At 72.0% G+C, this 56,461-nt stretch carries 51 protein-coding genes; 32 read left to right on the forward strand and 19 right to left on the reverse strand.

Going from position 1 to position 56,461, the window contains the following annotated elements; translation table 11 throughout:
• Positions 1-297: 297 nt before the first annotated feature.
• From ACZ64A_RS09310 to ACZ64A_RS09340, 7 genes are all read left to right on the forward strand, one after another.
• Positions 298-1,425, forward strand: coding sequence for a nitronate monooxygenase (locus ACZ64A_RS09310; RefSeq protein ID WP_469809287.1), 1,128 nt, complete (start codon positions 298-300; stop codon positions 1,423-1,425).
• A complete protein-coding gene (locus ACZ64A_RS09315; protein ID WP_469809288.1) occupies positions 1,422-2,168 on the forward strand; it encodes a 16S rRNA (uracil(1498)-N(3))-methyltransferase in 747 nt (248 codons plus the stop codon). The genes ACZ64A_RS09310 and ACZ64A_RS09315 overlap by 4 nt, the downstream gene beginning before the upstream one ends.
• Before the next feature lie 19 nt (positions 2,169-2,187).
• A complete protein-coding gene (locus ACZ64A_RS09320; RefSeq protein WP_469809289.1) occupies positions 2,188-2,580 on the forward strand; it encodes a VOC family protein in 393 nt (130 codons plus the stop codon).
• 59 nt (positions 2,581-2,639) lie between these two features.
• Positions 2,640-3,155, forward strand: a complete 516-nt coding sequence (locus ACZ64A_RS09325) for a hypothetical protein (protein ID WP_469810145.1) — start codon at positions 2,640-2,642, stop codon at positions 3,153-3,155.
• A gap of 72 nt (positions 3,156-3,227) precedes the next feature.
• Positions 3,228-3,581, forward strand: a complete 354-nt coding sequence (locus ACZ64A_RS09330; RefSeq protein WP_469809290.1) for a histidine triad nucleotide-binding protein — start codon at positions 3,228-3,230, stop codon at positions 3,579-3,581.
• A 5-nt stretch (positions 3,582-3,586) separates the two neighbouring features.
• Entirely contained in the window at positions 3,587-4,492 is a 906-nt protein-coding gene (locus ACZ64A_RS09335) for a ribonuclease Z (RefSeq protein WP_469809291.1), read from the forward strand.
• Between the two features lie 20 nt (positions 4,493-4,512).
• On the forward strand, positions 4,513-5,502 hold the full coding sequence (locus ACZ64A_RS09340; RefSeq protein ID WP_469809292.1) for an adenosine deaminase: 990 nt from the start codon (positions 4,513-4,515) through the stop codon (positions 5,500-5,502).
• Positions 5,503-5,639: 137 nt separating this feature from the next.
• Here ACZ64A_RS09340 and ACZ64A_RS09345 read toward each other — a convergent pair whose 3' ends face one another.
• The gene (locus ACZ64A_RS09345) at positions 5,640-6,902 is read right to left on the reverse strand and encodes an MFS transporter (RefSeq protein ID WP_469809293.1); all 1,263 of its coding nucleotides are present in this window, start codon (positions 6,900-6,902) and stop codon (positions 5,640-5,642) included.
• Between the two features lie 301 nt (positions 6,903-7,203).
• Between ACZ64A_RS09345 and ACZ64A_RS09350 the strand changes: the two genes are divergently transcribed.
• The 8 genes from ACZ64A_RS09350 to ACZ64A_RS09385 all read left to right on the forward strand — a co-directional run bounded on the left by ACZ64A_RS09350 (position 7,204) and on the right by ACZ64A_RS09385 (position 14,819).
• Positions 7,204-8,157 carry a 5-dehydro-4-deoxyglucarate dehydratase gene (locus ACZ64A_RS09350; RefSeq protein WP_469809294.1) on the forward strand — a complete coding sequence of 318 codons (954 nt, stop codon included), beginning with the start codon at positions 7,204-7,206 and terminating at the stop codon, positions 8,155-8,157.
• Positions 8,154-9,443: a glucarate dehydratase family protein gene (locus ACZ64A_RS09355; RefSeq protein ID WP_469809295.1), complete on the forward strand. Its 1,290-nt coding sequence runs from the start codon at positions 8,154-8,156 to the stop codon at positions 9,441-9,443. The genes ACZ64A_RS09350 and ACZ64A_RS09355 overlap by 4 nt, the downstream gene beginning before the upstream one ends.
• 176 nt (positions 9,444-9,619) lie before the next feature.
• Positions 9,620-10,738: a carbohydrate kinase family protein gene (locus ACZ64A_RS09360; protein ID WP_469810146.1), complete on the forward strand. Its 1,119-nt coding sequence runs from the start codon at positions 9,620-9,622 to the stop codon at positions 10,736-10,738.
• Positions 10,739-11,119: 381 nt separating this feature from the next.
• The gene (locus ACZ64A_RS09365) at positions 11,120-12,190 is read left to right on the forward strand and encodes a PhoH family protein (protein ID WP_469809296.1); all 1,071 of its coding nucleotides are present in this window, start codon (positions 11,120-11,122) and stop codon (positions 12,188-12,190) included.
• 14 nt (positions 12,191-12,204) lie between these two features.
• A complete protein-coding gene (gene ybeY, locus ACZ64A_RS09370; RefSeq protein ID WP_469809298.1) occupies positions 12,205-12,702 on the forward strand; it encodes an rRNA maturation RNase YbeY in 498 nt (165 codons plus the stop codon).
• A gap of 4 nt (positions 12,703-12,706) precedes the next feature.
• Entirely contained in the window at positions 12,707-14,017 is a 1,311-nt protein-coding gene (locus ACZ64A_RS09375) for a hemolysin family protein (protein WP_469809299.1), read from the forward strand.
• Complete coding sequence (locus ACZ64A_RS09380) at positions 14,014-14,373, forward strand: MmcQ/YjbR family DNA-binding protein (protein ID WP_469809300.1); 360 nt, start codon at positions 14,014-14,016, stop codon at positions 14,371-14,373. Before ACZ64A_RS09375 ends, ACZ64A_RS09380 begins: the two co-directional genes overlap by 4 nt.
• Positions 14,374-14,465: 92 nt before the next feature.
• Positions 14,466-14,819 (forward strand): cytidine deaminase, encoded by a 354-nt coding sequence (locus ACZ64A_RS09385; protein ID WP_469809301.1) that lies wholly within the window; start codon positions 14,466-14,468, stop codon positions 14,817-14,819.
• A gap of 105 nt (positions 14,820-14,924) precedes the next feature.
• On the opposite strand, the gene ACZ64A_RS09390 is transcribed toward ACZ64A_RS09385, so the two are convergent.
• Both ACZ64A_RS09390 and ACZ64A_RS09395 read right to left on the reverse strand, forming a co-directional pair.
• Positions 14,925-15,263, reverse strand: coding sequence for a P-II family nitrogen regulator (locus ACZ64A_RS09390; RefSeq protein ID WP_469809302.1), 339 nt, complete (start codon positions 15,261-15,263; stop codon positions 14,925-14,927).
• On the reverse strand, positions 15,260-16,570 hold the full coding sequence (locus ACZ64A_RS09395) for an ammonium transporter (RefSeq protein WP_469809303.1): 1,311 nt from the start codon (positions 16,568-16,570) through the stop codon (positions 15,260-15,262). Before ACZ64A_RS09395 ends, ACZ64A_RS09390 begins: the two co-directional genes overlap by 4 nt.
• 175 nt (positions 16,571-16,745) lie before the next feature.
• Here ACZ64A_RS09395 and era point away from each other — a divergent pair, with 175 nt between their 5' ends.
• Positions 16,746-17,699 carry a GTPase Era gene (gene era / locus ACZ64A_RS09400; protein ID WP_469809305.1) on the forward strand — a complete coding sequence of 318 codons (954 nt, stop codon included), beginning with the start codon at positions 16,746-16,748 and terminating at the stop codon, positions 17,697-17,699.
• A gap of 70 nt (positions 17,700-17,769) precedes the next feature.
• On the opposite strand, the gene ACZ64A_RS09405 is transcribed toward era, so the two are convergent.
• From ACZ64A_RS09405 to ACZ64A_RS09415, 3 genes are all read right to left on the reverse strand, one after another.
• Entirely contained in the window at positions 17,770-19,074 is a 1,305-nt protein-coding gene (locus ACZ64A_RS09405) for a GH1 family beta-glucosidase (protein WP_469809306.1), read from the reverse strand.
• 58 nt (positions 19,075-19,132) lie between these two features.
• Complete coding sequence (locus ACZ64A_RS09410) at positions 19,133-19,399, reverse strand: protealysin inhibitor emfourin (RefSeq protein ID WP_469809307.1); 267 nt, start codon at positions 19,397-19,399, stop codon at positions 19,133-19,135.
• A 159-nt stretch (positions 19,400-19,558) separates the two neighbouring features.
• Positions 19,559-20,641: a M4 family metallopeptidase gene (locus ACZ64A_RS09415; protein WP_469809309.1), complete on the reverse strand. Its 1,083-nt coding sequence runs from the start codon at positions 20,639-20,641 to the stop codon at positions 19,559-19,561.
• A 374-nt stretch (positions 20,642-21,015) separates the two neighbouring features.
• On the opposite strand from ACZ64A_RS09415, the gene leuA reads away from it, so the two are divergent.
• Both leuA and ACZ64A_RS09425 read left to right on the forward strand, forming a co-directional pair.
• A complete protein-coding gene (gene leuA, locus ACZ64A_RS09420) occupies positions 21,016-22,737 on the forward strand; it encodes a 2-isopropylmalate synthase (RefSeq protein WP_469809310.1) in 1,722 nt (573 codons plus the stop codon).
• A 185-nt stretch (positions 22,738-22,922) separates the two neighbouring features.
• Entirely contained in the window at positions 22,923-23,621 is a 699-nt protein-coding gene (locus tag ACZ64A_RS09425) for a TerB family tellurite resistance protein (RefSeq protein WP_469809311.1), read from the forward strand.
• Positions 23,622-23,674: 53 nt separating this feature from the next.
• Here ACZ64A_RS09425 and ACZ64A_RS09430 read toward each other — a convergent pair whose 3' ends face one another.
• The 3 genes from ACZ64A_RS09430 to ACZ64A_RS09440 all read right to left on the reverse strand — a co-directional run bounded on the left by ACZ64A_RS09430 (position 23,675) and on the right by ACZ64A_RS09440 (position 26,740).
• A complete protein-coding gene (locus tag ACZ64A_RS09430) occupies positions 23,675-24,610 on the reverse strand; it encodes a hypothetical protein (RefSeq protein WP_469809312.1) in 936 nt (311 codons plus the stop codon).
• A complete protein-coding gene (locus ACZ64A_RS09435; RefSeq protein ID WP_469809313.1) occupies positions 24,607-25,134 on the reverse strand; it encodes a SigE family RNA polymerase sigma factor in 528 nt (175 codons plus the stop codon). Before ACZ64A_RS09435 ends, ACZ64A_RS09430 begins: the two co-directional genes overlap by 4 nt.
• Positions 25,135-25,252: 118 nt before the next feature.
• Entirely contained in the window at positions 25,253-26,740 is a 1,488-nt protein-coding gene (locus tag ACZ64A_RS09440) for an alpha/beta hydrolase (protein ID WP_469809314.1), read from the reverse strand.
• A 187-nt stretch (positions 26,741-26,927) separates the two neighbouring features.
• Between ACZ64A_RS09440 and recO the strand changes: the two genes are divergently transcribed.
• From recO to ACZ64A_RS09455, 3 genes are read left to right on the forward strand one after another with little or no spacing between them, the layout of a single operon-like run.
• Positions 26,928-27,674: a DNA repair protein RecO gene (recO, locus tag ACZ64A_RS09445; RefSeq protein ID WP_391677025.1), complete on the forward strand. Its 747-nt coding sequence runs from the start codon at positions 26,928-26,930 to the stop codon at positions 27,672-27,674.
• 25 nt (positions 27,675-27,699) lie between these two features.
• A complete protein-coding gene (locus tag ACZ64A_RS09450) occupies positions 27,700-28,536 on the forward strand; it encodes an isoprenyl transferase (RefSeq protein ID WP_469809315.1) in 837 nt (278 codons plus the stop codon).
• 25 nt (positions 28,537-28,561) lie between these two features.
• Entirely contained in the window at positions 28,562-29,098 is a 537-nt protein-coding gene (locus tag ACZ64A_RS09455) for a hypothetical protein (RefSeq protein WP_469809316.1), read from the forward strand.
• A gap of 107 nt (positions 29,099-29,205) precedes the next feature.
• Here ACZ64A_RS09455 and ACZ64A_RS09460 read toward each other — a convergent pair whose 3' ends face one another.
• From ACZ64A_RS09460 to ACZ64A_RS09475, 4 genes are all read right to left on the reverse strand, one after another.
• On the reverse strand, positions 29,206-29,625 hold the full coding sequence (locus ACZ64A_RS09460; protein WP_469809317.1) for a Fur family transcriptional regulator: 420 nt from the start codon (positions 29,623-29,625) through the stop codon (positions 29,206-29,208).
• A 64-nt stretch (positions 29,626-29,689) separates the two neighbouring features.
• Positions 29,690-30,592, reverse strand: coding sequence for a metal ABC transporter permease (locus tag ACZ64A_RS09465; protein ID WP_469809319.1), 903 nt, complete (start codon positions 30,590-30,592; stop codon positions 29,690-29,692).
• Positions 30,592-31,359 (reverse strand): metal ABC transporter ATP-binding protein, encoded by a 768-nt coding sequence (locus ACZ64A_RS09470; RefSeq protein WP_469809320.1) that lies wholly within the window; start codon positions 31,357-31,359, stop codon positions 30,592-30,594. Before ACZ64A_RS09470 ends, ACZ64A_RS09465 begins: the two co-directional genes overlap by 1 nt.
• 20 nt (positions 31,360-31,379) lie before the next feature.
• The gene (locus ACZ64A_RS09475) at positions 31,380-32,339 is read right to left on the reverse strand and encodes a metal ABC transporter substrate-binding protein (protein WP_469809321.1); all 960 of its coding nucleotides are present in this window, start codon (positions 32,337-32,339) and stop codon (positions 31,380-31,382) included.
• A 184-nt stretch (positions 32,340-32,523) separates the two neighbouring features.
• Between ACZ64A_RS09475 and ACZ64A_RS09480 the strand changes: the two genes are divergently transcribed.
• The gene (locus ACZ64A_RS09480; protein ID WP_469809322.1) at positions 32,524-33,906 is read left to right on the forward strand and encodes a glycine--tRNA ligase; all 1,383 of its coding nucleotides are present in this window, start codon (positions 32,524-32,526) and stop codon (positions 33,904-33,906) included.
• Between the two features lie 84 nt (positions 33,907-33,990).
• On the opposite strand, the gene ACZ64A_RS09485 is transcribed toward ACZ64A_RS09480, so the two are convergent.
• Positions 33,991-34,419, reverse strand: coding sequence for a hypothetical protein (locus ACZ64A_RS09485; protein WP_469809323.1), 429 nt, complete (start codon positions 34,417-34,419; stop codon positions 33,991-33,993).
• Positions 34,420-34,699: 280 nt separating this feature from the next.
• Between ACZ64A_RS09485 and ACZ64A_RS09490 the strand changes: the two genes are divergently transcribed.
• On the forward strand, positions 34,700-35,710 hold the full coding sequence (locus ACZ64A_RS09490; protein ID WP_469809325.1) for an aldo/keto reductase: 1,011 nt from the start codon (positions 34,700-34,702) through the stop codon (positions 35,708-35,710).
• Between the two features lie 25 nt (positions 35,711-35,735).
• Positions 35,736-36,326 (forward strand): TetR/AcrR family transcriptional regulator, encoded by a 591-nt coding sequence (locus ACZ64A_RS09495; RefSeq protein WP_469809326.1) that lies wholly within the window; start codon positions 35,736-35,738, stop codon positions 36,324-36,326.
• A gap of 88 nt (positions 36,327-36,414) precedes the next feature.
• On the opposite strand, the gene ACZ64A_RS09500 is transcribed toward ACZ64A_RS09495, so the two are convergent.
• Positions 36,415-37,845, reverse strand: a complete 1,431-nt coding sequence (locus ACZ64A_RS09500; RefSeq protein WP_469809327.1) for an MFS transporter — start codon at positions 37,843-37,845, stop codon at positions 36,415-36,417.
• Positions 37,846-37,946: 101 nt separating this feature from the next.
• On the opposite strand from ACZ64A_RS09500, the gene ACZ64A_RS09505 reads away from it, so the two are divergent.
• On the forward strand, positions 37,947-38,837 hold the full coding sequence (locus tag ACZ64A_RS09505) for a helix-turn-helix transcriptional regulator (protein WP_469809328.1): 891 nt from the start codon (positions 37,947-37,949) through the stop codon (positions 38,835-38,837).
• 44 nt (positions 38,838-38,881) lie between these two features.
• Here the strand turns inward: ACZ64A_RS09505 and ACZ64A_RS09510 are convergent, their stop codons facing one another.
• Positions 38,882-40,333 (reverse strand): MFS transporter, encoded by a 1,452-nt coding sequence (locus ACZ64A_RS09510; protein WP_469809329.1) that lies wholly within the window; start codon positions 40,331-40,333, stop codon positions 38,882-38,884.
• Positions 40,334-40,413: 80 nt separating this feature from the next.
• On the opposite strand from ACZ64A_RS09510, the gene dusB reads away from it, so the two are divergent.
• Positions 40,414-41,613, forward strand: a complete 1,200-nt coding sequence (dusB, locus tag ACZ64A_RS09515) for a tRNA dihydrouridine synthase DusB (RefSeq protein ID WP_469809330.1) — start codon at positions 40,414-40,416, stop codon at positions 41,611-41,613.
• A 50-nt stretch (positions 41,614-41,663) separates the two neighbouring features.
• On the opposite strand, the gene ACZ64A_RS09520 is transcribed toward dusB, so the two are convergent.
• From ACZ64A_RS09520 to ACZ64A_RS09530, 3 genes are all read right to left on the reverse strand, one after another.
• Positions 41,664-43,433, reverse strand: coding sequence for an alkaline phosphatase family protein (locus ACZ64A_RS09520; RefSeq protein ID WP_469809331.1), 1,770 nt, complete (start codon positions 43,431-43,433; stop codon positions 41,664-41,666).
• 102 nt (positions 43,434-43,535) lie between these two features.
• On the reverse strand, positions 43,536-45,473 hold the full coding sequence (locus ACZ64A_RS09525) for an amylo-alpha-1,6-glucosidase (protein ID WP_469809332.1): 1,938 nt from the start codon (positions 45,471-45,473) through the stop codon (positions 43,536-43,538).
• A complete protein-coding gene (locus tag ACZ64A_RS09530; RefSeq protein ID WP_469809333.1) occupies positions 45,470-46,948 on the reverse strand; it encodes an MGH1-like glycoside hydrolase domain-containing protein in 1,479 nt (492 codons plus the stop codon). The genes ACZ64A_RS09525 and ACZ64A_RS09530 overlap by 4 nt, the downstream gene beginning before the upstream one ends.
• A 120-nt stretch (positions 46,949-47,068) precedes the next feature.
• On the opposite strand from ACZ64A_RS09530, the gene ACZ64A_RS09535 reads away from it, so the two are divergent.
• From ACZ64A_RS09535 to ACZ64A_RS09560, 6 genes are all read left to right on the forward strand, one after another.
• Positions 47,069-48,340 carry an ROK family protein gene (locus tag ACZ64A_RS09535; protein ID WP_469809334.1) on the forward strand — a complete coding sequence of 424 codons (1,272 nt, stop codon included), beginning with the start codon at positions 47,069-47,071 and terminating at the stop codon, positions 48,338-48,340.
• 403 nt (positions 48,341-48,743) lie between these two features.
• Complete coding sequence (gene ppdK, locus ACZ64A_RS09540) at positions 48,744-51,491, forward strand: pyruvate, phosphate dikinase (RefSeq protein WP_469809336.1); 2,748 nt, start codon at positions 48,744-48,746, stop codon at positions 51,489-51,491.
• A 716-nt stretch (positions 51,492-52,207) separates the two neighbouring features.
• A complete protein-coding gene (locus ACZ64A_RS09545) occupies positions 52,208-52,684 on the forward strand; it encodes a hypothetical protein (protein ID WP_469809337.1) in 477 nt (158 codons plus the stop codon).
• 189 nt (positions 52,685-52,873) lie between these two features.
• Positions 52,874-53,299: a hypothetical protein gene (locus ACZ64A_RS09550; protein WP_469809338.1), complete on the forward strand. Its 426-nt coding sequence runs from the start codon at positions 52,874-52,876 to the stop codon at positions 53,297-53,299.
• Positions 53,300-53,422: 123 nt separating this feature from the next.
• Positions 53,423-54,052, forward strand: coding sequence for an ABC transporter ATP-binding protein (locus ACZ64A_RS09555; RefSeq protein WP_469809339.1), 630 nt, complete (start codon positions 53,423-53,425; stop codon positions 54,050-54,052).
• A 53-nt stretch (positions 54,053-54,105) separates the two neighbouring features.
• A complete protein-coding gene (locus ACZ64A_RS09560) occupies positions 54,106-56,340 on the forward strand; it encodes an FtsX-like permease family protein (protein ID WP_469809340.1) in 2,235 nt (744 codons plus the stop codon).
• The last annotated feature ends 121 nt before the right edge of the window (positions 56,341-56,461 follow it).

The following is a 56,461-nucleotide window of genomic DNA, read 5'->3' on the forward strand; positions in this document are numbered from 1 at the left end:
GTTCTCGCGGTTGAAGGATGCCTTCAACGGGCGGTGATGTCCGGCGGTGCCGGGTTTTGTGTTGTGGCCGGGGGTCCGGGGGTTGGCCCCCGGGCGGGCACAGCCGGCCGGGGCAGCAGGGGCTGTTCTCGCGGTTGAAGGACGCCTTCAACGGGCGGTGATGTCCGGCGGTGCCGGGCTTTGTGCCGGGCGCCGTGCTGGACGCTGCCGACGGGTGGTGAGCCGGACGTTTCCGGTGGCCTATGCCAATCGGGCGGCGGTTTCGGACCGGTGCGGAGGACGTGACACCATGCGGTCATGTCCTCCCTGACCGGTCTCTTCCCCCATCCGATCGTGCAGGCTCCCATGGCGGGCGGCGTCTCCGTACCGCCGCTCGCCGCTGCGGTGTGCGAGGCGGGCGGCCTCGGTTTCCTCGCCGCCGGGTACAAGACCGCCGACGGGATGTACCAGGAGATCAAACAGCTGCGGAGCCTGACGAGCCGTCCCTTCGGGGTCAACGTCTTCATGCCGCAGCAGGAGTATCCCGGTGCGAGCACCGGCTCCACCGCAGCGGCTGCCGCCGCGCCCCCCGACGCCGGCGCCGTCGAGGTCTACGCGCACCAGCTGGCCGGGGAGGCCACCTGGTACGAGACCGAGCTGGGCGACCCCGACAGCGGGCGGGACGACGGCTACGAGGCGAAACTCGCCGTGCTGCGCGACGACCCGGTGCCGGTGGTCTCCTTCCACTTCGGCGTGCCGAGCCGTGAGGTCGTCGACTCCCTGCACCGCGTCGGCACCTTCGTCCTGGTCACCGCCACCACCGCGGACGAGGCGGTCGCCGTGCAACGGTCCGGGGCGGACGCGGTGATCGCGCAGGGCGTGGAGGCCGGCGGCCACCAGGGCACGCACCGGGACGTCCCCGAGAACGACGGCTCCGGCATCGGGCTGCTGGCGTTGCTGGCGCAGGTGCGGGAGGCCGTGTCGATCCCGGTGGTCGCCGCGGGCGGCCTGATGCGGGGCAGCCAGATCGCCGCGGTGCTCGCGGCGGGGGCGAGCGCCGCCCAGCTCGGCACCGCGTTCCTCGCGACCGAGGAGTCCGGGGCGCACGCCGTGCACAAGGACGCGCTGACCAACCCGCTGTTCGTGCGGACCGAGCTGACCCGGGCGTTCTCCGGCAGACCGGCGCGCGGACTGGTCAACCGGTTCCTGCGCGAGCACGGCCCGTACGCGCCTGCCGCGTATCCGGAGATCCATCATCTGACCGCGCCGCTGCGCAAGGCCGCGGCGAAGGCGGGCGACGCGCAGGGCATGGCGCTGTGGGCGGGGCAGGGGCACCGGCTGGCACGGGCCCTGCCGGCCGGGCGGCTCGTGGAGCTGCTGGCCGGTGAGGTCCAGGCGGCGCGGACAGCGTTGTCGGCCGGGATCCATGGGGGTGAGGGGCGATGACGGCGCCCGTTTTCGTCGTCGAGTCGTTCGGGGCGGGCCGGGGCCCCTTCGTGCTGGACGGGCCGGAGGGGCGGCACGCCGTCTCGGTCAAGCGGCTCCAGGTCGGCGAGGAGGTCGTCCTCACCGACGGCGCCGGGCGGTACGCGGTGTGCCCGGTGACCGGCGTGGAGGGCAAGGACCGGCTGATCGTCGACGTTGCGTCGGTCGAGGAGGAGCCCGCGCCTGCGCCCCGGATCACCGTGGTGCAGGCTCTGCCCAAGGGGGACCGGGGCGAGCTGGCCGTGGAGACCATGACCGAGGTCGGGGTGGACGCGATCGTGCCGTGGCAGGCGGCGCGCTGCATCACGCAGTGGAAGGGCGAGCGGGGCCTGAAGGCGCTCGGCAAGTGGCGCAACACCGCCCGGGAGGCGGGCAAGCAGTCCCGGCGGGTGCGGTTCCCCGAGGTCGCGGACGCGGCCACCACCAAGCAGGTCGCTGCGCTCCTGGCCACGGCGGACTTCGCCGGTGTCCTGCACTCGGACTTCGACGTCGCCAGTGAGCCGCTGGCGACCGCCGATTTGCCCGCGTCCGGTGAGATCGTGCTGGTCGTCGGCCCCGAAGGGGGCGTGGCCGGTGACGAGTTGGAACTGTTTCGGCAGGCGGGTGCCGCGCCGTACGTGCTGGGGCCTACGGTGTTGCGTACGTCGACCGCCGGGACGGCGGCCGCGGCGCTGCTCCTCGGCCGTACCGGACGGTGGTCCTGACCCGGGGGGTTGTTGCCTCGTGGAACTGGCTCAAGTGCGGCTGCTGGTCACCGACTTCGCCACGTGCTACCGCTTCTACGCCGACGTGCTGGGGCTGAAGCCGCAGTCGGGGTCGGCGTCGGGGCCCTACGAGAAGTTCAGCCCCGCGGTGGGATCCGCGGGGATCGCGTTGCAGGACCGGGCGATGATGGCGTCCGTGCTGGGGGAGCTGGGGCAGACGGCGACGGGACACCGGTCGCTGGTGGTGCTGCGGGTGGACGACCTGGACGGGTACTGCGAGGAGATCACCGCCCGCGGGGCCGAGCTGCTGCACGGGCCCGCGCCCATGACGGACCGGATGCGCGTCGCCCATCTGAAGGACCCCGAGGGCAATGTGGTGGAGCTTCAGGAGTGGCTGCTGCTGCGCGGGTGAGCGCGCGGTGGCCGTATGCGGTCTACCGCGCGGCGTGCGGTGGTGGGACGCTGCTGGGCATGGGCGGTTCGAGGCGTCTCTTCTCCGTTGCCGGCCTTGTCGTCGTGGTCGTCGGCGGGGCCGTGGCCTGTGATCCCGGTGGGCTCGGTTCGGCCGCCGTCGCCTACACCACCGACCGGACGGCGACCAAGGAGCTGGAGCGGCAGCACGTGGACGTGCGGTGGCTGACGTGCAACGCCGACTACGGCGACCGCGGGGCCACGCCCTCCGCGAGCGCGGACACCGTCGCCACCGTCGACTGCCGGGGGCAGACCAAGGACGGCAGGGACATCACCGTGACGGGCAAGGTCACCCGGGCCGTGGACGGGGCCTGTGTGCGCGGGGACCTGACCGCGAAGGTCGGCGGGAAACAGGTGTTCCACGTGAGCGGGCTGGGCGACTGCAACGCCACCCCCTCACCCATCAGGCCGCCGGGGAACGGCCCAGGCCCGGGGCGGCCGACCGTCACCGTGACCGTCACGCGGACCATCTGGTGCCAGGGCGATCCGACCTGCTGGCCCGTCCAGGGCAAGTGACGTCGCCTGCGCTGTCGTAGCCACTCGCTACGATGCCTCCGTACGCGATCATCCGCGCGAGGAGGCACAGGCATGGCAGGGGAGCCGCAGGACGACTGCTTGTTCTGCAAGATCGTCGCGGGCAGCGTCCCGGCGACGATCGTCCGTGAGACGGAGACGACCATCGCCTTCCGTGACATCAACCCCCAGGCGCCCACCCACGTCCTGGTGATCCCCAAGGCCCACCACCGGGACGCCGCCGCGCTCGCCGCCGAGGCGCCCGAGCTGGCCGCGGACGTGCTGCGCGAGACGCAGGCGGTGGCCGACGAGGAAAAGCTGGAGAGCTACCGGACGGTGTTCAACACCGGCAGCGGCGCCGGGCAGACCGTCTGGCACGCGCACGCCCACGTCCTCGGCGGGCGCGGGCTGAACTGGCCGCCCGGGTAGCCGCCGTGTCCGTACGCGAACTGGTCGTCCTCGGCACCGCCAGCCAGGTCCCGACCCGGCACCGCAACCACAACGGCTATCTGCTGCGCTGGGACGGCGAGGGCATCCTCTTCGATCCCGGCGAGGGCACCCAGCGGCAGATGCTGCGGGCCGGGGTCGCCGCCCACGACCTGAACCGGCTGTGCGTCACGCACTTCCACGGGGACCACTCGCTGGGCCTGGCCGGGGTGATCCAGCGGATCAACCTCGACCAGGTCCCGCACCAGGTCACCGCCCACTACCCGCGCTCCGGGCAGCGGTTCTTCGACCGGCTGCGGTACGCCACGGCCTACCGGGAGACCGTGCCGATCACCGAGGCGCCGGTGGCCGGGGACGGGGTGCTCGCGCGGACGGACGCGTACACGCTGGAGGCGCGTCGGCTCTCCCACCCCGTGGAGTCCTTCGGGTACCGGATCGTGGAGCCCGACGGGCGGCGCATCCTGCCCGGGAAGCTCGCCGCGCACGGGATCAAGGGGCCGGACGTCGGGCGCATCCAGCGTGAGGGCGCGCTCGGCGGGGTGCGGCTGGAGGACGTCAGCGAGGTGCGGCGCGGGCAGCGGTTCGCCTTCGTCATGGACACCCGGCTGTGCGACGGTGTGCACGCCCTGGCCGAGGGGTGCGATCTGCTCGTCATCGAGTCCACCTTCCTCGACGAGGACGCCCGGCTCGCCGCGGACCACGGTCATCTGACGGCGGGTCAGGCGGCTCGGGTGGCCCTGGACGCCGGGGTGCGGCACCTGGTGCTCACCCACTTCAGTCAGCGCTACTCCGAGCCGGAGGAGTTCGAGCGGCAGGCGCGGGCCGCCGGCTTCGAGGGGGAGCTGACCGTGGCGCACGATCTGCTCCGGGTGCCGGTTCCGAAGCGCCGCTGACCTGGCCGTAACCTGTTGTGATGCCGCTGCCCAAAGCCGAACTGCACCTTCACATCGAGGGCACCCTGGAGCCCGAGCTGGCCTTCGCGCTGGCCCGGCGCAACGGGGTCCAGCTGCCCTACGCCGACGAGGACGCCCTGCGCGAGGCGTACCGGTTCGAGGATCTCCAGTCCTTCCTCGACCTGTACTACGCCCTGATGGCCGTCCTGCTCACCGAGCGGGACTTCGAGGAGCTCGCCGACGCCTATCTCGCCCGCGCGGCCGCCCAGGGCGTGCGGCACGCGGAGATCTTCTTCGATCCGCAGGCCCATCTCGCACGGGGTGTGCCGATGGGCACGGTGGTGGAAGGGCTGTGGCGTGCGCTGGGCAACAGCGAGGCCCGTCACGGCGTCTCCACCCGGCTGATCATGTGCTTCCTGCGCGACGAGTCAGCCGAGTCGGCCCTGGCGACCCTGGACGCGGCGAAGCCCTACCTGGACCGGATCACCGGGATCGGGCTCGACTCCGCCGAGGTCGGGCACCCGCCGGTGAAGTTCCGCGAGGTGTACGAGGCCGCCGCCGCGCTCGGGTTGCGCCGCGTCGCGCACGCGGGGGAGGAGGGGCCGCCGGAGTACATCACCGAGGCCCTCGACGTCCTCGGCGTCGAGCGCGTCGACCACGGGCTGCGCTGCATGGAGGATCCGGCGCTGGTCGAGCGGCTGGTGCGCGAGCGCGTGCCGCTGACGCTGTGCCCGCTGTCCAACGTCCGGCTGCGGACCGTGGACGTCCTCGCCGAGCACCCGCTGCCCGCCATGCTCGACGCCGGGCTGCTGTGCACGGTCAACTCCGATGACCCCGCCTACTTCGGCGGCTACGCCGGCGACAACTTCGACGCCGTCCGGCGTGAGCTGCACCTGAGCGAGGACCGGCTGCGCGAGCTGGCCCGCAACTCCTTCCTCGCGTCCTTCCTGGACGACGACGAGGAGCGCCGGGCACGCTACCTCGCCGAGGTCGACGGGTACGTCTTCTAGGGCCGCAGGGCGCCTTCCCGCCTTGTACGGCGTCTTCCGGGGCTGTCGGCGTCTTCCAGGGCCTGCACGGCGTCGCGCGGCAGACCGGGAGGGCCGGAACAGACCCGCGCGGCAGACCGGGAGGGCCGGAACAGACTCTAGGCGGCCGGGGTCGTCTCGCGGGCCAGTGCCGCCGGCGTCTCCAGGGGGATCTCGACCACGGCCGGGGTCTGACCGGCGTTCGCGGCCACGGCCGGGATCTCCACGGGGATCTCGACCACCGGCAGCGGGCGCCGGCCCGCCGTCCGGGCGACGACCGTCATCGGTACGGCGATCACCAGCAGTCCGGCCGCCAGCACCGTGCCCATCACCGGGAACCCGGCCTGCGCGGCCAGCAGGCTGCCGGTGAGCGGGCCCGCCGCCGTCCCGAGGGACGAGGCCGAACCGACCAGCACCGCCCAGCGGCCCTGCGGGTCGAGGGAGGCGGCCAGGCCGATGAGGTACGACAGCACGATCGGGTAGAACGCGTTCCAGGCGATCTCGCCGGCCGCGAAGGACGTCGGACCGGTCGCGGACGCGCTCAGCGCGATGCAGCCCGCGATCAGCACCGTGCCGGCGCCGATGGGCGCGGTGCGGCCGAAGCGCGGGCCGAGCGCACCCGCACCGGTCACGCCGAGCAGTCCCGCGACCAGCGCCACGGCGAACACGGCGCCGACCGCCGACTCCGACAGGTGGGCCTGCGTCAGGCCGATGCGGCCGCTCACTCCCCACAGCGCGTTCTGCGCGAGGGACCAGCACGGCATCGCGGCGGCCAGCAGCAGACCGGCCCGCAGCTGGGGCAGGCGGGTGCGGGCGGCCGGGGCGCGGCGCGCGTGCGCGGCGGCGGTGGAGGCGGACAGACGGCTCGTCAGGGGCCAGACGGCGAGCGCGGTGAGGGCGATCGCGGCCAGCGGCTGGGCGTGGCCCGGGCCCAGGTGCGGGATCGTCAGGCACAGGGCTGCGGCCAGGGCCGACACACCGAGGAGGCCGAGGGTCGTCGTGCGGTGCGGATCGCGCTGCCCGGCGATGCCGGTGGCGGCGACCGCCGTGATCGTGCCCGAGCCGAACCCGCCGATCACCGCGCCCGCGACGACGGCCGGTACGGCGGTGGTGAGCGCGGCGCCGCCGTAACCGAGCACGGCGAGAGCGAGGCCGAGGCGGGCCAGGAGGCGGGCGCCGATCCGCTCCACCCGGGAGGCCAGGAGGAAGCCGGCGGTGGCCGAGCCGAGCAGCAGGGCACTGCCGACCGCGCCGGCCTGAGTGGCCGTCAGCGGCAGGCCGGAGTCGAGGCGGCCGACGGTGGTCGGCAGCAGGTAGGGGGCGAGGTACCCGGCCGTGAAAAGGGCGACGAGGGGCCAGGGCGTGGTGCGGGGGGCGGACACGGGCGTTCCCAGGGCATGCGAAAGGAGCGGCACGGAAGGGGGGATGGGCGACGACCGTCGACGGACAGGAACGCGCGCAGAATTTGTATCAAGCGCGGCGGCCCGGAAGAAGGGCGGGGGGTGTGATGTGGCGCACGCTCTGGTTTGGTGCCGGTGAGGCGGGGTAAAAGCGCGCGCTCGCCCTCGCGCTGCCCGTGCTCCCCGTGCTGATCGAGCCCCCGACGACTCTCGGCCCCATTGACGCCGCCTGTTCGTATTCATAACCTCTGTCTACATACATGGACAGTGTCCGCGTGGGGAGATGAGATCAGTGGCCGACGACCGGCGCACGGACGTGGCGTGCAGGCTGCGCCAGGGGATGGCGAGCGGCGTGCTCTCCTTCCCGCTCACCGCCTTCCACGACGACGGCACCCTCGATCCGGACGGCTGCCGGGCGCATGTGGCCGCGCAGCTCGCCGCCGGACCCGGCGCGCTCTTCCCCGCCTGCGGCACCGGCGAGTTCTTCTCCCTCGACGAGGACGAGTACCGGCAGGTCGTCACCGCCGCCGTCACCGAGGCGGCCGGCCGGGTGCCCGTGGTCGCCGGCACCGGGTACGGCTGGGCCCAGGCCGCCCGCTTCGCGCGGATCGCCGAGGAAGCCGGCGCCGACGCCCTCCTGGTCCTGCCGCACTACCTGGTCGACGCCACCCAGGACGGGCTCGTCGCCCAGCTCGAAGCGCTCGCCGCCCGCACCGCGCTGCCGCTGATCGCCTACCAGCGCGGCCAGGTCGCCTACACCACCGCCTCCCTGCGGCGCATCGCAGGGATCCCGAACGTCATCGGTCTCAAGGACGGCCACAGCGACCTGGACAAGCTCCAGCGCCTCACCCTTGCCGCGCCCGCGGACTTCCTGTTCTTCAACGGAGCCGCCACCGCCGAGATCCAGGCCCGCGCCTACGCCGCCGTCGGCGTGCCCGCCTACTCCTCCGCCGTCCACGCCTTCGCCCCCGAGATCGCGCACGCCTTCCTCGCCGCCCTGCGCGCCGGTGACGACGCCGAAGCCGGCACGCTGCTGCGCGGCTTCTACGTCCCCCTCGTCGAACTGCGCGACCGGGTCCCCGGATACGCCGTGTCCCTGATCAAGGCGGCCGCCCGGCTGCGCGGCGCTCCCGTCGGACCCGTACGCGCCCCGCTCACCGATCCCTCGGCCGCCGACCTGGCCGACCTGAAGACCCTGCTCGCCGCCGGACTCGACCTCGTAGGAGCCGCCCTGTGAACCTGACCATCGCCGATGTCCGGCTCACACCGGTCCTGGTCGCCGACCCGCCGCTGCTGAACACCCAGGGCGTCCACCAGCCGTACACCCCGCGGCTGATCGTGGAGGTGGTCACCGCCGACGGGATCACCGGTGTCGGCGAGACGTACGGCGACACCAAGTACCTGGAGCTGGCCCGGCCGTTCGCGCAGCGGCTGGCCGGCCGCGCGGTGAGCGATCTGAACGGGCTGTTCACCGTGGCCGAGGAGATCGCCGTGGACTCCTCACGCATCTCCGGTCAGGTCGACGTCGGCGGGCTGCGCGGTGTGCAGACGGCCGACAAGCTGCGGCTGTCCGTCGTCTCCGGCTTCGAGGTCGCCTGCCTGGACGCCCTCGGCAAGGCCCTCGGGCTGCCCGTGCACGCGCTGCTCGGCGGCAAGGTGCGCGACGCGGTCGAGTACAGCGCGTACCTGTTCTACAAGTGGGCCGAGCACCCCGAGGGCGTGAGGTCGGAGAAGGACGACTGGGGGGCGGCCCTGGACCCGGCCGGGATCGTCGCGCAGGCGCGGCTGTTCACCGAGCGGTACGGGTTCACCTCCTACAAGCTGAAGGGCGGCGTCTTCCCGCCCGAGCAGGAGGTCGCGGCGATCCGCGCGCTCGCCGGGGCCTTCCCCGGCCGCCCGCTGCGGCTCGACCCCAACGGGGCCTGGTCCGTCGAGACCTCGCTGAAGGTCGCCGCGGAACTCGCGGACGTCCTGGAGTACCTGGAGGACCCCGCGCTCGGCACCCCGGCCATGGCCGAGGTCGCCCGGCACACCGACGTGCCGCTCGCCACCAACATGTGTGTGACGACGTTCGCGGAGATCAAGGAGGCGTTCACACGCGACGCCGTGCAGGTCGTCCTCTCCGACCACCACTACTGGGGCGGACTGCGCACCACCCAGCAGCTCGCCGCGCTGTGCCGCACCTTCGGCGTCGGGGTGTCCATGCACTCCAACACCCACCTCGGCATCTCGCTGGCCGCGATGACCCACGTCGCCGCCACCGTGCCGAACCTGCACCACGCCTGCGACTCGCACTACCCCTGGCAGTCGGAGGACGTCCTCACCGAGCGGCTGACGTTCGACGGCGGGTGCGTCGCCGTGCCGGACGCACCGGGTCTGGGCGTCGAACTCGACCCCGGCAGGCTCGCGTTCCTGCACCGGCGCTGGCTCGAGGACGACGGCCGGCTGCGCGACCGCGACGACGCGGCCGCGATGCGGACCGTCGACCCGCAGTGGGTCACGCCGTCCGTCCCGCGCTGGTGATCGCCCCGCCGTCCGCGCCGTCGGACAGGTCCTCCGGACAGCGGCGAGCGACGCGGGGCGCGCGGTCGTGGCGGTGCGTGCCGGCGGGCGGGGCGGCGCGTTGTCGGTGCCGTGGTGCAGACTGGCCAGATCCGCACCACGTCAGGGAGCGCACCGTGACCCCGTCCACCGGAGCCATGGGACCGATGGGATCCATGGGAGAGGACCGCGACCGCCGGCCCCGGATCGACCCGCTCGCCGTCCTGCGCACGGCAGACGATCCGCCCTGGGACGTCTTCCTGACGGGCACCGTCTTCCTCGACATCATCTTCACCGGTCTCGACTCCGCCCCCGTCCGTGGCACGGAGTCCTGGGCCCGGGGGATGGGCTCCAGCCCCGGCGGCGTCGCCAACATGGCCACCGCGCTCGCCCGGCTCGGGCTGCGGACCTCCCTGGCCGCGGCCTTCGGCGACGACCACTACGGCGAGTACTGCTGGGACGCGCTGGAGCAGGGCGAGGGCATCGACCTCACACCGTCGCGGACCGTCCCCGGCTGGCACTCCCCGGTCACCGTGTCGATGGCGTACGAGGGGGAGCGCACGATGGTCTCCCACGGGCACGAACCGCCCCCGGAGGAGCCCGCCCCCGACCACCCGCCGCACGCCCGCGCCGCCGTCGCCTCCCTCACACCGGGCCGGCGCGCCCCCTGGATCGCCACGGCCGCGAGCCGCGGTACCCGTGTCTTCGCCGACGTCGGCTGGGACGACACCGGGGCGTGGGACCTGGCGGGCCTCGCCGACCTGGAGCACTGCGAGGCCTTCCTGCCCAACGCGGAGGAGGCGATGCGCTACACCGGCGCCGACTGCCCGCGGGCGGCGGCCCACGCGCTCACCCGCCATGTGCCGGTCGCGGTCGTCACGCTCGGCGCGGAGGGGGCGTACGCCGTGGACCGGCGCACCGGGGAGTCCGCGGAGGTCCCGGCGATCGCCGTGGAGGCCCTGGACCCGACCGGCGCCGGGGACGTCTTCGTCGCGGGCTTCGTCACCGGCACGCTCGCCGGCTGGCCGCTGGCCGACCGGCTCGCCTTCGCCGGGCTCACCGCGGCGCTGTCGGTGCAGGAGTTCGGCGGCTCGCTCTCGGCGCCGGGCTGGGCCGAGATCGGCGCGTGGTGGCGCACGGTCCGCTCGGTCGACGGCCAGAACCCGACGGCCCTGGACCGCTACGCCTTCCTCGACGGCCTGGTCCCCGACGCGCAGACGGCCTGCTGGCCCCTGCGCCGGGCGGTCCCGACGATCGGCTTCCGCAACCCGGCGTGAAGCCGCGCCGCGCCCCGCGTCCCCGTTCGCCCGTGCCCGGCGCCCGCCGTCCCCGTCCGCCCGCGCCCGGCGCCCGCCGTCCCCGACCCGGCGCCCTCTGCGCCCTACGCATCCTCCGCCTGGCGCCCGCCGTCCTCGACCGCCCGGCGCCCGGCGTCCCCCCCCGCCCGGTGTCGCGTCCCCTCCGCGGGGCCGGTGTGGCGGCCCGCGTCGTCCTCCGTGCTTCCGGGCCGGCCGCCGTCCCGTGCCCGGAAGCACAGCCCCGCCGTCGAAAAGCTCTTCGGTCAAGCCCGCCCCGCGTCGTACCCTTGATGTCGCGAGGCCGCTCGAAGCCATGCGCGGCCGTGACGAGGAGGAACCGCAGGCGCGCGGCGCCGGCCCATGACTCAGACACCCACAGCTCACACCCCCGCGCAGGGGCAGGCGAAGGCACAGTTCACCGTCCCCGCCCAGCACCCCATGGTGACCGTTCTGGGCTCCGGCGACTCCCTGCTGCGTGTGATCGAGAAGGCCTTCCCGGCGGCCGACATCCACGTCCGGGGAAACGAGATCAGCGCCGCCGGCGACCCCGCGGACGTCGCCCTGATCTCGCGCGTGCTGGAGGAGATGTTGCTCGTGCTCCGCACCGGGCAGCCGATGACGGAGGACGCCGTGGAACGCTCGATCGCCATGCTCAAGGCGAGCGACGCCGGGACGAACGACGGGCCGGAGACCCCGGCCCAGGTGCTCACGCAGAACATCCTGTCCTCGCGGGGCCGCACCATCCGCCCCAAGACCCTCAACCAGAAGCGGTACGTCGACGCGATCGACAAGCACACGATCGTCTTCGGCATCGGCCCGGCCGGTACGGGCAAGACGTACCTGGCCATGGCCAAGGCCGTGCAGGCCCTGCAGTCCAAGCAGGTCAACCGGATCATCCTCACCCGGCCCGCCGTCGAGGCCGGCGAGCGGCTCGGCTTCCTGCCGGGCACGCTCTACGAGAAGATCGACCCCTACCTGCGCCCGCTGTACGACGCCCTGCACGACATGCTCGACCCCGACTCCATCCCGCGGCTGATGGCCGCCGGGACGATCGAGGTCGCCCCGCTCGCCTACATGCGCGGCCGTACGCTCAACGACGCGTTCATCATCCTGGACGAGGCCCAGAACACCTCGCCCGAGCAGATGAAGATGTTCCTCACCCGCCTCGGCTTCGACTCGAAGATCGTGATCACGGGTGACGTGACGCAGGTCGACCTGCCGGGCGGGCAGAAGTCCGGTCTGCGCCAGGTCCAGGAGATCCTGGAGGGCGTCGAGGACGTCCACTTCTCCCGGCTGTCGTCGCAGGATGTCGTCCGGCACAAGCTGGTCGGCCGTATCGTCGACGCGTACGAGAAGTACGACAGCACGCACGGCACCGAGAACGGCGGGCACAAGCCCAGCCGGGGCAAGTCCGGGCACAAGGGGAAGTAGACACACACAGCACCATGTCGATCGACGTCAACAACGAGTCCGGAACCGAGGTCGACGAGCAGGCGATCCTCGACATCGCCCGCTACGCGCTCGCACGGATGCGCATCCACCCGCTCTCCGAGCTCTCGGTGATCGTCGTGGACGCCGACGCCATGGAGCAGCTCCATGTGCAGTGGATGGACCTGCCCGGACCCACCGATGTCATGTCCTTCCCGATGGACGAGCTGCGGCCGCCGTCCAAGGACGACGACGAGCCCCCGCAGGGCCTGCTCGGCGACATCGTGCTGTGCCCTGAGGTCGCCGCCAAGCAGGGCGCCGACGCGCCGACGCAGCACTCCATGGACGAGGAGCTCCAGCTGCTCACCGTCCACGGGGTGCTGCACCTGCTGGGCTACGACCACGAGGAGCCGGACGAGAAGGCCGAGATGTTCGGCCTGCAGGCGGCCATCGTGGACGGCTGGCGCGCCGAGCGGGGCCTGACCGGCCCGTCCCCGGCGCCCACCGTGTCGTAGGCCCATGAGTCCACAACTCGTGCTCGGCGCGATCGCCCTGGTCGTCGTCGCCTGGCTCGCCGCCTGCGCGGAGGCGGGCCTGGCGCGGGTCTCCAGCTTCCGCGCCGAGGAAGCCGTCAAGTCCGGCCGCCGCGGCAGCGCCAAACTCGCCCAGATCGCCGCCGACCCCACCCGCTACCTCAATGTGGCGCTGCTGGTCCGCGTCGCCTGCGAGATGGCCGCCGCCGCGCTGGTCACCTACGCCTGCCTGCAGGAGTTCCAGGGCACCGCCACCGCGCTGCTCGTCGCCATCGCCGTGATGGTGCTCGTGTCGTACGTCGCCGTCGGGGTCTCCCCGCGCACGATCGGCCGCCAGCACCCGCTGAACACCGCGACGGCGGCGGCGTACGTGCTGCTGCCGCTGGCCAGGGTCATGGGGCCGATCCCGTCGCTGCTGATCCTCATCGGCAACGCGCTCACTCCCGGCAAGGGCTTCCGCCGCGGCCCGTTCGCCTCCGAGGCGGAGCTGCGCGCGCTGGTCGACCTCGCCGAGGCCGAGTCGCTGATCGAGGCCGACGAGCGGCGCATGGTGCACTCGGTGTTCGAGCTGGGCGACACGCTCGTGCGGGAGGTCATGGTGCCGCGCACCGACCTGGTCACCATCGAGCGGTACAAGACGATCCGGCAGGCCCTCACCCTCGCCCTGCGCTCCGGGTTCTCCCGCATCCCGGTCACCGGCGAGAACGAGGACGACATCGTCGGGATCGTCTACCTCAAGGACCTGACCCGCAAGACGCACATCAACCGGGACGCCGAGAGCGAGCTGGTCTCCACGGCCATGCGTCCCGCCGTGTTCGTCCCCGACACCAAGAACGCCGGCGACCTGCTGCGGGAGATGCAGAAGGAGCGCAACCACGTCGCCGTCGTCATCGACGAGTACGGCGGCACGGCCGGCATCGTCACCATCGAGGACATCCTCGAGGAGATCGTCGGCGAGATCACCGACGAGTACGACCGGGAGCTGCCGCCCGTGGAGGAACTGGGCGCCGACCGCTTCCGGGTCACCGCCCGCCTCGACATCGGCGACCTCGGCGAGCTGTACGGCCTGGAGGCCTACGACGACGAGGACGTGGAGACCGTCGGCGGCCTGCTCGCCAAGGCCCTCGGCCGGGTGCCCATCGCCGGTGCCTCCAGCGTCGTCGAACTGCCCGACGGCCGGAAGCTGCGGCTGACCGCCGAGTCCGCGGCCGGCCGGCGCAACAAGATCGTCACGGTGCTGGTCGAGCCGGTCGCCCCGGCGGACGAGTCCGACGGCGAGGAGGAGAAGGCGGAGTGACCCCCGAGGAGCTGCGCGCCCTGTGCCTGTCGTTCAACGAGGCCGAGGAGGACTTCCCGTTCCGCCCCGAGGTCTCGGTGTTCAAGGTGCTGGGCAAGATGTTCGCGCTGACCCAGCTGGACGCGCGGCCCCTGACGGTCAACCTCAAGTGCGACCCGGAGGACGCGATCCGGCTGCGCCGCGAGCACGAGGGACTGATCGTGCCGGGCTGGCACATGAACAAGCGCCACTGGAACACGGTCACCGTGGACGGCGCCCTCCCCGACCGCCTGCTCCGCGAGCTGGTGGAGGACTCCTACGACCTGGTCGTGGCCGGCCTCCCCCGCGCGCAGCGGCTACGGCTGGACCGGCCCTAGATCCGTCAAGTCCGGTCGTTTTCACCGGTGCTCGGCGCTGATCCTGCACCCCGTGGGCGGACGGCCGGGGTGCTTGTTCGTATGCTCGGGGCATGACCGACAGCAACGCGCTCGACGCCGAGGACCGCAAGATCGTCACCCTGGCCCGATCGGCCCGGGCCCGCAACGGTGTGCCCGAGGGGGCCGCCGTCCGCGACGACACCGGCCGTACCTATGTCGCCGGTACCGTCGCGCTGGACTCGCTGAAGCTGAGCGCGCTGCGCACCGCGGTCGCCATGGCCGTGGCGTCCGGCGCCAAGTCGCTGGAGGCGGCGGCGGTGGTGACGGAGGCCGGGGCGGCGTCGGCGGAGGACCTGGCCGCCGTACGCGACCTCGGCGGGGCCGGGACGCCGGTGCTGCTGGCGGGCCCGGACGGCGAGGTGCGCGAGACCGTCACCGCGGGCTGAGCCGGCGGCTCGGGGCGGCGGCTCGGAACAGCGGCCGGGACGGCGGCTCCGGACGGTGGCCGGGACGGCGGCTGAGTCAGGGCCGGTACCGGGCCGAGGCAGAAACTACAGGGCGTCGGGTCCGCGCTCGCCCGTGCGGACCCGGACGACGGTGTCGACGGGCAGTGCCCACACCTTGCCGTCGCCGATCTTGCCGGTCTGCGCGGCCTTCACGATCGCGTCGATCACGTCCTCGGCCAGCGCGTCCTCGACGACGACCTCGATACGGACCTTGGGCACCAGGTCGACCTGGTACTCGGCGCCCCGGTACACCTCGGTGTGCCCGCGCTGACGGCCGTAGCCGCTGGCCTCGCTCACGGTCAGACCCTGGATGCCCAGCTCCTGGAGCGCGGTCTTGACCTCGTCGAGGCGGTAGGGCTTGACGATCGCGGTGATGAGCTTCATGCCTGGGAGGTGACCTTCTGGGCGGTGGAGACGAGCGAGTGGGCGACCGGGGCGCCGTGGCCCAGGACGCCGTGATCGTATGCCGTCTCGGCGTGCACCGTAAGGTCCAGGCCGGTGTGCTCCTGCTCCTCGCTCGCCCGCAGGCCCATGACCTTGTCGAGCGCCCTGCCGAGGCCGTACGTCACCGCGAAGGCGTAGGCCGCCACGACGGCCACGGCGACCAGCTGCTTGCCGAGCGGGGCGAGGCCGCCGCCGTAGAGCAGTCCCTCGACGCCGCCCGTCATCGCCTTCTCGGCGAACAGGCCGATCATGACGGTGCCGACGATCCCGCCGACCAGGTGGACGCCGACGACGTCCAGGGAGTCGTCGTAGTTCAGCCTGAACTTCCAGCTCACCGCGTAGGAGCAGACCACGCCCGCGGCCAGGCCCACCGCGAGGGCGCCCAGCAGGGACACCGTGCCGCAGGACGGGGTGATCGCGACCAGGCCGGCGACCGCGCCGGAGGCGGCACCCAGGGTGGTCGGGTGGCCGTCGCGCCGCTGCTCCACGAAGAGCCAGCCGAGCAGGCCGGTGCAGCCGGCGGCCAGGGTGTTGAGGAACGCCTCGGCCGCCAGACCGTTCGCGCCGAGCGCCGAGCCGGCGTTGAAGCCGAACCAGCCGAACCACAACAGACCCGCGCCCAGGACCACCATGGGCAGGTTGTGCGGCCGCATCGCGTCCTTCTTGAAGCCCAGCCGCGGCCCCAGGACCAGGCACAGGGCGAGGCCGGAAGCGCCGGAGGTGATCTCGACGGGAAGGCCGCCGGCGAAGTCGAGGGCGCCGAGTTCATGCCCGATCCAGCCGCCCGGCCCCCACACCCAGTGGGTGACGGGAACGTATACGAGCAGCGCCCACAGCGGCACGAAGACCAGCCAGGCGCTGAACTTCGTCCGGTCCGCGACCGCGCCGCTGATCAGCGCGGCCGTGATGATCGCGAAGGTCAGCTGGAAGGTGGCGAAGAGCACGGTGGGGACGGTGCCGTGGACGCTGTCCGGGCCGAGGCCGCGCAGGCCGGCCTGCCCCAGCCCCCCGATGAGCCCGCCGAAGGCGTCGTCGCCGAAGGCCAGCGAGTAGCCGGCCGCCAGCCAGACCACGGTGACCAGGGCGATCGACACGAAGCTCATCATCAGCATGTTGAGGACGCTCTTCGCGCGGACCATGCCGCCGTAGAACAGGGCCAGGCCCGGGGTCATCAGCAGGACGAGGGCGGTCGCGGCGAGCAGCCAGGCGGTGTCGCCGGTGTCGACGTGCGCGGCGGCGAGGGTCACGGGCGTCTCCAACGGTGCGGGGGCTGCGTCAGAGGTTCACCCGTGTGCGTTTCCGGACGCGTACGGGTGTGTTTCCGTGGCGTTTCATTGCCTGAGCGTTACCGGAGGCTCACGGTGGGGCGGGGGCGCGTGGACCGGTACGGCGGGACTTCGTGGATCAGGGACAATGAACGCCATGAGCGTTCGTACCCAGTCATCCGAGCAGCCGGGCGACAGCGTCCACCGCGCCGGCTTCGCCTGCTTCGTGGGCCGCCCCAACGCGGGCAAGTCCACCCTCACGAACGCTTTGGTGGGGCAGAAGGTGGCGATCACCGCGGACCAGCCGCAGACCACGCGCCACACGGTGCGCGGGATCGTGCACCGCCCGGACGCCCAGCTGATCCTCGTGGACACCCCGGGGCTGCACAAGCCGCGCACGCTGCTCGGTGAGCGGCTCAACGACGTCGTCCGCACGACGTGGGCCGAGGTCGACGTGATCGGCTTCTGTCTGCCGGCCAACGAGAAGATCGGCCCCGGCGACCGCTTCATCGCCAAGGAGCTGGCCGGCATCAAGAAGTCCCCCAAGGTCGCCATCGTCACCAAGACCGACCTGGTCGACTCCAAGGCCCTCGCCGAACAGCTGATCGCGATCGACCAGCTCGGCCGGGAGCTGGGCATCGAGTGGGCGGAGATCGTGCCGGTCTCGGCGACCGCGGGCAAGCAGGTGGACCTGCTGGCCGACCTGCTGATCCCGCTGCTGCCCGAGGGCCCGGCGCTCTACCCCGAGGGCGACCTGACGGACGAGCCCGAGCAGGTGATGGTCGCCGAGCTGATCCGTGAGGCCGCGCTGGAGGGCGTGCGCGACGAGCTGCCGCACTCCATCGCGGTGGTCGTGGAGGAGATGCTCCCGCGCGAGGACCGCCCGGCGGACCGCCCGCTGCTGGACATCCACGCCAACGTCTACATCGAGCGGCCCAGTCAGAAGGGGATCATCATCGGGCCCAAGGGCAAGCGGCTGAAGGAGGTCGGGATCAAGTCCCGCCGCCAGATCGAGGCGCTGCTGGGCACCCCGGTCTACCTCGACCTGCATGTGAAGGTCGCCAAGGACTGGCAGCGCGACCCGAAGCAGCTGCGCAAGCTGGGCTTCTGACGCCGGCCGCCGCCCCGCTTCCACCGGTAGGCGCGAGGCCCGGCCGTCGGCGCCGGGCCCGCAGCAGCGGTCAGCGCTGGGCCCGCAGCAGCTCCCGGTACCAGGCGTACGACGCCTTCGGGGTCCGTCGCTGCGTCGCGTGGTCCACGTGGACCAGGCCGAAGCGGCGGGCGTAGCCCTCGGCCCACTCGAAGTTGTCCATCAGCGTCCACACGAAGTAGCCGCGGACGTCGACCCCGGCGTCCAGGGCCGCGTGCAGGGCCCGGACGTGGGCGTCCAGGTAGGCGATGCGGTCCTGGTCGTCGACGCCCTCGTAGCTGCAGCCGTTCTCGGTGATGACGATCGGGGGCAGGCGGGTGCCGTAGCGGTCTCGGAAGGCCGTGAGGAGTTCCGTCAGCGCCTGTGGCACCACCGGCCAGCCGAAGTCGGTGACCGGGACGCCCTCGATCTCCCGTACGGAGAAGGGCAGTTCGGCCGGCATGCGGATCCCGCCGAACTCCGCGTCCGCGCCCTGCGGGGCGCCCACCTTCGTCGGGGCGTAGTAGTTGACGCCGTAGAAGTCCAGCGGCGCGGCGATCAGCTTCAGGTCGGCCTCGACGTCGCCCGGCATCAGTTCGCCCAGGCCCTGCGGGTAGGTGCCCAGCAGGAGGGGGTCGGCGAAGAGGCGGTTGAGCAGGACGTCGTAGAAGTCGGCCGCCGTCCTGTCCTCCTCGGCGTCCGACGCCGGCCAGGTCGGCCCGTGCGAGTTGGCGATGCCGACGGACGCCGCGCCGCGGGCCCGCAGCGTCGCGACCGCGAGGCCGTGGGCGAGGAGCTGGTGGTGGGCGACCGGCAGCGCGTCGAACAGCAGCCGTTTGCCGGGGGCGTGCACGCCGAGGGCATGGCCCAGCAGGGTGTGCTCGGCCGGTTCGTTGAGGGTGATCCACTGTGTCACGCGGTCGCCGAGGCGGTCGGCGACCGTGGTGACGTACTCGGCGAAACGGGCGGCCGTGTCCCGCTCCTGCCAGTCCAGGTCCACCGGCAGGTCCCAGTGGAAGAGGGTCGGCACCGGGCGCACGCCCGCCGCGCACAGCTCGTCCACCAGACGGTCGTAGAAGCCGAGGCCGCCGGGGGAGGCCACCCGGGGCCAGGAGATCGAGAAGCGGTACGCGTCCACGCCGAGGCCGGCGAGCAGTGCCACGTCCTCGCGGTGGCGGTGGTAGTGGTCGCAGGCCACCGCGGCCGTCGAGCCGTCCTTCACCCGGCCCGGCTCGGCCGTGAACGCGTCCCAGACGGAGGGGGCGCGTTCGTCGACGGCCCCCTCGATCTGGTGGGCCGAGGTGGACACGCCCCACAGGAAGCCGGGCGGGAACTGCGGGAGGGGATCCGTCGCCATGGGCGGATCATCCGTACCGACGGTAACCCGCGTCAACACCCCTGCACGGCAAGGGCGTTCAGGCACCCTCCTTCAGGATCCGCGAGATCAGCGTGCGCTGCTCCTCGGTGAGCTGGGGGTCGGCGGCGTACACCGTCGTCCCGTCCACCGTGATCCGGTAGTGGAAGCCGTCGGGCACCCCGGCCGACGGGCCGGGCCGGCCCGCCGCCAGTGCCTGCTCGGCCAGGGCGTGCCACTCGGCCGCGTCGGGGAGGCCCGCGGTGTCCACCTCGCCGTGCCGCTCGATGCCCGCGAAACCGCCCGTGCGCCGTACTTCGATCCGCATGGGTGACTGTCTAGTACGAAACCACGGCGTCCGCACCCAGAACGCGCCACGGCGTCCGTCGCCCGGAACGCGCCACGGCGTCCGCCGCCCGGAACGCGCCACGGCGTCCGCCGCCCGGAACGGACCACGGCGTCCGCACCCGGTCGCCGGCGCGGCGGATCACAGCGTCCGTACCCCGACCTGCTCCCACGCCTTCTGCACGGCCTGCAGCTCGTCCCCGGCGCCGTAGCGCTCGCGGGCCGCCTTCACGGTCAGCGTGGCGAAGTCGGCGAACAGGGCGTCCTCCCGCAGCTCGCCGCCGGTGAGCACGTCGTACCAGACCTGGCCGGCCTTCTCCCAGGCGTGGCCGCCGAGGGCCGTGGCGACGAGGTAGAAGGCGTGGTTCGGAATGCCGGAGTTGATGTGCACGCCCCCGTTGTCACGGCCGGTGCGCACATAGCCGTCCATCGTGGCCGGCTGCGGGTCCTTGCCGAGGACGTCGTCGTCGTACGCCGTGCCCGGGGCCTTCATCGAGCGCAGGGCCACTCCGGTGACGCGCGGGGCCAGCAGGCCGGCGCCGATCAGCCAGTCGGCCTCGGCGGCGGTCTGGCCGAGCGAGTACTGCTTGATCAGCGAACCGAAGACATCGGAGAGCGACTCGTTCAGCGCGCCGGACTGGCCGTAGTAGTCGAGGTTCGCGGTGTGCTGGGTGACGCCGTGGGTCAGCTCGTGGCCGATGACGTCGACCGGGATGGTGAAGTCGAGGAAGACCTCGTTGTCGCCGTCGCCGAAGACCATCTGCTCGCCGTTCCAGAAGGCGTTGTCGTAGTCCTCGCCGAAGTGCACGGTGGCGTCCAGCGGCAGCCCGTTGCCGTCGATGGAGTGCCGGCCGTACACCTTCAGATACAGCTCGAAGGTGGCGCCGAGGCCCGCGTAGGCGCGGTTGACGGTGGCGTCGGAGCCGGGCTCGGCGCCCTCCTCGCGCACCTTCGTGCCGGGCAGGTCCTGGGTGTGCCCGGCGTCGTAGATCGTGCGGTGCGGCTGGTCGGCCGGGGCGCCGGGCGGCGCGGTGGCGGCGGCTGCGCCGATCACCGTGGTCAGGCGGCGCTTGGTGCGCTGGTAGGCGTCGTGCTCCAGGGAGCGGCGGGCCGGGCCGGAGAGCGCGGGGTCCTCGTTGCGGGCGAGCCGGTCGAGGACGTGCGGCGGGACGATCGTGCAGAAGACGGGATGGTGGCTGGGCTGGTGGCCCCCGTGAGTCGTCATGCACGGCACCTTTGCACTGCGTGATGGCCGTGTCACTACCTGCCACCATGATTGGTGAAATACCCGGACAGGGGGCACCGCCTGGTGTCACGCTGTGCTACGACCTCGGGTCGCCCCGTGCTGGGCATGTGGTACAGCGCACTTTTTGTCCCCTTTGTGGCACCGGTCCCGCATACTGGGACAGGCCTCTCGCACCCGGGGTGGCTCGGCTAGGCTGCGGAGCATCATGCGTTTCGGGCTGCTTCTTCTTAGCTGCCGCGGCGAGGGCCTGTAGGAAAAGGCCGACTCCCTCTCCGCGGAGCTTGGCGTTGCGTCGTCGGCCGTCCTTTCCGGACACCGGGACTTTCCCGCACACCTCAGGAGCCCACGCGATCATGGCGAACCGCCAGCAGCCCAGCCCGATGCCGATCCACAAGTACCGCGGTTACGAGCAGGTCGAGATCCCCGACCGCACCTGGCCCGAGAAGCGGATCACCGCAGCGCCCCGGTGGCTGTCCACCGACCTGCGCGACGGCAACCAGTCCCTGATCGACCCCATGTCGCCCGAGCGCAAGCGCCGGATGTTCGACCAGCTGGTCAGGATGGGCTACAAGGAGATCGAGGTCGGCTTCCCCGCCTCCGGCCAGACCGACTTCGACTTCGTGCGCTCGATCATCGAGGAAGAGGGCGCGATCCCCGACGACGTCACGATCTCCGTACTGACCCAGGCCCGCGAGGACCTGATCGAGCGGACCGTGGAGTCGCTGAAGGGCGCCAAGCGTGCGACCGTCCACCTCTACAACGCCACCGCCCCGGTCTTCCGCCGGGTGGTCTTCCGCGGCTCCAAGGACGACATCAAGCAGATCGCCGTCGACGGCACCCGCCTGGTGATGGAGTACGCCGAGAAGCTGCTGGGCCCCGAGACCGACTTCGGCTACCAGTACAGCCCGGAGATCTTCACCGACACCGAGCTGGACTTCGCCCTGGAGGTCTGCGAGGCGGTCATGGACGTCTACCAGCCGGGCCCGGGCCGCGAGATCATCCTCAACCTGCCCGCCACCGTGGAGCGTTCGACGCCGTCCACGCACGCGGACCGCTTCGAGTGGATGCACCGCAACCTGTCCCGCCGCGAGTACGTCTGCCTGTCCGTCCACCCCCACAACGACCGCGGCACGGCCGTGGCGGCGGCCGAGCTGGCGGTCATGGCCGGCGCCGACCGCGTCGAGGGCTGCCTGTTCGGGCAGGGCGAGCGCACCGGCAACGTCGACCTGGTCACCCTGGGCATGAACCTGTTCTCCCAGGGCGTCGACCCGCAGATCGACTTCTCCGACATCGACGAGATCCGTCGCACGTGGGAGTACTGCAACCAGATGGAGGTCCACCCGCGCCACCCGTACGTGGGCGACCTGGTCTACACGTCCTTCTCCGGCTCCCACCAGGACGCCATCAAGAAGGGCTTCGACGCCATGGAGGCCGACGCCAGGGCCAAGGGCGTCACCGTCGACGACATCGAGTGGGCCGTGCCGTACCTGCCCATCGACCCCAAGGACGTGGGGCGTTCGTACGAGGCGGTCATCCGCGTCAACTCGCAGTCCGGCAAGGGCGGTATCTCCTACGTCCTGAAGAACGACCACAAGCTGGACCTGCCGCGCCGGATGCAGATCGAGTTCTCCCGGATCATCCAGGCGAAGACCGACGCCGAGGGCGGCGAGATCACGCCGAAGGAGATCTGGGCGGTCTTCCAGGACGAGTACCTGCCGAACCCGGAGAACCCCTGGGGCCGCATCCAGGTCAGGACCGGCCAGTCGACGACCGACACCGACGGCGTGGACACGCTCACCGTCGAGGCGACCGTCGACGGCGCCGACACCGTCCTGACCGGCTCCGGCAACGGTCCGATCTCGGCGTTCTTCAACGCCCTGGAGGGCCTGGGCCTGGACGTACGCCTGCTGGACTACCAGGAGCACACGATGAGCGAGGGCGCCTCCGCGCAGGCCGCGTCCTACATCGAATGTGCGATCGGTGACAAGGTCCTGTGGGGGATCGGCATCGACGCGAACACGACGCGTGCGTCGCTGAAGGCGGTCGTCTCCGCCGTCAACCGCGCCGCCCGCTGACCCTCCTCACCGGGAGTTTCGGGGCCCCGACCGCCGGGAACGGCGGCCGGGGCCCCGTCGTTTTCGCGCCAACTCGCCCCGAGGTCACGGAAAGGTCTCGTCCAGGGTGCTGACGCCGCCTCATGGATGTGGCTAACATCACGCAAGCGCTCGGCGATGTTGCCGTGGGGTTACGGAGGTGCGACGTGCTGCCAGTTCGGGGACACAACGGCCAGGCCGCCGCATTCGCGCGCATTCTGGGCACCCGCATCGCCTGGACGCCCGTGGGTGACGGCGAGTTCTTCTGCCCCGGCTGCGGCGGCGACCGCAACTACCAGCGCCTGACCGGCCGGCGCCGGCTCACCCTGCTCGGTCTGCCCGTGCTGCCGCGCGGCGCCTCCGGGCCGGTCGTCGAGTGCGCCGCCTGCCACCGTCACTTCGGCACGGACGTCCTCGACCACCCCACCACCACCCGCTTCTCCGCGATGCTGCGCGACGCCGTCCACACCGTCGCCGTCGCCGTGCTCAGCGCGGGCGGCACCTCCTCCCGTACGGCGCTGGAGACCGCCGCGGTCGCCGTGCGCGCCGCCGGTTTCCCGGACTGCACCGAGGAGCAGCTCGCCGCGCTCGTCGAGGCCGTCGAGGAGGACACCGGCCGGGTCCACCCCGACCGGACCTGCACCGCCGGGCTCGGCATAGAGCTGCACGAGGCCCTCGACCCGCTCGCCCCGCACCTGGCCTGCGTCGGCCGCGAATCGATCCTGCTGACCGGTGCCCGTATCGCCCTGGCCGACGGCCCCTACACCCCGGCCGAGCGCGAGACCCTCGCGACGGTGGGTGCCGCGCTGACCCTGTGCACGCAGGACGTCACCCGCCTGCTGGAGGAGGCACGCACGCCCTCCTGACCGGTCCGGGGAGGGGGAGGGAACGGGATCCCGGCGACCGGACCGGGACGTCCTCAGGGCAGCGTCTTGTCGTACGCCGGGTCGCGGTCCGAGTCGTAGAGGAGCTTGCCGGCGCCGTCGTAGCCCTTGATGTGCGGGGCCTTGGTGACCTGGCGGTTCAGCGTGCCCGCGGCCACGAACCAGCCGTGGTCCAGCACGGCCTCGCTCGTGCCACCGCCGTACGACACCGTCACCCGGGTCACCGACGGCTTCGCCGTACCGATGAAGCCCCAGCGGAACGGCAGCTTCCAGTTGCCCTTGTCCAGGAAGGACTGCTGGTACAGCCTGCCGCCGTTCATGTCGGCCGACACGGGCGCCGAGTCGTCCGCGCCGACACCGCCGCCGCTGGTGTTCAGGCCCTGCACCTCACCGCCCTTGACGGTGCAGATCAGCCGGGTCAGCCGGGGCTCGTCCTTGACGGCGACGACGAACATCCCGTCGCCCGGGGTGTTGGAGTCCCCTGTGGCGTGCATCGCCAGGATGATCCGGTAGTCGGCGGCCTTCCCCAGGTCGGGGTTGCGCGCCGGACCGCGCAGGTCCTTGTTGCTCTCCCGGTCGTACGCGAGGCACTTCTCCAGCCCGTCCGCCGCCTGCGCGAACGTGACCCCGTCCAGCAGCTGCCGCCCCGGATCGGCGGGCTCCGCCGGACCCGACGGCGTCGGCGACCGCTCCGGCGCAGGACGCACCGGAGCGGTCGCCGACGGACGCGGCGCCGCCGTGTCCGCCTTCCCCGAGCCGCCGCCCAGCGCGTACGCGCCCACCGGCAGCGCCGTCAGCACCACCAGCGCCGCCCCGGCCGCCGCCACCCGGCGCCGCCGCTCCACCGCGCCCTGCCGCCGGATCTGCGGATACGGCGCCGGCGTCGGACGGATCTCGTAGGCGTCTTCCGACAGCAGCTGCCGCAGCCGCTCCTCGAACACGCCGTCCCGCTCGTGCTGTTCCCCGCTCACCTGCCGCCTCCTCGACCGCCGGACCCGCCGGCGAACTCCATCAGCCCCGGATACGTACGCAACTTCGCCAGTCCCTTGGACGCCTGGCTCTTGACCGTGCCCGGCGAGCAGCCGAGCACCTCGGCCACCTCCGCCTCCGACAGGTCCTCCCAGTACCGCATGACGACCACCGCCCGCTGCCGGGGCGGCAGTCCGGCCAGCGCCGCCATCAGCGCACCCCGCTCGTCGGACCACGCCGTGTCGTCCCGCCCCGCCCGCTCGGGCGGCGCCGACGTCAGCGACTCGGCCACCCGCCGCTTGCGGAAGCGGTCGCTGTTGCAGCTGACGAGCATCCGCCGGACGTACGCCTCCGGGTTGTCGCTGCGCGCCACGCGCCGCCACGACCGGTACGCCTTCGCCAGCGCCGTCTGCGTCAGATCCTCGGCATGGTGTGCGTCGCCCGTGAGCAGATACGCGGTCCGCACCAGGTGCGACCACCTGGCGGAGACGAACTCATGGAACCGGTCCTCCAGTTCGGCCTGCATCAAGCACCCTCCTCGCCCCCCAGACCACCGAACGCGCCGATTCGGTTGCCCGGCCGGCGAAAGACGCTCAGCGGCAGCAGACCGGACGCTCGGCGGCAGCACGCCACCGGCCCGCCGCTCAGCGGCAGTACACGTCGCCGGCCGGGCGCTCACCCGTCGCCAGGAAGCGGGAGACCGTGTCGTCGCCGCAGGCGTTGCCGTTGGCGAGGTAGGCGTCGTGGCCCGTGGAGTTCACGGTGACCATGACCGCGCGCCGGCCCAGCGCCTCGCGGAGCTTGCGCGCCCCGGCGAGCGGAGCGGCCACGTCCCGCTCGTTCTGCACCAGCAGGATGTTCGACGGCCCCCGGTCGGTGATCCGCACCGGCGCCTGCCGCGGCGGGAACGGCCACGCGGCGCACACCATGGCGTTGCGCGGCATGCCCGCGGTCAGCGGATACGCCTTGCGGCTCAGCTCCACGTCCTTCCGGTAGACCTCGGGGTCCGCCGGCCACGCCACGTCGTTGCACAGGGTGGAGGCGCCCACCGCCGCCACGTTCTGCAGCACCGCCTCGGGCAGCCCGGCCGGGGCCGGCGGCAGCACGCCCTTGCGGGCGGCGGTCATCAGCCGCGCCAGGTCGTCGAACCGGTCGGGGTCGTACAGGTCGTCCAGCATGGTCTGACGCAGCACGTTGCCGTTCAGCTCCGGCGGATTGGCGCCGGGCCACGGGATCGGCCGGCGGTCCAGCTCGGCGGCCAGCCGCAGGAACTCCTCCCTGACCCCCTGCGGAGTGTCCGCGACCCGGTAGGGATGTCCGGGCGCCGACACCCGCCTCGCGAACTCCGGGAACACGTCCTCCACGCCCTGCTCGTGAGCGGCCAGCCAGGCCCGCGAGACCCGGGTGGGATCGGGGTTGTCGTTGCTGTCCAGCACGATCCGGTCGGTGCGCCGCGGGAACAACTGGCTGTAGACCGCCCCGACATACGTCCCGTACGACACACCCCAGGCCGAGATGCGCCGCTCGCCCAGCGCGGCCCGGATGCGGTCGATGTCACGGGCCTCGTCGACGGTGCTCATGTGCCGCAGCAGCTCCCCGCCGTTGCGGGCGCAGGCGTCGGCCATACGGCGGGCGGTGACCAGGTTGCCGTCCACCGAGCCGTCCGCGGCCGGCCAGGGCCGCAGCCGGGAGATCGCCAGGTCGGCGTGTTCGAGCCCGCAGTCGACGGCCGTCGAGGGCGCCAGCCCGCGGGGTGCGAAACCGACCAGGTCGTAGGCGTCACGGACCTCCTTCGGCAGCTTCTGCCCCTTGCCGGACGGATCGTTCAGGCTGGAGCCGCCCGGGCCGCCGGGGATCATCAGCAGCACACCGCGCCGCGCCCCGGGATTCTCACTGCGCACCCGTGAGACGGCGAGGTCGATCACCGGGCCGCCCGGACGGCTGTGGTCCAGCGGAACGGCGAGGGTCGCGCACTCCTGCCGCGCGTCCGGCGCGGCCCCGGGGCAGGGCTCCCAGGCGAGTGCCGTGCGCCCGGCGGGCGCGGCGGCGGCCGTCGCGGTCAGCGGCGCGGCGAGCGAGAGCAGAACGGCGGAGGCGGCGGCGAGAGCGGCAGGACGCTTGATCGATGTCATACGAGCAGCCTCGCGGATCTTGGCCCACGACCCCATCCGGCCAACTACCGTGTGCGCAGGGGGGCTTGCCCCCCGTAGCGCCACCCGGGCAGCACCTGCGGACCAGGACCCGCCCGACGGGACGTGAACGATCACGCACAGCCGGTAACCGGTCCTGCCGGTCTGTCCGTAAGGGCACAATGGGTCCATGAGTCTGTTCCGCGACGACGGCATCGTGCTGCGCACCCAGAAGCTGGGCGAGGCGGACCGGATCATCACCTTGCTGACGCGCGGCCACGGGCGGGTGCGGGCCGTGGCCCGGGGCGTGCGGCGGACCAAGTCGAAGTTCGGGGCGCGGCTGGAGCCCTTCTCCCACGTCGACGTGCAGTTCTTCGCGCGCGGGAGCGAGCTGGTGGGCCGGGGCCTGCCGCTGTGCACACAGAGCGAGACCATCGCGCCGTACGGCGGCGGGATCGTCACCGACTACGCCCGGTACACCGCCGGGACGGCCATGCTGGAGACCGCCGAGCGCTTCACCGACCACGAGGGCGAGCCGGCCGTCCAGCAGTACCTGCTGCTGGTGGGCGCGCTGCGCACACTCGCCCGCGGCGAACACGCGCCGAACCTGATCCTCGACGCCTTCCTGCTGCGCTCGCTCGCCGTCAACGGCTACGCGCCGAGCTTCGGCGACTGCGCGAAGTGCGGCATGCCCGGCCCGAACCGGTTCTTCTCCGTCGCCTCCGGCGGCTCCCTGTGCGTCGACTGCCGGGTGCCCGGCTGCGTGGTGCCCTCCCCGCAGACCCTGGCGCTGCTCGGTGCGCTGCTTACGGGAGACTGGGAGAGCGCGGACGCCTGCGAGCCGCGGTACGTCCGGGAGGGCAGCGGACTGGTCTCCGCCTACCTGCACTGGCATCTGGAGCGCGGTCTGCGTTCCCTGAGGTACGTCGAACAGTAGAAACACCGAAGGAGACGAGAAGCACATGGCCGTACGCGGGTTCCTGGGGCGCCAGCGCCGTGAGTACAGGACGCCGGAGCCGCACCCGTCCGGCGCGCGGCCCCCGAAGCTCCCCGGGGAGCTGGTCCCCGGCCACGTGGCGATCGTCATGGACGGCAACGGCCGCTGGGCCAAGGAGCGCGGGCTGCCCCGCACCGAGGGCCACAAGGTCGGCGCCGAGCGCGTCCTGGACGTCCTGCAGGGCGCCATCGAGATCGGCGTGGGCAGCATCTCGCTGTACGCCTTCTCCACCGAGAACTGGAAGCGCTCGCCCGACGAGGTCCGCTTCCTGATGAACTTCAACCGCGACTTCATCCGCAAGACCCGCGACACCCTCGACGAACTGGGTGTGCGGGTGCGCTGGGTGGGCCGGATGCCCAAGCTGTGGAAGTCCGTCGCCAAGGAGCTGCAGATCGCCCAGGAGCAGACCAAGGGCAACGACCGGCTCACCCTGTACTTCTGCATGAACTACGGCGGCCGCGCCGAGATCGCCGACGCCGCGCAGGCTCTCGCCGAGGACGTGAAGGCGGGCCGCCTCGACCCGTCCAAGGTCAATGAGAAGACGCTGGCGAAGTACCTGTACTACCCGGACATGCCGGACGTCGACCTGTTCCTGCGGCCCAGCGGCGAGCAGCGCACCTCCAACTACCTGCTGTGGCAGTCCGCGTACGCCGAAATGGTCTTCCAGGACGTGCTGTGGCCGGACTTCGACCGACGCGACCTGTGGCGGGCCTGCCTGGAGTACGCCTCCCGTGACCGCCGCTTCGGCGGCGCCATCCCGAACGAGGAACTGCTCGCGATGGAGGGCCGCCAGGAGGGCTGATCACCATGCCGTACGATCCCGCCTCATGGTCATGGACATGGGGCGGGACGTCGTGCAGGACGACGCTGTCGAGCTGGAGTACACCCACGAGCAGCAGGACATGACGGACGCGGTCCGGCTGCTCATGCGCAAGCGCAAAGGGGTGTTCGGGCTGCTGTACCACCCGGCGCTGGCGGCGACGGTCGCCCTGATCGGGGTGGTGCTGCTCGTCGTCAGCCACACGCACAACCTCGGGCTCGCCCTCGGGATGATCGTGTGGGGCGTGCTGATGCTCTGCGTACCGCGTCTGTCGGCCGCCCAGCTGCGCAAGGCGCACGAGCACCACGGACAGGTCCGGGTGACCGTCGGCGCGGCGGGCGTACGCCTGGTCAGCGCCCACGCGGACGTCCGCACCGGCTGGGCCAACTACGGCAGCTACGCCGAGTCCGACCGCGTCTTCATCCTCCGCAGCCCCGACCGAGCAGGCCGCTGCGCCAACATCCTGGCCAAGCGAGGCGCGCACAGCCCGGAGGACGTGGACCGCCTGCGCGCCATCCTGGACAGCAACCTGCGGCGCGTCTGAACCGAGGGCGGTCGGCCGACTCAGGGGCGCGGGGAACTGCGCGACCAGCCACAACGAATCCGCACCCGCGTACGACCGATCCCGCAACGGCGATCAGGCGAACCGGCTCAACCCGCGGAGCGCCCCGCGCAATCCGCACACGTACCGAAGATCTCCACCGTGTGCGCCACGTTCACGAACCCGTGCTCGGAGGCGATGGCCTCCGCCCACTTCTCCACCGCCGGCCCCTCCACCTCGACGGCCTTGCCGCAGGACCGGCAGACCAGGTGGTGGTGGTGCTCGCCGGTGGAGCAACGCCGGTACACCGACTCGCCGTCGGAGGTGCGCAGGACGTCGACCTCGCCGGCCTCGGCGAGGGACTGCAGGGTGCGGTAGACCGTGGTGAGCCCGACGGAGTCGCCCTTGTGCTTGAGCATGTCGTGGAGCTCCTGCGCGCTGCGGAACTCGTCCACCTCGTCGAGCGCCGCCGCCACGGCGGCACGCTGCCGGGTGGCGCGGCCCTTCACGGGCGGTCCAGCGGTCGTCACCGGTTGCCTCCTTCGACGGCGTCTGCCCCTGCCGGGCCATTGTGCCAGCCCGGCAGGGACCCGGTCAGACGCCGATCTCGTCCGCGGCCGTCCGGCCGGCCGGGATGGCGCACTCGGCCGGGTCCCCGGCGGGCTGCGCGGCGGCCCGGGCCCGTGCGCGGCGCCGGGCCAGCGGGGTGGCCACCGCGGTCAGCGCGATGAACGCCGCGATGGTCAGCAGCACGATCGTCGCGCCGGGCGGCACGTCCTGGTAGTACGAGGTGACGGTGCCGCCGAGGGTCACGGTCACACCGATGGCGACGGCGATCGCGAACGTGGCCGCGAAGCTCCGGCCGATCTGCTGGGCGGCGGCGACCGGCACCACCATCAGCGCGCTCACGAGCAGCAGCCCCACCACGCGCATCGCCACCGTCACGGTCACCGCTGCGGTGACGGCCGTGAGCAGGTTCAGCGCCCGCACCGGCAGCCCGGTCACCCGCGCGAACTCCTCGTCCTGGCTGACGGCGAACAGCTGCCGGCGCAGCCCCAGCGTCACCAGCACCACGAACGCGGCGAGCAGGCAGATCGCGACGACGTCCGACTGCGACACCGTCGACAGGGAGCCGAAGAGGTACGACGTGAGGTTGGCGTTGGAGCCGGTGGGGGCGAGGTTGATGAACATCACGCCGCCGGCCATGCCGCCGTAGAAGAGCATCGCGAGGGCGATGTCGCCGCGGGTCCTGCCGTACCAGCGGATCAGTTCCATCAGCACCGCGCCCAGCACGGACGTCAGAGTGGCCATCCACACGGGGGAGGCCGACAGCAGGAAGCCGAGGCCGACGCCCGTCATGGCGACGTGGCCGATGCCGTCGCCCATCAGGGCCTGGCGGCGCTGCACCAGGTAGATGCCGACCGCGGGCGCCGTGATGCCGACCAGGACGGCGGCGAGCAGGGCCCGCTGCATGAAGGCGTAGTCGAGGAGTTCCATCAGCTCAGCAGTCCCGTGCGGATCGGTTCGGTGCCCGCGGGTGCGTGCGGGTGGACGTGGTCGTGGCCGGGCAGGGCGTGCTGGCCGACGGCCTTCGGCGGCGGGCCGTCGTGCAGCACGCAGCCGTCGCGCAGCACCACCGCGCGGTCGATGAGGGGCTCCAGCGGCCCGAGTTCGTGCAGCACCAGCAGGACCGTCGCGCCGGCCTCGACCTGGCCCCTGAGGGTCTGTGCGAGCACCTCCTGGCTGGCCAGGTCGACGCCCGCCATCGGCTCGTCCATGATCAGCAGCTCGGGTGCGGCGGCCAGCGCCCGCGCGATCAGCACCCGCTGGTGCTGCCCGCCGGACAGGGCGTTCACCGAGTCCCCCGCCCGGTCGGCCATCCCGACCAGCTCCAGGGCGTGCCGTACGGCCTCCCGGTCGGCCTTGCGGAAGACGCCGAAGCGGGTGCGGGAGAGCCGGCCCGAGGAGACGATCTCCGTCACGGTCGCCGGGACGCCGCCCGCGGCGGTGGTGCGCTGCGGGACGTACCCGATGCGGGACCACTGCCGGAAGCGGCGGCGCGGGGTGCCGAACAGCTCGATCTCGCCGGCGCTGACCGGCACCTGGCCGATGATGCTGCGCACGGCGGTGGACTTGCCGGAGCCGTTGGCGCCGAGCAGCGCGACGACCTCGCCGCGGTGCACGCTCAGGTCGATGCCGCGCAGCACGGGCCGCGCGCCCAGCTCGGCGCGTACGCCGCGCAGGGATATGACGGGCTCGGGCATGCCGCCCTCCGATCGGTCGGTCACTTGGTCCCCAGAGCGGTCTGCAGGGCCTTGAGGTTGGCCCGCATGACCTGGAGGTAGTCCTGGCCGCGGGACTTCTCCGTGATGCCCTCGATCGGGTCGAGGACGTCGGTGCGCAGGCCCGCGTCCTGGGCGACGGTCTTCGCGGTCTTGTCGCTGACGAGCGTCTCGTAGAAGACGGTGGAGACGTGGTCGGCCTTCGCCATCTTCTCCAGCTCCTTCACGCGGGCGGCGCTCGGCTCCGACTCCGGGTCGAGGCCGTTGATGGCCTCCTCGGTCAGGCCGTAGCGCTCGGCGAGGTAGCCGAAGGCGGCGTGGGTGGTGAGGAAGACCTTGGTCCTGGTGTTCTTCAGCCCGGCGGCGAACTCGGCGTTCAGGGCGTCGAGCCTGCCGGTCAGCGCGTCGGTGTTCTTGCGGTAGTCCGCGGCGTGGGCGGGATCGGCCTTGGCGAAGGCGGCGCCGACACCGCGGGCGACCTCGGCGTAGCGCACCGGGTCGAGCCAGATGTGCGGGTCGCGGCCGCCGCTCTCCTCGCCGTGCTCGTGGTCGTGCTCGGCGGCGTGCCCGCCGACCTCGTTGCCGTGCTTCTCCAGGGTGGTCAGAGAGGCGGCGTCGATCTTCGTGCGGGCCTCGGACTGGCCGACGGCGTCGTCGACGGCCGGCTGCAGGCCCTTGAGGTAGAGCACCGCGTCGGCCTGCTCGAGCCGGCCGCGCTGCCGGGCGCTGATCTCCAGGTCGTGCGGTTCCTGGCCGGGTGCGGTGAGGCTGGTGACGTTCACATGGCTGCCGCCGATCTGCTCGGCGAGATAGGCCATCGGATAGAAGGACGCGACGACGTCGAACTTGTCCGTGTTGCCGGCGGCCGCGCTGTCACCGCCGCAGGCGGTCAGGGTGGAGAGGCCGAGGGCGGTGACGGCTGTGGCCGCGGCCACGGATATGAGGCGTCGTCGTACGTTCATGACAGTCATTTTCAACAAACATGGAAACCGTTGTCAACAAGCCTGCTGAGAGGGCCGGACCGGCCCCGTTTTGCCCGTTCCGGCCGTCCCCCGATTTGGTCGAGGGGGAGCCCGCGCCGGTACGCTGAAGCATTCGCTGGAAGCATCTCGCTTCGTCGCCCGTCGTCGTAATGAAGAGAGCACCGTGGCCGCCGACAAGATCGACACCATCGTCAGCCTGAGCAAGCGCCGTGGCTTCGTTTTCCCGTGCAGTGAGATCTACGGCGGACAGCGTGCCGCCTGGGACTACGGACCGCTGGGTGTCGAGCTCAAGGAGAACATCAAGCGCCAGTGGTGGCGCTACATGGTGACGTCGCGCGAGGACGTGGTCGGTCTCGACTCGTCCGTGATCCTGGCCCCCGAGGTCTGGGTCGCCTCCGGCCACGTCGCCACCTTCACCGACCCGCTCACCGAGTGCACCTCCTGCCACAAGCGGTTCCGCGCGGACCACCTGGAGGAGGCGTACGAGGAGAAGAAGGGTCGCGCCCCCGAGAACGGCCTCGCCGACGTCAACTGCCCGAACTGCGGCAACAAGGGCCAGTTCACCGAGCCCAAGCAGTTCTCCGGTCTGCTGTCGACGCACCTCGGCCCGACCCAGGACTCCGGCTCGGTCGCCTACCTGCGTCCCGAGACCGCCCAGGGCATCTTCACCAACTTCGCCCAGGTGCAGACCACCTCGCGCCGCAAGCCGCCGTTCGGCATCGCCCAGATGGGCAAGTCCTTCCGCAACGAGATCACGCCGGGCAACTTCATCTTCCGCACCCGCGAGTTCGAGCAGATGGAGATGGAGTTCTTCGTCAAGCCGGGCGAGGACGAGCAGTGGCAGGAGTACTGGATGGAGCAGCGCTGGAGCTGGTACACCGGTCTCGGCCTGCGTGAAGAGAACATGCGCTGGTACGAGCACCCGAAGGAGAAGCTCTCCCACTACTCCAAGCGCACCGCCGACATCGAGTACCGCTTCCAGTTCGGCGGCAGCGAGTGGGGCGAGCTGGAGGGTGTCGCCAACCGCACCGACTACGACCTGAGCGCCCACTCCAAGGCCTCCGGCCAGGACCTGGCCTACTACGACCAGGAGGCCGGCGAGCGCTGGACGCCGTACGTCATCGAGCCCGCGGCCGGTGTCGGCCGCACCATGCTGGCCTTCCTCCTCGACGCCTACGTCGAGGACGAGGCGCCGAACGCCAAGGGCAAGATGGAGAAGCGGACCGTGCTGCGCCTGGACCACCGCCTCGCACCGGTGAAGGCCGCGGTGCTGCCGCTGTCCCGCAACCCCGAGCTGTCCCCGAAGGCCAAGGGGCTCGCCCAGGCGCTGCGCCAGCACTGGAACATCGAGTTCGACGACGCCGGCGCCATCGGCCGCCGCTACCGCCGCCAGGACGAGATCGGCACGCCGTACTGCGTCACGGTGGACTTCGACACGCTGGACGACAACGCCGTGACCGTCCGCGAGCGTGACTCGATGAAGCAGGAGCGCGTCTCCCTGGACCAGATCGAGGGCTACCTCGCCTCGCGCCTGATCGGCTGCTGACGCCGCCCGCCCGACGGCGAAGGCCCACCCCTTGTCTCAGGGGGTGGGCCTTCGTGCGTGTCGGGAGAGGGGGAGGCGCCTTCCTCACATGACCTTGACGGTCACCGTCGGCGAGTGGACCTTGCCCGCGGCGATCCGCAGATGCTCGGTGCCCTTGGTGTTGAAGGAGGCCGTGAGGCGGTAGCTGCTTCCCTTCTTGACGGTGGTGTGCTCCTTCAGGGACGTCCACTTGCCGTTGTGCTGGCTCTGGAGCGTCAGCGTGGTGCCGATCTTCAGGCCCTTGGTGCGGCCCGTGAACATCACCTTCTCGCCCGTCTTCACGGTCGTGCGGTCGGCCTTGACGGTGATCGAGGCGGCGGTGGAGTGGCTGGTGCCGTGCGTGGTCTGGTGCGGGTACGGGCTGGGCGGTGAGGTCGCGGCGAGAGCCCCTGCCGTCCCGCCCGCCATCAGCGCGGCGGACAGGGCGCCGACCGTGAGGACGCGGCCGCAGTGTCCACGGAACGTGGTCTTCATCTTCGGCTCCTTGGGATGCGTATCCCGGGGACGCGGGGGGTCCGACGGGCTGGACGCTTTCCTTCCAGCCTTCGCCCGTCGCCCGGACCCGGCGAGCGTGCCGGGGTGAGCGCGCGGTGAGAAACACCCTGCCGCGCACTGAAGCAGCAGGTCGGAGCAGGTGTCGGCGGGCGGAGTCTCTTACCCGGATTCTCAACCGGACGTCTGTGTGGCGGCAGGGGCTGACAACTATCGAATGACAGATATTGAAATTTGTCAGCTGTCATGGCAGGCTGGAGCCATGACGATGACCACCCGAACCCTCGGCACCACCGGCCCCCAGGTCTCCGCCCTCGGCCTCGGCTGCATGGGCATGTCCGGCATGTACGGCGACGCGGACCGCGCCGAGTCCCTCGCGACCGTCCACGCCGCCCTGGAGGCCGGCGTCACCCTGCTCGACACCGGCGACTTCTACGGCATGGGCCACAACGAGCTGCTGATCAGCGAGGCGCTGCGCACCGCGCCGGCCGCCCTGCGCGGCAACGCCCGGCTCAGTGTCAAGTTCGGCGCCCTGCGTGGCCCGGACGGCGACTGGGCCGGCTTCGACGGCCGCCCGGCCGCCGTGAAGGCCTTCGCCGCCTACTCCCTGCAGCGCCTCGGCGTCGACCACATCGACATCTACCGGCCCGCCCGGCTCGACCCCGACGTACCGATCGAGGAGACCGTCGGCGCGATCGCCGAACTGGTCGAGAAGGGGTACGTCCGGCACATCGGCCTGAGCGAGGTCGGCGCCGACACCGTCCGCCGGGCCGCCGCGACCGCCCCGATCGCCGACCTCCAGATCGAGTACGCCCTCGTCTCCCGTGGACCCGAGCGGGAGATCCTGCCCACCCTGCGCGAACTGGGCATCGCCGTCACCGCCTACGGGGTGCTCTCCCGGGGCCTGATCTCCGGCCACTTCACCGGCGACCGGCAGCTGGCCGCCCACGACTTCCGCGCCCACTCGCCCCGCTTCCAGGGCGACAACCTGCGGCGCAACCTCACGCTGGTCGAGTCGCTGCGCAAGATCGCCGAGGCCAAGGGCGCCACGGTCGCCCAGATCGCCATCGCCTGGGTGCTCGCGCGTGGTACGGACATCGTCCCGCTGGTCGGTGCCCGCACCCGGGAACGCCTCGGTGAGGCCGTGGGCGCGCTGGACGTGACCCTGGACGCGTCCGACCTCGCCGCCATCGAGGCCGCGGTACCGGCGGACGCGGTGGCCGGCGAGCGGTACGCCCCCGCGCAGATGGCCATGCTCGACAGCGAACGCTGATTCCGCTGCCGGGTACCGTCTAGGCATGCCACCGACCAGCGAGATCCTGACCACCGAGCGCATCCTCGAAGCGACCGAGGAGGTGCTGCGACGCCACGGACCGGCCAAGGCGACCGTGGTGGACGTGGCCCGCGCGCTCGGCGTCAGTCACGGCAGCGTCTACCGTCACTTCCGCACCAAGGCGGCCCTGCGCGAAGCCGTGACCAAGCGGTGGCTGGACCGCACGTCGGAGCGGCTCGCCGGGATCGTCGCGGGCGAGGACGCCCCGCAGGAGCGGCTGCGGGCCTGGCTCGCGACGCTGTTCGAGGCCAAGCGGCACAAGGCGGGCGGCGACCCCGAGCTGTTCGCGACCTACACGGTGCTGACGGACGAGAACGGCACGGCGGTCGGCGAGCACATCGCCGACCTCACCGCGCAGCTGACCCGGATCATCGAGGACGGTGTCGCGTCGGGCGCCTTCACCACGTCCGACCCGGCCGCCGCGGCCCGCGCCGTCTTCCAGGCCACGGCCCGCTTCCACGACCCGTGCCACGCGCCCGAGTGGAAGAACCCGTCCGTCGAAGCGGACTTCACGGCGGTGGTGGACCTGATCCTGCGGGGCCTGACGACCCACTGACCCGGCCGTTCACCCGAACCGGAGTCAGGGCCCGTCGTTCGGATCATCCCGGCGTCGCGCGGGGCCAGACGGCGCCCGGACTCATCGCTCAGCCCACCGCCCGCGGCAGCCGCAGGCTCAGCAGCCCCGTCAGCGCCACCCCGGCCAGCTGGACCAGCAGCACCGTGATCAGGGCGTCGCGCATCCCTGCCCCGGGGGTCAGCGACAGGAAGAGGGTGCCGAGCGTGGCCACGCCCAGGGCGAGGGCCGCCTGCTGGGTCGTCGTCATCACCCCGCTGCCGACGCCGGCCCGCGCGGGCGGCACCTCGGAGAGGACCACCCGGTAGATCACGGGCAGTTGCAGGGCCTGCCCGACGCCGGCGACCGCCCCGCCCGGCAGCAGTTCCACGACGCCCAGGTGCGGCCAGGACCACCAGGCCGCCAGGGCGATCAGCGCCAGGCCGGTGCCCTGGAGCACCGCGCCCGCCGTCACGACCCGGGTGCCGAACCGGGCCACCAGACGCGGACCGGCCAGGGAGGTGAAGAAGAACGTCACCGCCAGCGGGGCCAGCGCGAGGCCGGCCCGCACCGGGCCGAGACCCGCGCCCTGCTGGAGGGCGACGGCGACGACGAACATGAACCCGCTGAACCCGATCGAGAACGGCAGGATCAGCACCAGCCCCCGGCGCAGCGACGCCAGCGCGAACAGGCTCGGCGGCACCAGCGGCGTACGCCCGGCCCGGTCCGCCCGGCGTTCCACGGCGAAGAAGGCGGCCGCCGCGACCGGGAACGCGGCCAGCGACAGCCAGGTCCACAGCGGCCAGCCCGCCGCCCGCCCCTCGGTGAGCGGCGCGAGCAGCGTCAGCAGCGCGACGGCCAGCAGCACCGTGCCCGGACCGTCCACCGGCTCCGGGCGCTGCGAACGGGTCTCGGGCACCGTCCGCGCGGCCAGCAGCAGGCCCAGGACCACGACGGGCACGTTGACCAGGAACACCGAGCGCCAGCCGGTGCCCCACAGGTCGGCGGCGACCAGCAGGCCGCCGAGGATCTGGCCCGCGACCATGGACAGGCCGGCCGTCGCACCGTACAGGCCCATCGCGCGGGCGCGGCGCGCCCCGGACGTGGCGGACTGGATGGTGGCCAGCACCTGCGGCAGCATCGCCGCGGAGGCGGCGCCCTGGGCGACCCGGGCGGCGACCAGGGTCCAGGCGTCCGGGGCGAGCCCGCACGCCAGCGAGGTCAGCCCGAACGCGGCCATCCCGGCGAGGAAGAGGCGCCGCCGGCCGAACAGGTCGCCGAGCCGGCCACCGAGGACGAGCAGCACCGCGTAGGCGACGCCGTACCCGGCGACGACCAGCTCCAGCACGGACTCGCCGGCGTGCAGGTCCCGGCCGATGGTGGGCAGCGCGACGTTGACGATGAAGAAGTCGATCAGGGGCAGTGCCGCCGCGAGCAGCACCGCGGCCAGCCCGGGCCCGGTCAGCGCGGGCGGCGAGGCGGGGCCGGATCGGACAGGGTGGGAAGTGAGGGTCTCGGTCACGTGACCGAGCCTGCGCCGGACCGCAGCCTGGCACCAGAGTGTCTTTATCCTGGTAGCAGCACTACCTGGAAACAGGACCCGCGAGGCGGCACCCTGGGAGCATGACCACGTTGGCCCAGGAGACGCTGCCCGCCGCCGCTGCCCCGCGCGGCACCGACATCCGCCGCCACGAACTGGCCGCCTTCCTGCGCAGCCGCCGCGAGCGCCTCGCCCCCGAGCAGGTCGGCCTGCCCCGCGGCCGCCGGCGCCGCACCCCGGGCCTGCGCCGGGAGGAGGTCGCCCAGCTCTCCGCGGTCGGCGTCACCTGGTACACGTGGCTGGAGCAGGCCCGGGACATCCAGGTCTCCGTGCAGGTGCTGGACTCCCTCGCCCGGACCCTCCAGCTCGACGGCACCGAACGCGCCCACCTCTTCCAGCTCGCCGGAGCGGTCGACCCGAGCCCGGCCCAGAGCTGCCCGTCCGTCACGCCCGCGGTGCGAGCCCTGCTGGAGCAGCTGGAGCCGGTCCCGGCGGCCGTCCAGAACGACCGGTACGACATCGTCGCCTACAACCGCACCTACGGCCTGCTGCTGTGCGACCTGGACGCGGTGCCGCCCGAGGACCGCAACTGCCTGATCCTGTCGTACACCGACCCGGACTGGCAGTCCTCGATCGTGCACCTCGAGGAGGCGCAGCGGCTGATGGCCGCCCGCTTCCGCGCCGCGATGGCCGGCCACCTGGGCGAGCCCGCCTGGAAGATGCTCCTGAAGCGGCTGTGCGAGCAGTCCCCCGACTTCCGCGAGGCCTGGGACCGTCACGAGGTCGTGGCGCACCGCACCAAGCGCAAGGAGTTCCTGAACAAGTACGTCGGCCGTCTCACCCTCGACCACACCGACCTGTGGCTCAACCCCGAAATCGGCGCGCGCATGGTCACCTACGTCCCGGCGGACGACGAGACCAGGGCGCGTCTTGAGAAGCTGCACGGAATCGCCCTGAAGGAGCGCGGCGTGTGACGCGGTGCGGCGGCGCCGCGTCGGCCCGAGCAACCACGGACCCCCTAGGCCCGCTCCGAGACCCCCACGACCTGCCGCACCTCGTCCGACGCCAGCCTCTCGGCCGTACGCGACGCAGTGCCCCGCGCCCACCGTCCACTGCTCAGCAGCCCGAGGACCAGCACCGCGACCCCGCAGCCGACGAGGACCCACCAGCCGGGCCGCGCCGCCGAGACGAAGGCACTCCGGTACGAGGACGCCCCCACGCCGGAGGCGAGGAGCGCCCCGACCACGGCGACGCCCAGGGTCTGCCCCAGCTGCCTGCTGGTGGAGGCGACGGCGGCCGCGACCCCGGCCTGCGCCCGCGGCATGCCGGACACCGCCGTGTTGGTGATCGGCGCGTTCACGAACCCGAAGCCGATGCCGAAGAGCACGTAGCCGAGGAACAGCGTCACATCGGCCGTCTCCGCCTCGAACGCGGCGAACAGCACCGCGCTCACGGTCATCGCCACGCCCGCGATCAGCAGCGGCAGCCGTGGACCGCGGGAGCCGACCAGCCGCCCGGACAGCGGGGCGCACAGGAACGTGGGCACGGCCATCGGCAGCATCCACAGGCCGGCGTGCAGAGCGCTCAGACCGCGCACGTTCTGCAGGTAGAGCGTGGACAGGAACAGGAAGCCGCCCAGCGCCGCGAACGCGCTGATCGCGATCACGGTGGCCCCGCTGAACGGTGCCGAGCCGAAGAAGCGCAGGTCGATGAGGGGTTCCTCGCGCCGCGGCTCGTACCACACCAGGGCGAGCAGGGCGGCGAGGGCGAGAGCGGCGAAGGGCAGCACGGTGGCCGGGCCGGCGGCGGGGGCCTCGATGATGGCGTAGGTCAGGGCACCGAACAGGGCGATGATCAGGACCTGGCCGACCGGGTCGGGACGGCGGGCCTTCGGGGCGCGGGACTCGGGGACGTAGCGCAGGGTCAGCAGCAGGGCGGCGAGGCCGACCGGCAGGTTGAGCCAGAAGATGGACCGCCAGCCGACCGCCTCGACCAGCACGCCGGCGACCATCGGGCCCGCGGCCATCGATATGCCGACGACCGCGCCCCACACGCCGATGGCCCGGGCCCGCTCGCGCGGGTCGGTGAAGGTGTTGGTGATGATCGACATCGCGACCGGGTTGAGCATCGACCCGCCGACCGCCTGCACCATCCGGAATGCCACCAGCGCGTCGAGGTTCGGTGCGAGGGAGCACAGCACCGATCCGGCCGTGAAGACCACCAGGCCCGCCATGAAGACCCGCTTGCGGCCGATGCGGTCGGCGGTGGAGCCGGACAGCATCAGCAGGGAGGCCAGGACCAGCGTGTAGGCGTCGATGGTCCACTGCAGACCCGAGGTCGACGCGTGCAGATCGCGTTGCATGGCGGGCAGGGCGACGTTCAGCGCCGTGACGTCGAGGCTCACGATCAGCAGGCTCATGCAGCAGATCGCGAGCACGAGCAGTCTGCGGCGATGGCTCAGCTCGGGCATGGCACCAGAATACTCCTTATCGCTAGTGTGCCTAACTAATTACTTTGGGTCGCCGGGCGGGCGTACGCGACAATGGGGCCATGCCCACGCCCACGACTGATGTGAACTCCACGCTGCGAATCGGTCCGCACCTCGTCGCACCGCCGGTGGTTCTCGCTCCCATGGCGGGTATCACGAATGCGCCCTTCCGCACCCTGTGCAGGGCATTCGCCGAAGGCGAATCGTTCGCCGGAGGCGAACCGAAGGCTGGGGCCAGCGGCGGCAAGGGCCTGTTCGTCAGCGAGATGATCACCACCAGGGCGCTGGTCGAGCGCAACGACAAGACCATGCAGCTGATCCGCTTCGACGACAGCGAGCGCCCCCGCTCGATCCAGCTGTACGGCGTCGACCCGGCCACCGTCGGCAAGGCCGTGCGCATGATCGTCGAGGAGGACCTCGCCGACCATATCGACCTGAACTTCGGCTGCCCGGTCCCCAAGGTCACCCGCAAGGGCGGCGGCTCCGCCCTGCCGTACAAGCGGAACCTGCTGCGCGCCATCCTGCGCGAGGCCGTCAGCGGCGCCGGGGACCTGCCGGTGACGATGAAGATGCGCAAGGGCATCGACGACGACCACCTCACCTACCTCGACGCCGGCCGTATCGCCGTCGAGGAGGGCGTCACCGCCATCGCGCTGCACGGCCGCACCACCGCCCAGCACTACGGCGGCACCGCCGACTGGGACGCCATCGCCCGGCTCAAGGACCACGTCCCGGAGATCCCCGTCCTCGGCAACGGCGACATCTGGTGCGCCGAGGACGCCCTGCGCATGGTCCGCGAGACCGGCTGCGACGGTGTGGTCGTCGGCCGCGGCTGCCTGGGCCGGCCGTGGCTGTTCGCCGACCTGGTCGCCGCGTTCGAGGGGCGGCCCGACGACTTCGTCCGGCCCACCCTGCGTGAGGTCGCCGACGTCATGGTCCGGCACGCCACGCTGCTCGGCGAGTGGCTCGGCGACGAGTCCAAGGGCGTGATCGACTTCCGCAAGCATGTCGCCTGGTACCTCAAGGGCTTCGCCGTCGGCTCCGAGATGCGCAAGCGCCTCGCCATCACCTCCGCCCTCGACGAGCTGCGCTCCGGCCTGGACGAGCTGGACCTCGACCAGCCCTGGCCGGCCGGCGCCGACGGCCCGCGCGGCCGTACCTCCGGCAACAACCGTGTCGTCCTGCCCGACGGCTGGCTGAAGGACCCCTACGACTGCGCCGGCGTCACCGAGGACGCCGAGCTGGACACCTCGGGCGGCTGAGCGGTGCCGTGCGCGCGCCGGCCGGTCTCCCGAGGGCGTTAGCCGGCCGGTCAGTTCCCGGACGGGTGGGGGACCGAGCCGTACGCCGTCAGGAAGCGGTCGCGGAAGGCGCTCATCTTCCACACCGGCGCGGTGTGCGCGGGCCGCAGCCCGTCGGTCCAGCCCCATCCGGCGATCTTCTGCAGCACCTTCGGGTCCTTGGCGACGACCGACACCGGGACGTCCCGGCTGGCGTGGTTGCCGCTGACCCGGGCGATCGGCTGGTGGTCGCCGAGGAAGACGAGCACGGTGTCGTCGGTGCCGTAGCGCTCCAGCCACTGGGTGAGCGCGGTCACCGAGTACTGGATCGACTTGCCGTACTCCTCGCGGGAGGCCGTGGAGTCGGCGATGACGTCCGCGGACCTCTTGCCCGCCTTCTCGATCGCGTCGTAGATCCTGCCGTCGCCGAGCCGGTCCCAGCCGACCATCGTCGGGACCGGCGCCCAGGGCTGGTGGCTGGACGTCAGGATGATCTCCGACATCAGCGGCTTGTCGCGCTTGCGGCCGTGCTCGCGCTGCTGGAACTGCTGCAGCGCGAACTGGTCGGGCATGGTCGACCAGCTGAACTTCGGCCCGTGGTAGCCCAGTTGGAAGGCGTTGTAGACCTTGTCCAGGCCGTAGTACTTCTGCTCCGGCCAGGCCTTCACCACGCCCGGCATCACCCCGACGGTGTCCCACGCGCCGGTCTTGGCGAACGCCTTCGTCAGGCTCAGGTGGTCGCTGGCCATGACCGTGCGATAGCGCTGCTGGTTGCTGATCCACAGCCCGGACATGAAGGTGGAGTGGCCGAGCCAGCTGCCGCCGCCGTAGGTCGCCGACGTCAGCCAGCCGCTCTTCGCGTGGAAGCCCGCCCTGGCGAGCGCCTGGGTGCTCGCGGTGAGGGTGCTGTCCACGCCCGGCGCCATGACCGGGTCCTCGATGGCGCTGCGGCCGTAGCTCTCGATGAACGTGAAGATGACGTCCTTGCCGCGCAGATCCGGCACCAGCTGGGCCGGCGGGGTGTTCCCGAAGGCGTCGGCCCGTGCCTCCTTGCCGAACGCCGCCTCGTCGCGCACGGTGTCCCGCACGGTGCGGGCCTGCGCCTCGGCGACGGTCGCCGCGTGCCGGGTGGCCAGGGGCGCGCCGGCGATCTGCACCCCGAACGCGGCGCACGTGATCCACACGGTCCCGGCGATCAGCGCGCCCCTGGCCGCGCGCCCCCGGTGCCGGGCGAGCACGGAGCCGAGGCGCACGGCGGACAGCGCGACGAGGACGACCAGCAGGACGACGAGCGCGATCGCACCGACCGTGAGACCGAGCGCCGCCGTGGAGCCGAGGGAGTCCGCCACATAGGAACGGGCGTCGGCGAACAGCCCCCAGTCGAGAATCATGTTGAACGGCCGGCCGAGGTATTCCCTGAATCCGATGTCCAGCATGTCCAGCACGGCCAGCCAGCCCACCACCGCCCCGCCGAGCGCCGCCGCGACGATCCGCGCCCGCCGCGGCAGATACAGCAGGACGACCGCCCCGATGACCGCCTCCGCCGGCAGCCGCACGAACGCCGAGGGCCGCAGGTCCGCCTGCGTGTCCGGCATCTCCAGGGCGATCTGCACGAGCAGGGCGGCGCACACGGTGACGGCGAGGGACACCCACCGGGCGGCGGAAGGGTGCCGGGCGCGCCACCGGGCGAGGCGGGCGCGCGGATGCGGGGCGCGCAGGAAGCGGCGGGCGCCGGAGGGCTCGGCGGCGACGGGCGCGGCGGCGCCCTCTTCCCGCTCGGGCGTGCGTGTGTCCTGGGACAACCCGGGGTCCTTCCAACGGCAGGCCGACGAACACCCTCCCGTACGGCGGCCCCGGGGACCTCGTTCACGAGGACCGGGCAAACAACCGGCAAACGGTGCGCCCTAGAGACCGCCCACAGCCGTGAGCAGGGCAAGCGGCGCCGCAGCGGACCGGGCCTCGCGGACACACGCGTGCGGATACGGCACCGGCTCCGCGTGCGTGTCCCGCCCGTACCCGGCGAGGACCTCCGGCAGCCGGTGGCCGCCGGCCGTCGCCGCGTCGACCAGCCCCCGCGCGATCACCCGCGCCTCGTCGTGCAGCCCGTACCGCGCCAGCCCGAGCGCGATGACCGCGTTGTCGTGCGGCCACACCGAACCGCGGTGGTACGACAGCGGGTGGTACGCCGGCTGGCCCGCCGCCAGCGTGCGCACACCCCAGCCCGAGAAGAAGTCCGCCTCCAGCAGACGCCGCCCGACCTGCTCGCCGTACTCCTTGTCCAGCAGCCCCGACCACAGCAGATGCCCGGCGTCCGAGGCCAGCGCATCGACCCGGCGGCCCGCCCCGTCCAGGGCCAGCGCCGGGAAGTCGTGCTCCGGCATCCAGAAGTCCCGCTGGAAACGGTCCCGCAGACCGGTGGCGGCCTGCTCCAGCCGCGCCGCGTACCCCTCGTCCCCCCACACCGTGCGGGCCAGCCACGCCGTGCGGCACAGCGCGTCGTAGGCGTAGCCCTGGGCGCCCGCCGCCATCACCGGGCCGGCGGGGCGGGTGCCGTCGGCGGAGCAGATCGCGCCGGGCGAGTCCTTCCAGTTCTGGTTGGCGAGGCCCCCGCGGTCGGCGCGGTAGACCAGGTAGCCGTGGGAGGTGAGCCCGCCGTGGTCCAGCATCCATGTCACGGCCGCGCGGGCGTGCGGCCGCAGCCGGGAGCCCAGCGCGGTGTCGCCGCTCTGCTCGACGTACGCGCCGAGCAGGACGAGGAAGAGCGGGGTCGCGTCGACCGAGCCGTAATAGCGGGCGTACGGCACCTGCCCGAAATGGGCCAGTTCGCCGTGGCGCACCTCGTGCACGATCTTGCCGGGCTGGGCGACCGGCGCCGTCCCCTCCTCGCCCGCCTGGGTCGCGGCCAGCGCGAGGAGGGTGTCGGCGGCCGGCCGGGGCCGGTGGGGGAGGGTGAACAGCGAGGTGAGCAGGGCGTCCCGGCCGAGCAGCGCCAGATACCAGGGGGCGCCCGCCGCGGGCACCCGCAGTTCCTCACCGTCCGGTCCGCGCGCCGGCACCTGGAGCGCGGCGAGGTCGGCGAGGCCGCGTGCGCAGGCCGCGGCCAGCTCCGGCCAGCCGCTCGGGAAGGCCACGCCCTCGAGGAACCTCTCCTCGTCCGCCCGCAGCCGGTCGGTGACCGACCGCGGGGAGCGCGGCACGCGCAGCGCCCGCTTGTCCCCGTGCGGCCGGGCCATCACCCGCAGGGTCAGTCCGGCCGTGCCGTGCGCCGGCAGGTGCAGCGTCCACACCATCCGCCGCGCGCCCGTGCCGGTCTCCTCCACGGCGTCCGGCGCCGGGTCCGCCGTGACCGTCGTGGACGAGCGCCACTGGCCCCGCCGGTAGGTGAACTCCAGCCCGTCGTCGAGCACTTGGCGGGAGCGTACGACGCCGAGCTTGGCGTAGGTGCGGTGGTCGGAACGCAGCTCGAACTGGTCGGCGAAGTCGGCGTCCACGGTCAGCGCCAGCCGGACCGTGACCGGCACCGGCCGGTTGCCGACCACCCGCAGCACCTCCACGAACGAGCCGTCGCCGACGGCCTGCTCCCGGAACAGCGTGTACGCGGGCGGCTCGTCGCGGCCGCAGCGCGGCACCAGCACACAGCGCGCGGTGTCCCCGCCCGCGACCGGCGTCAGCGTCTCGGGCACCGCGCCGTCGACGGTCAGCTGCCAGCGGCTCAGATGCCGCCCGTCCCGGACGAACAGCCCGGCGGGCACATGCCCGCCGCGCACCCCGGTGATGTCGCCGCCGTCGCCCACGGCGGCGAACGTCCCCCCGTACACGAGCAGATGATGCCGGTCGGTCATCCCCCGTCCCCTCCCCTTGAGTCCCTGTCGCTGCTCTTTCCGAACGTCTCGCCGACCCCCGGGGACACGCCCGCGCCCATGGACCGCTCCCGTGCGCCGTGCAACAGGTCGAGCGTCAGCGCCGCCGTCCAGCCGAAGTCCCGCGTACCGCAGGGCTCACCGGTGTACGGGTCGACGTACTCGGCGAACCCGGAGGCGGCGGCGGTGGACACCAGGGCCCGTGCGAGCGCGTCGGCCCGTTCCCGCTCGCCGTGGGTCCTCAGCCCGCGCTCGATCAGCCAGCCGGTGTTGAACCAGGCGGGGCCCCGCCAGTAGCGGTGCGGGTCGAAGGACTCGCCGAGCAGGTCGTGGCTGGGCACCAGGCGGGTGGTGGTGCCCAGGCCGAAGTGCGCGCCGGTGAGCGTGGCGACCAGCCCTGCGGCCTGCTCGCGGGGCAGCGCCGGCAGCAGCAGCGGGATCAGCCCGGACACCCCGCGCTCGCCGATCAGCCCGCCGCCGACGACGTCCCGGCAGCAGAACATGGACCGCGCCGGGTCCCACAGCCGCTCCACGAGCACCTCGGTCAGCCGCTCGGCGCGCGCGTGGCGGGCCGTGCCGGGCGCGCCGAGCTCCTGCGCGATCCGCGCGAGGGCGTGCTCGGAGGCGATGAGCAGGGCGTTGAAGGCGGGGTCCTCGACGGCGAAGTCGCCCTTCCCGTCGGCGTATCCGCCGTCCCGGTAGTCGGTGGCGAGGCGCACGTACCGCCCGTAGTCCAGGTCGGTGGGCCGGTCCTCGGGGGCGCCGTGGTCGAGGTCGGCGCGGCGGAAGGAACGGGCCGGGGCGGGGGCGACGCGGGCGAGCGGGGCGTCCCAGCAGGGGCTGTTGTCCATGCCCTGCTCCCAGGGGTGCACGACGGACACCAGCCCGCCGCCGCCCAGGTCCCGCCGGTGCAGCAGATACCGGTGCCAGGCGGCCAGCCTTGGATACAGCCCGGCGAGGAAGCCGCGCGTCCGGGACAGCTCCGGGTCGGCCCGGTGCACCAGCCAGGCCGCCAGCGCGTGCACCGGTGGCTGCACGATGCCCGACGTCTGTACCGTGCGCGGGGCTCCCGCGGCACGGCCGGCGTCGGCCGAACGCCAGAAGTCGGGGCTGGGGAAGTAGGCGTCGGAGGGGACGGCGGGATTGAAGACGATGTGCGGCACCCGCCCGTCGCCCCACTGCGCGGCCAGCAGCGTCTCCAGCTCCGTCTGCGCCCGTAACGGCGAGAGGTGCCTGAGCCCGATCGCGATGAACGCGGAGTCCCACGACCACTGGTGCGGATACAGGGTGCGGGACGGCACGGTGGAGGTGCCGGTCCAGTTGGCGTCCAGGACGGCCGCTGCTCTGCCGCGCAGCCCGGCGGGCGCGGGTGCAGGATCGCGGGCGGTGTCGCGTGCGGTGCGACGGGCGGTTGCCTGCTCGGTGCGGCGGGCGGTGAGCTGGGCCGTGCGATCCACTCGGGACTCCCCGAAAGACGTGCGGCCGAGCGACCGGCCGGGACCACTTAGAGTTACGTCTATTTAACACGCAGAACCTACTGTGTAATGCAGGATGGGGAAACGCAAGGGGGTACGGGCATGGCGGGACGGGCCACGGAGGCCGGGCAGGCCGTACGGGGCGTCGAGGCCGTACGGTCCGGCAGGTCCGGGCGCGCCGGGGCGGCGACCGGCGCCGGGGACCTGCTCGAGCTGGTGCGCAGTGGCCGCGCCACGACGCGCGGGGCCCTGCAGCAGGCGACCGGACTGTCCCGGGCGACCGTCGGACAGCGCCTTGACCGGCTGTTCCGCGCGGGCTGGCTGCGCGAGGGCGCCGGCGGACCGGTCGACTCCCCGCTGGGCGGCCGCCCCTCCATCACCCTCGAGTTCGACGGTGACCACGCGCTCGTCCTCGCGGCCGACCTGGACACCCGGCACGCCCGGGCGGCCCTGCTCACCCTGACCGGCGAGATCCTCGCCGAACGCAGCGGCACCCTGGTCGTCGACGACGGACCCGAGGCCGTCCTCGGTGAACTGGGCCGCTGGTTCGCCGGCCTGCCGGCCGCGGCGGGACGCGAGGCCGCTCAGGTGTGCGGCATCGGGCTGGCGGTGCCGGGCCCGGTGGACAGCGAGTCGGGCCGGGTGGTGCAGCCGCCGATCATGCCGGGCTGGGACGGTTACGACATAAGGGGCCGCCTCGCCAGAGCCTTCACCGACCACACCGGCCTCCCCCCGGTCCCGGTCCTGGTCGACAACGACGCGAACCTGATGGCGTACGGCGAACAGCGCACGTCCTACCCCGGCTGCCCGGCGTTCGCGCTGGTCAAGGTGTCCACGGGGATCGGCGCCGGCATGGTGGTGGACGGCTCGGTCTACCGGGGCGTCGACGGCGGCGCGGGCGACATCGGGCACATCCGGGTGCCGGACGCCGAGCGGGCGCTGTGCCGCTGCGGTTCCCACGGCTGCCTCGCGGCCGTCGCGAGCGGCGGTGCCGTGGCGCGGCGGCTGGCGGAGGCGGGGGTGCCGGCGGCGTCCGGCTCGGATGTGCGGGAGCTGCTGGCGGCCGGGCATCCGGAGGCGCTGGGGCTGGCCCGGGAGGCGGGGCGCCGGGTCGGCGAGGTGCTGGCGACGGTGGTGACGCTGCTCAACCCGGGCGTGCTGATGATCGCGGGCGACCTGGCGGGCACCGCGTTCGTCACCGGCGTACGGGAGCTGCTGTATCAGCGGGCGCTGCCGCGTTCCACCGCTCGTCTGGAGGTGGTGACCTCGCGGCTGGGGGAGCGGGCGGCGCTGGTGGGAGCGGGGGCGCTGGTGGTGGAGCACCTGTATGCGCCGGAGCGGGTGGAGGAGCGGTTGCTGGCGCTCGGGGTGTGACGGCCCGGCCGTTCCGGATACCCGTCCGCATGGTGAAACCTCGCCCCGTGTGGGAGCGTGATTCTCACCACCCCTGATAAGGGTTGCGCTCAGATGAGCGAAACAAGACCGATTGCACTTCATCAAAGGGTGGCACTCAGTGCCACGGCTTGATCGTTCATCGGAGAAAATCAGACGTGCTGAAAGCCGCTCATCTGAGCGTCCTGGACGGTTTACGGGTGTTGATGCGTTCAAGAAGTGAAAACAAAAAGCCTCGGTTGCTTGCCAAGCCTTGACTTTCGATCCGCTGGCGGACGACTGGTTACGGGCGCATGACGTGCAAGTAGACGTACCCAGATGCCTTCGATCTGGGTATGTTCCTGGACGTCAGGGCAGCCACCGCGTCCTCGAGGAGTCGAGACCCGTGTCGGAAAACAAAGATCAGCAGCGACCCGCGTCGGGCAACAGCGTTGAGGGCGTGAAGTTCGTTTACGACTTCACCGAGGGCAACAAGGACCTCAAGGACCTCCTCGGCGGCAAGGGCGCGAACCTCGCCGAGATGACGAACCTGGGCCTTCCGGTGCCGCCCGGCTTCACCATCACCACGGAGGCCTGCAAGGTCTACCTGGACAGCGGCGAGGAGCCGGCGGCACTGCGTGACGAGGTGAGCGCACACCTCGACGCGCTGGAGAGCCGGATGGGCAAGAAGCTCGGCCAGGCCGACAACCCGCTCCTGGTCTCCGTACGCTCCGGCGCGAAGTTCTCCATGCCGGGCATGATGGACACCGTCCTCAACATCGGTCTCTCCGACAAGTCCGTGAAGGGCCTCGCCGACCAGGCCGGCGACGAGCGCTTCGCGTGGGACTCCTACCGGCGCCTCATCCAGATGTTCGGCAAGACCGTCCTCGGCGTCGACGGCGAGCTCTTCGAGGACGCGCTGGAGAAGGCCAAGGAGGCCAAGAAGGTCGCGGTCGACACCGAGCTAGAGGCCGCCGAGCTGAAGAAGCTGGTCACCACCTTCAAGAAGATCGTGAAGAAGGAGACCGGCCGGGACTTCCCGCAGGACCCGCGCGAGCAGATGGACCTCGCCATCCGCGCGGTCTTCGACTCCTGGAACACCGACCGCGCCAAGCTCTACCGCCGCCAGGAGCGCATCCCCGGCGACCTGGGCACCGCGGTCAACGTCTGCTCGATGGTCTTCGGCAACCTCGGCCCCGACTCCGGCACCGGCGTCGCCTTCACCCGCGACCCCGCCTCCGGCCACCAGGGCGTCTACGGCGACTACCTCCAGAACGCGCAGGGCGAGGACGTCGTCGCGGGCATCCGCAACACGGTGCCGCTCGCAGACCTGGAGAAGCTCGACAAGAAGTCGTACGACGAGCTGATGCAGATCATGGAGACCCTGGAGAACCACTACAAGGATCTCTGCGACATCGAGTTCACCATCGAGCGCGGCAAGCTGTGGATGCTGCAGACCCGCGTCGGCAAGCGCACCGCGGCCGCGGCGTTCCGTATCGCCACCCAGCTCGTCGACCAGGGCCTGATCGACGAGGCGGAGGCCCTCCAGCGCGTCAACGGCGCCCAGCTCGCGCAGCTGATGTTCCCGCGCTTCGACGAGAAGGCCAAGGTCCAGCAGGTCGGCCGCGGCATCGCCGCCTCGCCGGGCGCGGCCGTCGGCAAGGCCGTCTTCGACTCCTACACCGCTGTGAAGTGGTCCCGCTCGGGCGAGAAGGTCATCCTGGTCCGCCGCGAGACCAACCCCGACGACCTCGACGGCATGATCGCCGCCGAGGGCATCCTCACCTCGCGCGGCGGCAAGACCTCCCACGCGGCCGTGGTCGCGCGCGGCATGGGCAAGACCTGTGTCTGCGGCGCCGAGGAGCTCGAGGTCGACACCAAGCGCCGCCGGATGACCGTGCCGGGCGGCCAGGTCGTCGAGGAAGGCGACCTCATCTCCATCGACGGCTCCAGCGGCAAGGTGTACCTCGGTGAGGTCCCGGTCGTACCGTCCCCCGTGGTCGAGTACTTCGAGGGCCGTATGCACGCCGGCGCCGACGACGCCGACGAGCTGGTCGAGGCCGTCCACCGCATCATGGCGTTCGCCGACCGCAAGCGCCGGCTGCGGGTGCGCGCCAACGCCGACAACGCCGAGGACGCGCTGCGCGCCCGCCGCTTCGGCGCCCAGGGCATCGGCCTGTGCCGCACGGAGCACATGTTCCTCGGCGACCGCCGCGAGCTGGTCGAGCGCCTGATCCTCGCGGACACGGAGGACGAGCGCGAGGCGTCCCTCAAGGCCCTCCTGCCGCTGCAGAAGAAGGACTTCGTCGAGCTCTTCGAGGCGATGGACGGCCTCCCCGTGACCGTCCGCCTCCTCGACCCGCCGCTGCACGAGTTCCTGCCCGACATCACGGAGCTGTCGGTCCGCGTGGCGCTGGCGGAGTCCCGCCAGGAGCCGCACGAGAACGACCTGCGTCTGCTCCAGGCGGTGCACCGCCTGCACGAGCAGAACCCGATGCTGGGTCTGCGCGGCGTGCGCCTCGGCCTCGTGATCCCGGGCCTGTTCACGATGCAGGTCCGCGCGATCGCGGAGGCGGCGGCGGAGCGCAAGAACGCCAAGGGCGACCCGCGCGCCGAGATCATGATCCCGCTCGTGGGCACGGTCCAGGAGCTGGAGATCGTCCGCGAGGAGGCCGACCGGGTCATCGCGGAGGTCCAGGCCGCGACGGGCACGGACCTGAACCTGGCGATCGGCACGATGATCGAGCTGCCGCGCGCCGCGCTCACCGCGGGCCAGATCGCCGAGGCCGCCGAGTTCTTCTCCTTCGGCACGAACGACCTCACCCAGACGGTGTGGGGCTTCAGCCGCGACGACGTCGAGGCCTCGTTCTTCACGGCGTACCTGGAGAAGGGCATCTTCGGGGTGTCGCCCTTCGAGACGATCGACAAGGACGGCGTCGGCTCCCTGGTCAAGCTGGCGGCGGAAGCGGGCCGCCAGACCCGCCCCGACCTGAAGCTCGGCGTCTGCGGCGAGCACGGCGGCGACCCGGAGTCGGTCCACTTCTTCCACGAGGTCGGCCTGGACTACGTCTCCTGCTCCCCGTTCCGCATCCCGGTGGCCCGCCTGGAGGCCGGCCGCGCGGCGACCCAGTCGGAGGGCAGCGACCACCGCTGACCCCTCGGGGGCGCGTGGACCATGCGGGGCCCACACGCCCCGGCCTGCCCAGGCCACCCGAGGCCCCGGCCCCTCCCGGCTCACGAAGGCCGGAGGGGCCGGGGCCCGGCCCACCAGGTCCCCCGTCAGGCCCCGGACTCCTGGCCTGCGACGGCGGGTTGAACCGGGGCCTGGGCCTCCGGCCCCTCTGGTCCCGGACTCCTGGCCTGCGACGGCGGGGTGAACCGGGGCCTGGGCCCCCGGCCCCTCAGGTCCCGGACTCCTGGCCTGCGACGGCCGGGGCGAACCGAGACCCGGGCCCCGGCCCCCAGTTCCAGGACTCCAAGCCTGCGACGGCCGGGATGAACCCCTGGCCCGCCCCCCCGGTCCTGGACGCCCGGCCCGCGAAGGCCGGGACGAACCGGGCACCCGGCGGCCCAGCAGGCCCGGCAAGCCCCGGAGCCGTCGCTTGTCACCCGACCCTCACCGATCGGCGACGGCTCCGGCCCACGGAGAAAGGGCGGCACCCTTGTGCGGGGGTGCCGCCCTTTCGGCGTGCCGGGGGGCGACGGGTGCCGGCGAGCCGCCCACTCGGCGGCTGCGCCCCGACCGGCGCCCGGGCGGACCTCAACGGCAGCTCAGAGTTTCACTGTTCGCGCCGGGCGGGCCCAGCCAGGCACCTAGCCTGCCCGTGTCCGACCGCCTACGGGGGCGGTTCCGGCAGGGGGGTGTCACCTGTGAGCATGCGTTCCGGCTACGCCACCGTCACGGCCGCTGTCGCACTGTGCTGCCTGGGGCTGGCCGCCTGCACGGGGGCGGACGGAACCTCCCCGAGCAGCGCGAAGGAAGGGCCGCCTGCCGCGGCCGTGCCGACGGGCCCGAGGGCTGGGCACATCGAGGGTGAAACGGTCACCGCCGCGCCGAGGCTTGCTGCCGGTGAGCCGCTGGCCCAGGTGGCCGCGGGCAGAGGCAACCGCCGGATCGAACTCGGAACGGTCGCTGCGGGTCCTCTCTTGGTGGCGGTGAACTGCCAGGGAAAGGGCGCCCTGACCGTCAAGGTGCAGCCCAGGAGTCTCACCTTCCCTCTCGCGTGCGTGCCGGGGGAAGTCAGCACCGCGTACAACCAACTGCTGCTCGGCGAGGCGCACGTCCACGCCACGGTCTCCGTGACCGCGCCGTCCACCGTCGTCTGGTCGCTCACCGTCGGCCGGTAGGTGGAGGGCGGAACCGCGGCGGTTGTCGAAGCCGTTGGCGGTGCGCGTGAGCGTCGTTGACGCAATGGGCTGAATCACCTGATGTGGTGGTCATGGGCTAGGCAGATCGTTTCTTTGCGTTTCCGTGGCATTACAGTCCGTGATCACGCGGCGGCTGTCCGAGCCGCCGGTGACGACGGAGGGTGCGGGATGAAGAAGTTGCTGGTCGGTTGGGCCGCGGCCGGGTTGTTCCTGACGAGTGCCGGTACGGCGTTCGCAGCTGCTTGGGGGGCGCCGATCGACACCCTCTCCTCCGGCGGAGTGGAGTTCAAGGACGGTGAGTATCTGTTCAACAGGCCGTTCACCAACCACGGGGCCTTCGAATGGCAGGGGCGGCTCAACGACAAGCTTCCCGGCGACGGCCACAACGTGTACATGCAGGTTCGAGTGGAGGCGCACAACTGGGTCCGCTACAACGGCAAGCAGAAGAGTTCCGTGTGGCTGCACCGTTCCAACTGGGACGGCGCGCAGCTGTACACGCAGAAGGCGGAAATGCGGGCTTGCCGGGACCGGGGGAGCCTCCGACCGGACAACTGTTCCCCGACCGTGCACTTCGAGAACAAGGCGAAGCACTGAGGACTGATCGGCACACGGAGCCCGGACGGATGCGTCCGGGCTCCTCGCTCGGCATAGGGGAACATCATCAATACGTCAGAAGTGTTGTGCGCCAGGGGTGTCGAACTGCATTACGGCGCCACCGTGGCCGTGCGGGATGCGGACATCTCGCTTTGCCGTGGAGAGGTCGTGGCCATTACTGGGCAGAGCGGCTCAGGCAAATCCTCCCTCTTGTACTGCCTGGCCGGTGTGCTGCCGGTGGCCCGGGGCGAGGTGCGCTTCGAAGGCCGTGTCCTCGGGGAACTCGATGACGAGCAGCTCAGCGCCCTGCGACGCGAACGGTTCGGCTTCGTGTTCCAGTACGGGGAGCTCCTTCCCGAGCTGACCGTCGAGGAGAACACCGCGCTCCCTCTGCGCCTCGCAGGACAACGCAAAGGCGAGGCGTTGGCAACAGCCGGGGCTGTGCTGTCGCGCCTCGGGCTTGGTGAACTGCGGCAGCGCCGACCGTCGCAAGTCTCCGGCGGGCAGAGCCAGCGCGTCGCCGTTGCGCGAGCGTTGGTACACCAGCCGGCCGTTGTCTTCGCGGATGAGCCCACAGGCTCCCTGGACAGCTCCAACGCCACGGCCGTCCTAGAGGAGTTCCTTGCTCTCGCCAGGTCCCAGGGCACTGCAGTGGTCCTCGTCACCCACGACGCGGACGTCGCGGCTCGTGCGGACACCCGCTACCGGATGCATGACGGGATCCTGGCCCTCTGTGAGCGAGAAGCCTCATGACGGAATGGCTTCTGGGGCTGCGTCTGCTCTTGGGCAGTGGGCGGGGAAACCGAGTGCGTTTCCTTCTCATGGTCGCGGGCGGCACGGTCGGCGTGTGCTGTCTGGCTTTCGTCCTGGCCATCCCGGGGATCCTGCATGCGCAGGACGCCCGAAAGGCTGCGCGTCAACCGGACTGTGTATCGGATGGTCATCACCGGTGCAGTTCCGGCGACAGGGCTGCTCTCGAACTCGTCAGGACCGATCCGTACGGCTCCCGCCCCTTCACACGCGTATTTCTCGCCCGAGGAACCGATCCCGTGCCGACGCCACCGGGGTTGCGGGCGTTCCCGGCGCCGGGTGAAGTATTCGTCTCTCCACGGCTGCACGACGTGCTGCAACGGGAGCCGGGTCTGTTCCAGCTCCTCCCTGGTAAGGAGCGCGGGCAGATTTCGGCCCAGGGCCTCGCCCACCCTGACGAGCTCTTCGCCTACATCGGTAGCGAGCGCGAAACGCTCAGGGACGGCTCTCGCATGACACGCTTCGGAATGTCCGACGTTTGGTACCCCACGGTGGAGTCCTCGGCCCTGGACATCGTGCGCTTCACCCTGGCAGGAGTCGTCCTGCTGCCTCTCGCTGTTTTCCTGGCGGTGTGCGCTCGGCTCTCGGCTGCGGCACGCGCCCGCCGACTGGCCGCCCTGCGTCTGCTGGGGCTGAGCAGCAAGGGGGTACAACGCGTCAACGCGGCAGAGACCGTCGCCGCCGCCTTTGCCGGCGCTGTTCTCGGTTTGTGCGCGTACTGGGTCGCCAACCAGTTGGTCTCCCGGATCGGGCTGCCTGGGTTCAAGTGGTATCCGTCCGACGGGAATCTGTCCTGGGGAACGGTGGCCATCTGCCTCGTAGGCTGTCCCGCACTTGCCTGGTTCGTGGGGCGACTGGGCGCTCGTCGTGCGGCAGCGACCCCTCTCGAAGTGCGACGCAACGCGGTAGCGAAGCCACCGGCGAAATGGGGGTTGCTCCCGCTGGTGCCCGGGCTGGGCATCGTGGCCGGGTACTGCCTGGCAGGGGCGACCGGGCATGCCCCTCGAGACACCAAGCTCTCCTCGATCCTGATGCCGATCGCCGTCGTGCTCGTGGGAACCGGCCTCGTACTGGCTTTGCCTCTTCTGTCCCGTCTGTTTGCCCGACGCATCGCACGAACTACTCACTCCGTCTCTCTCGGGCTTGCCATGCGCCGCAACGAGATGGAACCAGGGGGCGCCCTGCGCGTGGCAACGGGGCTGGTGCTGCTCGTGTACGCGGCTTCATTGGTCCAGGGGGTCCTGATCGAACTTGATCAGGTGTCCAGGAACTCATCGCCCGTGCAGACCTACCGCCTCAGTCTGACGCACATGTCCGCAGGCCAGCAGCGGGCATTGGAAAGCATCGACGGGTTGCGCGGGTACGCCGTCGAGGTGACGTCCGAGTCGAGCGACGGTGACGCCTACTCGTCGTCTGTGACGGCACTGGTCGGCACATGCGCCCAGTTGCAAGCCATCGTGCCGGACGCCGGGCGATGCGTCGACGGCCGTCCGCTGCGATTGGTCAATGAGACCGTGGGTGATTACGACAACTCCACACGACCCGGGCAGACCTACTCCCTCCCGTTGGAGAAGGGCGGCAGCAACCGATTCATGCGCCTGAAAGTGCCGTCCGAGAACCTCCGTTACGCCGACTGGCCCGCGATCGCCGCGGTCGACGCGGAGGTTCTTCTCCCGCCGTCCAGTCTTCCGCCCGGATATCGCCCCACGGGGGCCGAACTCACTCTCGTCAGCGACTCCGACCCCGGGGCCGTGAGGCACGTGCTGGACTCGATCGGCGCGGTCGACCCCACGGCCGATGTGCGGCCCGACGGCATCAACGTAGACGCCCTCCGTCAAGTCGACGTCGTCAAGACCCTCCTCGCCGTAGGCATGGTCCTTGGGCTCGTCATCGGTGTCGCTGCGTACCTTGTCGCCTCCGCTGACCGGGCCGTCGAGCGGCGGTCTCAGGTGACCGCGTTGGCCTTGCTCGGGGCCCGGCCCTGGACTCTGCGGGGTGTGCAGGTCGCGCAGGTGGTCGTGCCGTTGGCTGTGGGGCTCGTGTTGGCCGTCGTGGCCGGGAAGGCCGCCGAGTCGAGCTATCTCGTCACCGGAGGTGGGGACATCTTCTGGGACGGCGACGGCGTGCCCCTGCTCATCGGGTGCGCCCTCGGGGCCGTCGTCGTCGCCGCGCTCGGGTCCTTGCCCCTCATCGGACGCCGGATCGACCCCGAGCTGATCCGGCGGGACTGAGCCGGATCCCTGGCCCACGGCCCGCTCGGCCGATCACGCCGGGCGGGCCGTGGGCCAGGGGCACGCTGCACGCTTGCCCTCACACCGCTCCCGAGCCCCTCTCGGCTCCCTCACACCCGCC

The sequence above is a fragment of the Streptomyces sp. NPDC104814 genome, assembly GCF_055583185.1.

Coding starts and splice junctions, on each gene's coding strand:
- ACZ64A_RS09310 (WP_469809287.1), top strand. CDS start 298: ATGTCCTCCCTGACCGGTCTCTTCCCCCATCCGATCGTGCAGGCTCCC.
- ACZ64A_RS09315 (WP_469809288.1), top strand. CDS start 1,422: ATGACGGCGCCCGTTTTCGTCGTCGAGTCGTTCGGGGCGGGCCGGGGC.
- ACZ64A_RS09325 (WP_469810145.1), top strand. CDS start 2,640: ATGGGCGGTTCGAGGCGTCTCTTCTCCGTTGCCGGCCTTGTCGTCGTG.
- ACZ64A_RS09330 (WP_469809290.1), top strand. CDS start 3,228: ATGGCAGGGGAGCCGCAGGACGACTGCTTGTTCTGCAAGATCGTCGCG.
- ACZ64A_RS09340 (WP_469809292.1), top strand. CDS start 4,513: ATGCCGCTGCCCAAAGCCGAACTGCACCTTCACATCGAGGGCACCCTG.
- ACZ64A_RS09350 (WP_469809294.1), top strand. CDS start 7,204: ATGAGATCAGTGGCCGACGACCGGCGCACGGACGTGGCGTGCAGGCTG.
- ACZ64A_RS09360 (WP_469810146.1), top strand. CDS start 9,620: ATGGGACCGATGGGATCCATGGGAGAGGACCGCGACCGCCGGCCCCGG.
- ACZ64A_RS09365 (WP_469809296.1), top strand. CDS start 11,120: ATGACTCAGACACCCACAGCTCACACCCCCGCGCAGGGGCAGGCGAAG.
- ybeY (WP_469809298.1), top strand. CDS start 12,205: ATGTCGATCGACGTCAACAACGAGTCCGGAACCGAGGTCGACGAGCAG.
- ACZ64A_RS09375 (WP_469809299.1), top strand. CDS start 12,707: ATGAGTCCACAACTCGTGCTCGGCGCGATCGCCCTGGTCGTCGTCGCC.
- ACZ64A_RS09385 (WP_469809301.1), top strand. CDS start 14,466: ATGACCGACAGCAACGCGCTCGACGCCGAGGACCGCAAGATCGTCACC.
- ACZ64A_RS09390 (WP_469809302.1), bottom strand. CDS start 15,263: ATGAAGCTCATCACCGCGATCGTCAAGCCCTACCGCCTCGACGAGGTC.
- era (WP_469809305.1), top strand. CDS start 16,746: ATGAGCGTTCGTACCCAGTCATCCGAGCAGCCGGGCGACAGCGTCCAC.
- ACZ64A_RS09405 (WP_469809306.1), bottom strand. CDS start 19,074: ATGGCGACGGATCCCCTCCCGCAGTTCCCGCCCGGCTTCCTGTGGGGC.
- ACZ64A_RS09410 (WP_469809307.1), bottom strand. CDS start 19,399: ATGCGGATCGAAGTACGGCGCACGGGCGGTTTCGCGGGCATCGAGCGG.
- ACZ64A_RS09415 (WP_469809309.1), bottom strand. CDS start 20,641: ATGACGACTCACGGGGGCCACCAGCCCAGCCACCATCCCGTCTTCTGC.
- leuA (WP_469809310.1), top strand. CDS start 21,016: ATGGCGAACCGCCAGCAGCCCAGCCCGATGCCGATCCACAAGTACCGC.
- ACZ64A_RS09435 (WP_469809313.1), bottom strand. CDS start 25,134: ATGCAGGCCGAACTGGAGGACCGGTTCCATGAGTTCGTCTCCGCCAGG.
- ACZ64A_RS09440 (WP_469809314.1), bottom strand. CDS start 26,740: ATGACATCGATCAAGCGTCCTGCCGCTCTCGCCGCCGCCTCCGCCGTT.
- recO (WP_391677025.1), top strand. CDS start 26,928: ATGAGTCTGTTCCGCGACGACGGCATCGTGCTGCGCACCCAGAAGCTG.
- ACZ64A_RS09450 (WP_469809315.1), top strand. CDS start 27,700: ATGGCCGTACGCGGGTTCCTGGGGCGCCAGCGCCGTGAGTACAGGACG.
- ACZ64A_RS09455 (WP_469809316.1), top strand. CDS start 28,562: ATGGTCATGGACATGGGGCGGGACGTCGTGCAGGACGACGCTGTCGAG.
- ACZ64A_RS09465 (WP_469809319.1), bottom strand. CDS start 30,592: ATGGAACTCCTCGACTACGCCTTCATGCAGCGGGCCCTGCTCGCCGCC.
- ACZ64A_RS09470 (WP_469809320.1), bottom strand. CDS start 31,359: ATGCCCGAGCCCGTCATATCCCTGCGCGGCGTACGCGCCGAGCTGGGC.
- ACZ64A_RS09475 (WP_469809321.1), bottom strand. CDS start 32,339: ATGAACGTACGACGACGCCTCATATCCGTGGCCGCGGCCACAGCCGTC.
- ACZ64A_RS09485 (WP_469809323.1), bottom strand. CDS start 34,419: ATGAAGACCACGTTCCGTGGACACTGCGGCCGCGTCCTCACGGTCGGC.
- ACZ64A_RS09490 (WP_469809325.1), top strand. CDS start 34,700: ATGACGATGACCACCCGAACCCTCGGCACCACCGGCCCCCAGGTCTCC.
- ACZ64A_RS09495 (WP_469809326.1), top strand. CDS start 35,736: ATGCCACCGACCAGCGAGATCCTGACCACCGAGCGCATCCTCGAAGCG.
- ACZ64A_RS09505 (WP_469809328.1), top strand. CDS start 37,947: ATGACCACGTTGGCCCAGGAGACGCTGCCCGCCGCCGCTGCCCCGCGC.
- ACZ64A_RS09510 (WP_469809329.1), bottom strand. CDS start 40,333: ATGCCCGAGCTGAGCCATCGCCGCAGACTGCTCGTGCTCGCGATCTGC.
- dusB (WP_469809330.1), top strand. CDS start 40,414: ATGCCCACGCCCACGACTGATGTGAACTCCACGCTGCGAATCGGTCCG.
- ACZ64A_RS09525 (WP_469809332.1), bottom strand. CDS start 45,473: ATGACCGACCGGCATCATCTGCTCGTGTACGGGGGGACGTTCGCCGCC.
- ACZ64A_RS09535 (WP_469809334.1), top strand. CDS start 47,069: ATGGCGGGACGGGCCACGGAGGCCGGGCAGGCCGTACGGGGCGTCGAG.
- ACZ64A_RS09550 (WP_469809338.1), top strand. CDS start 52,874: ATGAAGAAGTTGCTGGTCGGTTGGGCCGCGGCCGGGTTGTTCCTGACG.